The following is a 47,057-nucleotide window of genomic DNA, read 5'->3' on the forward strand; positions in this document are numbered from 1 at the left end:
TAATTACTTCGATGTAGGCATGGGATGGCTCGTTGTAACCGAAATAACCCATTCTGTCAGATGTAATGCGCAGATTGGCTCGGCGACAGCGACGATGCATAGACTCAGTCAGGTCACAAAGCACATAGCAATACCCAGGGATATCGTTGTTGCCGGGTATTGGACGGCCTGATTTTGTCTTTACTTTTCCCTCTCGAATTCGCTCTAAATAACTAAGAGCCTGATCAATCGGGTCTTTATCTTCACCTTCCCTCATATCGTTCCGCATTGGGCGTTTGATCTCTACCACGGTAATAGATGCTAAGGGAAAGCTCTTTTGATCATTAACCAGTAGTGGGTTATCAAACGCTCTTAAACTGAGTAAATCCGGTTCCTTTGTCGAATTATTGCCAGTAATCGGCATCGCATTCAGAGTTTTGTCGGAAGCCAAATAGTTGTGAAATGCCAAACGTTCATCGATCAGCCAAAGATTACAAGAATCCAGAAAAACCTCACTAGAGTCTTTGCGCATGGGCATGATTAACTCATGAATCATATCCTCACGAGCATACTTACCATCATCCAGTCGCTCGATGGATTTTTGCAGTAAATCAATAATTACCTTTCGATGGGATACGTAATTGGCAAGGTCTGATTTTTTCAGATCTTCAGCTCTTCGCAGATACTGGCTTAGCCGTTCCTTGTATTCCTCTACATGCCCCTCATTTTGAGGCTGCATGATTTCATGCCCCTCACTGACTAATTGTCTCTCGACCTCATACCACTGAGCATGTAGATGTAACTCTAAGTCTTTGTCCGACTTTTCTGGGTCAACAATGAGCTGTTCTTCTGCAACATAGTGAACAATAGGCCGGTATCGGGGTGCATGGCTATTAATAAAATCATCTACGCGTTTACGACCGGCTGAGACATTTTCTGCCAAAACATCTTGTAGATATTCTTTCGTGCGTGCGAGCACTGCATCACGAATATCTTTAAAGCTTACTTCGTTGAGCATGTCCTCTACGTTTTCGGCAATATCAAAAGAGATACGCTCGCTGCGTACACGTTCATCTAAGTAGCCTGAAGACACGTAACAGGTATAGGTAAATTCCCCCGATTCGTCAGATATTTTGCCGTACAAGCCGGAAATTTTTCCTTGAATGGATTCTTCTTTAACCAATCTATTAGCTGCACATAAAGCTAACTGATGCTTTTTATTTACCGATGCACGAAACTTGATATGAGTTAGGTCGAAGGCATAATCGCGTATTTTTATCGTTTCAAGGAATGCACTGGCGTGCATATGTTCTTCGAGTAAGGAGTCCAGTTCGAAAATCTCACCAGAGTCTTCGACTTGTATCTTTGGTGCACTGCCCTGACGAACAAAGTACCAGAGCACATGTTCAAGTAGCTGATTAGCTACTGTTAGCCCCTTGGTTGGTACCTGCTTTCGATAACTTTCATCAAATCCCACCAGTTTGATTTGAGTACCTGGTTGTTGTTCGGTAGCTACCTGAAGATTTTCACTATGAACGCCTAATTTATCGTTAAAGAGAAATACACGCTTTTTTAGATAGCCATCTCCATCGCCAAAATGGCTTTCTACTTCGACAAGATCAAACACCTTCAACCACATCAAGCGACCGACACCTCGGCAGCCTTTGTCAATTTTGTGGTCAGAATCCAGTGTTTCAAATGACTTAAAATTGGTTTCATTAAAACCACAACCATTATCAGTGATGGTGAAACCTACTATATGAGGCAGCGATTTGGTATCGAAATCTAAACTCTCCTGAGTAGCGCGATTGATCCGAAGAATAATCTTACCGTTATCGCTATTACCTTTTTCTTCAATAGAGTGAATAGAGTTTACAACCGCCTCAAAAATAGGCATCAGGCCGTGACTCTTAGGTAAAGAAGTGTTGCGCAAGCGACCTTTGAGATTGGTCTGTAAACTCATATTCGCTCCTTACAGCCCGCCTTTAAAGGCTACATTGAGGATTGATGCTTTTAAGGTGATCAAATCAGAAATCTTTGAATTAACCAATTCCTTTAAAGCTCGATTTTTTTTGCTTAGCAGATTAACTTTACCTACTAGTTCGATCTGCTTCTCTAGCGGTGGCAACGGTATATCTAAGTTAGAAACCATTACTTTTGTTAAAGCTTGGCGCGTTGCTCCGCCAGCACCTTGAAACAATAAAGCAGCTTTAAACTTAGGACTAATCAACAAATAATTTAGGTATGCAGAATTTAACTCTTTATTTGGACGAATGATGCATACGTGTTGGTTCACGCGAGCGGGCAGAAACTCTACAGGAGCAATACAGCACCTAGCGATTGAGGCTCCGGTAATATTCAATAGAACGTCACCTTCTTCAACCACTACATTGCTCAACTTTCCAGCTTGGTCATCATCTATGAAAGCTAGTCCTTCTACCTTAAATTCCGAGTCATACACATTAAGGCTGCGTATCAATGATATCCCTGATTTCTTATAGGCTTTTTGTCCACCTTTTGGTGTTGCTCCGCTTCCTATCTTACTCGCTAGGGCATATAAAGGTTTCATTGAATAATCTAAATAGACTTTATCAAATACCTGATCAAGTGAGCTTGTATACAAAGCATCTGCCAGTGTGACGCTCTGTTGCAAATGCTCAATAACGGAACCGATACGGGCCAGCAGTGCATCGAGCTTTTCCACGATGCGTTTTTGTTCTTCGATGCCCGGAATCGGGATTGGAGCCCTTTTAAGGTTTCCATCAGTAATAGCGGGATATGAAGCACCACCGACATAAGGTTCAATTTGCGCTTGGACGAAATCCGTTATTAAAAAATAAAATAAATAGGCAGATAAAACCTTTTCATTAGCTCTGAAGACACAGAACCCAGTCGATGCCACTGGTGATCTATATTCATCCCGAACTAATGCTATATTTTTCAAGTTTGGTCGTGTCGTGGCAAATATCACGTCGTTTAGCTGTACATGCTTTTTCGCTCGTGATGGAGCATCTTTTCCTAAAATTTCCTTTGGGTCTGTAACCATAAATCGATCACAGTCTACAGAGGATATGTCAATGTACGTCCATAGCTGATCCGCATTTTTTAACGGATTCAAGTTTTCTGTTTTAACAACAACATCTGCTAACTGTTGCCACTCCCAACCATCCGGTAAATTATATAAAACCTGTTCCATGGTTATTTCTCCGCCAATAGATCTTCAATTTCATCCAACAAGGCAGATACCAGCTTTTCTTTGATGCGGATATGTTTGAGGAGATCGCGTGGCGCTAAATGCTTGGCATCTTTCTGTTTGGCAGGGTTTTTGGCTGATAGATCATAATCTTCAGCCAGCTTACTGGCCGACACCGTCCACGAACGTTCAGTAGCTTTACGGCTCCTATACAGCTCAACAAACTCTTTTAGGTGATCATCGGTGATCGGTTTATTTTTGGTAAGTTTTTGCTCTGGTTCGCATTCGTAATACCACACATCGCTAGTACCGCCGCTGCGCTCAAAAAATAGCACATTGGTTTTTACTCCAGAGTAAGGCAAAAACACACCTGCGGGCAGGCTTAAGATGGTGTGCAAGTTAAGGTTTTCTAGTATCTCTTTTTTGACCTGCTTAAAGGCGCTGTTGGTTTGGAACAGTACACCTTCCGGCACTACTATTGCCGCTTTGCCCCCACTTTTTAGCGTTTTCATAAAGTGTTGTAAAAACAGTAATTCAGTTGCATTACTCTGGATAGGGAAGTTTTGCTGAATTTGTGATTTTTCTTTACCACCAAATGGCGGGTTAGCCAGAATAATGTCGTAACGGTCTTTTTCCTGAATATCGCGGATGTTTTGGGTGAGCGTATTACCACGGAACAAGTTGGGTGACTCGATGCCATGCAAAATCATGTTCATCATGCCCATAACGTAAGCCAGCGAGGTTTTTTCGAAACCAAAGAAGGTATCGCGTTGGATAAAGTCCCATTGCTCGGTAGAAAGCGCACTCTTTTTCGCTTTTAAGTGGTCGAAAGCTTCAACTAAGAATCCGCACGAGCCTGCCGCTGCATCGTAAATGGTTTGCCCAGCTTGTGGGTCAATGGCCTTAATCATGGCTCGTACCACGGGGCGCGGCGTATAAAACTCGCCCGCATAACCTCCGGCATCGCCCATATTTTGCAATAAACCTTCATAGACTAGAGACAGTTCAAACATTTCATCACTGGACTGGAAATTCAGTGTATCGATAATATCCAACACTTCACGTAAGGTATGACCAGATGCCACCTTGTTGTCTAAATACTGGAAGATGGCACCAATCTTATAGGCGAAGGATTTAAAGTCTGAACCCGTAACGGCGGCGTTGGCAAAGCTTTTTAAGTAAGGGAATAACTCATTATTAACATAATCAGTTAAATCATCACCCGTGCGAACTTTGTTAATATCTAGCTTGCCCTCAGCGTTTTTCGGGCAGGCCCAATTTGACCAACGATGTGTTTTATCCAGTACGGGTTTATAGCCTTTACCAGATAGTACCGCTTCGTCTTCTTTTTCAGACTCGTAATCATCTAAAAACTTTAAGAACAACACCCAAGAGGTTTGCTCGGTGTAGTGCATAGCACCACTAATGCCATCGTCACGTCGCAGTATGTCGGTAATTCGGTCAATCTTTTGTTGTAGTGACATGGCTTATAGTTTTCCGATAATAAAATTGTACATGTTGGTGATGTCTTCGCTGATTTCTGTAGGCGGAATCAGGTTGATATAGGCTTGGAGCTTGTCAGTATCGAGCCCTATACTCTTGGTATTGATCAGAGGGTCGATGACCTTTTTAGCATTCAATCGCCGGATATCGTCGTTGTCACCTGGGTTGTTTGGTTGTAAATGATTTCTCTGCGCAATATCAGGGTTGTTGATTGCAGCAAGTACTTTGTAATGCGACAGTACTGTATGTGAAAGCAAGTAATTTTTGATTTCTCGGCGTTTCCAAGTCAGCAAATAGCAGTTCATTTTCTCTGGACAAGGCAAACCTAAGTCAAATTTATCAGGGTAATCAACTCCAACAACCTTGACACCTTGTGAGTGAATGTTAGCTTCTGGCAGCTCGTCTCGATCACATATCATGAACACATTAGTTATTTTACGTGGATGAAGAGCTTCATCTTTTCCGTACACTTCAGCTTTGCATACCCTGAGGTATTCCTTCATGTCTCTCAACTCATGTAGCCACTTGATCTTGGAAGCACCAAAGCTGTCCGCCACTGAACTGTAACCAGATGATTTGGCTATAGGATTTATTGCGGACAGAGGCTTCCAGTCAAGCCCTTTCTGCTTAGCTAATAACTCAAAAATTTTCCAATCATTATAATAATCAATCAAGCAAATGTTGTTTAATTTGGAGGCTATTTCTAACTCAACGACTTTACTTTTGGATAAAATTTTTAATCTTTCCAATAACTTTTGAGATTTATGATCATTTTTTATCCGCCCTTTTTCAACCAAAAACAATGATTCGAAGTCATTCTCAGCGATTGAGTCAACTAAATGAGTTGTGGTTATTACCTTACCCTTAATTTTGCTTAGGATGTTCCAAAGGAGCTCAACGTTTTTATAGTGCAAGTGTGAGTCAACTTCATCAAACATGAAAAGAGATGAAGTGCCATCAAATAGATCAATTAGTGATGCTACGAATAGAAACTGATACTCACCATCACTGAGTAATGAAAATTCAATATTATCAAATAGATAAAGCGAAACTTCAGAAGCTGAAAAGAAATATTCGTTGTATGAGCCTTCGATTAGAAATTTTGTGGCATCAATTCTAGAACCATCAAAAATATCAAAAAATTTTTCATTAGTTACTTCTACTTCGGTTGATTTTAAGCCTTTACCTGTTTCTAGTAGAGCATCAAGGTCGGGAAGTGTTTCAATCTTTTCAAGAAAGGCGTCAAGACGCTGATTAAAAGGTCTTTTTCTTATCGATTGGTGTTCATAGTCTTTAGCTTCAGCTATCAGGTCTTGTTGTACATTCTTTATGTAAGTATCAGGAACAGATATTTTCAGTCTCAATTTGACTGAAATTTGATCCTTGAATGCCTTGTGTTTGTTAACAAAATTAAAAACTAAGCCGTTCCTCTTGAATGTGTAGGCGAGAAATGTAAGGAATCGAACATCTTTCTGAGTAAAGAAAAGGCTAGAAAAATCAATATCGCTTATATCTTTCCTTGTTCGTAAAGAAGTTAGTCTTTGTTCAAAAAAGGAAGAGAAGTTTTCATTTTGTCCCGAAGTCGCACAGATCAGCTGAAGCATGTCGCTAGGTTCTGCAACCTGCTTTCTAAAGATTGAATGTAAGATACTGGATTTACCGCTACCATTTTCACCAATCAAGGTCGCTACTTTGTTGATATGTAAGGTCTGTGGCTGATCGTACAGCGGATTAGGTGCTAATGTAAGTTCCATTTCAATTCACATGATAAAGCTGTTGTTGTAATTGTTTAAAAGCCGCCAGCAAATAGGCTGGATTTCCACCGAATGCTGTTGAGGCGTCTTTAATTGTACCCAATCCTGATAGCTCAATGAGAGCAGGCAAGCGCTCGCGTGATAACTCCGTGCTGCCGGTTTGTTCATAACGATTGAGCACAAAGTACAAAAACTGCTGAGCCTTTTCTTGCTGATATTGTTCAAAGAAGGCACTGTTAGTACGTACTTGTTCGGCACGAGCTTTGCGAGTTGACATGGGCTGTTCAAAAGCTAAAAAAGCCAGTAGATCAAAGATATCGCACTCTTCTGCTTCAAACATACGTCGTAGTGTGGCAAGTTGCTCATTATCAAAACCTGCTTTTACAAGTTTATCGAGCAAAGTTTCGCGCTCGTCTGGGTCTGACCATATCTGCCGCAATTCATCAACCGATTTAAATAACCCTGGTAATTGGGTGATTAGACGCTCAACAAATTCTTGTACTGTGAGAGGTTTACCATACTCATCGATATAACGAGTTTCAACGTCAGTCACTTTAAGTTCACGGTGTTTGCCTAGTTTTACTTTTAACCGAGGTCTTGTTGCACCCGGCTCAGGCTCTGAGCCATCTGTTCCTCCGGGTGGTTCTGGTGTGTAAGGTGGTGGAGTTGGCTCACCAGTACCACCTGGCTCTGGCGCTTCAGGTTCACCATCCCAATCGTTGTCGTAAAACTTATTGGTTGCACCGCGAAAATCGACGATGGTGAAATAGTCTTTGCCATCAAAAACACGGGTTCCGCGACCGACAATTTGTTTAAACTCCACCATTGAACCGACGGTTCTATCCAGCACTACGTTACGCACGTTACGGGCATCTACCCCAGTTGTTAACATTTGCGATGAGGTAATTATGGTTGGAATGTCTTTGTCGTTATCTTGGAACTTTTCCAGTAGCTCGCGGCCGACTTTACCCTCATCACTAGTCACGCGCACACAGTAGTGCGGATCGTTCACTTTTTTGTATTTGTTGATCATGTCACGCATGGTCAGTGCATGATTTTGGTTTTCGCAGAAGATGATGGTTTTTTCTAATGGATTGATATTATCCAAAATTACTTTCGCGACCAGTTCAGTACGCTCATCAACAATAATCTTCTTATCGTAATCTTCTACCTGATAGACATCTTGTCCAGACTCACCTTCGACTACTTGATCATCTTTAGTTAGTACAAGTTCGTCTAAGTTAGTGCGTATCCGTTTGACACGATATGGCGTTAAGAAACCATCGTTAATACCATCTTTTAATGAGTATTCAAAAGCGGGGGTACCAAAGTAGTTGTAGGTATCTACGTTAGCTTCACGTTTTGGTGTAGCTGTTAGGCCAACATGCACCGCACTGCCAAAATGGTCGAGTATAGCTCGCCAAGAGCCTGTCTCATTGGCACTGCCACGGTGACACTCATCGATCATTACAAGGTCAAAAAAATCACTTGGATACGCTTTGTAATAGCCTTCAATGTTTTCTCTTTCAGCAATGGCCTGGTAGATAGCAAAAAAGATATGTGCATTAGTGGGCACGACTCCATTCCGCTTGCGAACCTCCTCCCCATTAATTTTAATAAGATCTTTTTCGTAAGGATTAAATGTATTGATAGCTTGATCTGCCAAAATATTACGATCCGCTAAAAACAAGATTCGAGGTCTACGAGTCCCTGGCGACTCTTTGTTCCACCGAAACTGGAACAATTTATGAACAATCTGGAAAGCAATAAAAGTTTTACCTGTACCGGTAGCAAGTGTTAATAGTACTCGTGGTTTGCCTTTACCAATAGCATCTGTGGCAGCATGTACCGCTAATTCTTGGTAATAACGCGGCTGCGTCGCGCCTTCTAAATGAAAAGGAATATTACGAAACTGCTGGCCTAGATTCGAATTAACACCCGCGTAGCGGTTTTCTAGCTCTTGTGGTGTTGGGTAAAATTCGATGTAGTCGCCTTTACCCGTTTCTAAATCGAACTCATAGGTTTGTTTACCGTTACTTGAATATACAAAGCGAACAAGTAGCTTTTTGGCATAGTCTATGGCTTGCTGAAGACCTTTGGTTGGATGCTCTGATTCTTTCTTCGCTTCAACTACAGCAAGGTAACGATTATCTTTGTGAAGCAAATAGTCGACGAAACAACGATGACCACGGACACCGCCAGCTAGCTTACGACCATCGGTAAAGTAGTGTTCCCGAATAATATGGCTAGGAAGCCAGTGGGCGGCACGTAAAGCTGGGTCGATATAGTTCGCCCTAGTATCTGCTTCAGATGCCATCAGGCACCTCCTTGCTCATTTAATTTATGAATTTAAATCAATTAACTATTCGTTGAATCTTTTTATCAAAATTAATGCAAAAAATTTGGTCTAGATACAAACTAACCATACAAATAGTTCCGTCAGTTTTTTTATCATTGTATAATGTATTACTGTTATTTTTCCTTTAATTGGCTCACCAACCTTAATTTTTCTTCTTCATCAAGCCTTTCAAACAGACAAACCAATTCTGCGCTCAACTCATCTTCACAGAAAAAATAACTCACAGGCACGCTAAGTTCTGTTGCTAATTTCCTAAGCATCTCCACATCAGGAAGATGTCGACCTTTTTCATAGTGATTCATTCGACCACTTGCTGAACCTTCATCCATACCCGCTCTTATCCCAAGTTTCTTCTGGGATAATCCTGATTTTTTTCGGGCTTTTTTTAGTCTTTCTGGTAGAGGATTATTGTACAAAACTTTTTCATCTTTTTATGCTCTTTTGCTTAGATTGTCTAAGTTTCTCGCACTACTGTATACTTATAAATCCTAAGTAAAAGGGTTATGAGTCGTATTATGCACCCGAAGAAGATATTCAACATATAGGTTAAATTTTTACAGGTACTCTACCCGTTCACAAAAATTATCTAATGAAACTTGAGCTGATTGATACTGTGAAAATTTGATGGAACTAGATAACGAGAGAGAAAGAGGCTTGATTAATAAGGTAATACATCGATTAAAAATGCAGAGCCGAGTCCACGCTAAAGGATGTAAAGCCGCTCGCTATTGCTGAGTACGCACTAGAAACCTACAAAGAGCTTTTACAAAAAGTCCCATTGAGAAAACAAGCTTCATAAAAAAACCCAGCATACTGCGCTGGGTTTTTTCTCTTTGACACGCTTCTATTCGCCGTACCTTACTCCACCGTCACCGACTTCGCTAAGTTACGAGGTTGATCGACATCGGTCCCTTTAATCAGCGCAATATAATAAGAAAGCAGCTGCAGTGGGATGGTATAGATAATCGGCGCAAGCACCTCTTCGACATGGGATAGTGGAATAATTTTCATATTCGGGCTATCGCTAAAGCCGGCATCTTGGTCGGCGAAGACATAGAGTAAACCGCCGCGAGCGCGTACTTCTTCAATATTGGACTTTAGCTTTTCCAGTAGTTCGTTATTCGGCGCAACAATGATGACTGGCATATCGGCATCGACTAGCGCCAACGGCCCATGTTTTAGCTCGCCCGCCGCATAAGCTTCGGCATGAATATAGGAGATCTCTTTAAGCTTTAACGCCCCTTCCATGGCGATAGGGTACTGATCGCCACGACCTAAGAACAAGGCATGATGCTTATCAGAAAAATCTTCTGCGAGGCTCTCAATATTCTTATCTTGCGATAAAATCTGTTCAATACGCCCCGGTAAAGCTTGTAGCGCATGAATGATCTCGTGTTCCACCGCTTCAGGCTTACCATTTAGGCGAGCCATCTGTGCCACCAGCATCAATAACACGGTTAATTGAGTCGTGAAAGCTTTGGTCGAGGCGACGCCGATCTCAGTACCCGCCTTGGTCATTAAAGCCATATCCGATTCGCGTACCAGAGAGGAGCCATTAACGTTACAAATCGTCAAGGCGCCTAAATAACCGATCTCTTTGGATAAGCGTAGCGCCGCGAGAGTATCAGCCGTTTCGCCAGACTGCGAGAGGGTAATCAGTAGGCTATCTGGACGCACTACCGATTTACGGTAGCGGAATTCTGAGGCTATCTCGACATCACACGGAACACCGGCAATCGCCTCAAACCAGTAACGGGAGACTAAGCCCGAGTTGTAAGAGGTTCCACAGGCGACAATTTGAATATGTTTTGCCCGAGCAAGTAGTGCAAGACCGGATTCACCTAATTCGCTGAGGTCGATTTGTCCATCATGAAAACGCCCCTGCAGGGTATTTTTGATCGCAATAGGCTGCTCATAGATCTCTTTTTGCATGTAATGACGGTAAAGGCCTTTATCACCCGCATCATATTGTGCAGAAGACTCAATGACTGCGCGAGTCACAGGCGTTTCATCACGTTGGAATAAGGTCACGGTGCGACGCGTTACTTCAGCGACATCACCTTCCTCTAAAAAGATAAAACGACGGGTCACGGGTAATAACGCCAGCTGGTCAGAGGCGACAAAATTCTCACCAACTCCCAAACCAATCACCAGTGGGCTACCTGAACGTGCAGCCACCAACACCGAAGGATCATTACTATCCATGATGACCATACCGTAGGCACCGCGTAGTAGTTTGATTACGCGTTGTACCACTTCACGTAAGCTACCACCGTGCATTTTTTGCTGCTGGTGGATTAAGTGAGCAACCACTTCAGTATCGGTTTGTGAGGTAAAAACGTAGCCATCGGCCAACAGTGCTGGGCGTAACTCATCGTGGTTCTCAATGATACCGTTATGCACCAGTACAATGTTGTGAGATACATGTGGGTGAGCATTCACTTCGGAAGGAACACCATGCGTGGCCCAACGTGTATGGGCAATCCCTGTGCCTCCAGTGACCGGCTGCTGCTCAACAGCATCCACCAGCGCCTGCACCTTACCTAAACGACGAACGCGCGTTAAATGACCCTGTTGGTCAGCCACTGCTAAGCCAGAAGAGTCGTAACCGCGATACTCCAAACGGCGTAGTCCTTCTAATAAAATTTCAGCAATATCACGTTGTGCTACCGCACCCACTATTCCACACATAACATTATCCTAAACTGTTTGAATGTAAGCCGTTTTCACGAGTTACTTTTCTTTCTTGAGGGCTGCCAACCGGCTTTGCTTAACTGCTCTTTGGGATTGTAGGCCAACGATGCTGAGGCAATATCACGCATCACCGTGGTACCTGCAGCAATAGTCACGCCGTCACCGACCGTAACCGGTGCAATAAACTGAGTATCTGACCCCACAAAGACATGATCACCAATCACCGTTTGGTACTTATATTTACCATCGTAATTACAGGTAATGGTTCCTGCGCCAATATTGACATCACTGCCAATGGTTGCATCGCCGAGGTAGCTTAAATGGCCAGCTTTCGTCCCTTTACCTAATTGCGATTTTTTTACTTCGACGAAGTTGCCGACATGAACCTCTTCAGCAAGCTCAGCCCCTGGGCGTAACCGTGCAAACGGGCCAACGGTACAAGCGGTTCCAAGCTGAGCACCATCGATCACGCTATAAGGGCTAACTTCTGTGTTATCGCCAATCACGCTATTACGAAGAATACAGCCCGCGCCAATTTTAACGTTATTTCCCAGCACCACGTCACCTTCGATGATGACATTACAGTCAATCTCGACATCACGACCTTGGGTTAAGTTACCGCGAAGATCGAACCGAGAGGCATCCCGTAACATGACACCCGCTAAGAGTAACTGCTCTGCGCGGTCATGTTGATAGATACGTTCTAATTGTGAGAGCTGTAAGCGGTTATTCACCCCTTCGGTTTCACTTTGCTTGGTCGGGTGAACCGCACAGATTACTCGTCCTTCGCGGTGAGCAAGCTCAATAATATCGGTAATGTAATATTCACCCTGAGCATTGTTATTTGTCAGCTGACTCAACCAACGCTTTAGATCTCCGCCGTTGGCTAATAAAATCCCGGTGTTGACTTCATTAATGGTGAGCTGTTCAGCTGAGGCATCTTTCTGCTCAACAATCCCCGTTATCGTGTCGTGGTCACGAAGAATACGGCCATAACCGGTTGGATTATCGGTAATCACCGTCAGTAAGGCGATGCCGCCTTGAGGTTTTGATGCTTGCAAACGGCGTAAGGTATCAGACGCGATAAGCGGTACGTCGCCGTAAAGCATCAAAATATCTTCATCATCACTGAATGCGGGGGCGGCTTGTTGCATTGCATGGCCGGTACCAAGCTGCTCGGCTTGGTATACCCAATGCAAGTCGGGATCGGCTAAATGGCTTTTCAATAATTCGCCACCATGGCCATAAACAAGATGGATCGTTTTCGCTTCAAGGACTTTCGCTGTATCAATGACGTGCTGCACCATCGGTTTACCTGCCAAGTGGTGTAACACTTTTGGAAGGTCTGAATACATCCTTGTACCCTTGCCTGCTGCAAGGATCACCACACTCATCGCTTTACTAGACATACAGATCCTAATTCGTTTGATTCGCTCGAAAAGATAATCACTTTACGACACAGGATACACCATATTTCTCTTACTAAAATCAGATATTGTTAAGAAAAAAAGCTAAAAAAAATGCCAGCCGGTAAGGGCTGGCATGATTCAGAGCACTAGGCCTGATTACATCGCTTTTTTGGTCAGTTCAATGACCCGCAGCTTGGCAATCGCTTTCGCCAGTTCCGCAGAAGCCAAGGCATAATCAACATCAGTGTTGTTTTTGCTAATTGACTCTTCAGCTTGACGCTTCGCTTCAAGCGCCTGCGCTTCATCTAACTCTTCGCCACGAATAGCGGTATCCGCCATTACATTAACGTCGTTAGGCTGAACTTCCAAGATACCGCCAGAGAGGTAAATAACCTCTTCGCTATTATCTTGTTTAACGATACGAACCAAACCAGGCTTAATGGCGGTCAGTAACGGGGTGTGGCCATGGAAAATCCCTAGCTCACCTTCGCTACCTGACACCTGGATATGTTGAACAACGCCAGAGAACATCTCTTTCTCTGCGCTGACAACAGTCAGGTGAAAACTTTTAGCCATAATTATTCTCCTGGAAACTGTTATTACAGTTTCTTCGCACGCTCAACGGCTTCTTCGATGGCACCAACCATGTAGAATGCCTGCTCTGGCAGGTGATCGAATTCACCTTCCATGATGCCTTTAAAGCCACGGATAGTATCTTTCAGAGAAACATACTTACCTGGTGCGCCAGTAAAGACTTCTGCAACGAAGAACGGCTGAGACAGGAAGCGCTGAATTTTACGAGCACGGGAAACCAGTAGCTTGTCGTCTTCAGACAGTTCGTCCATCCCAAGGATAGCGATGATGTCTTTCAATTCTTGGTAACGTTGCAGTAATGACTGAACGCCACGTGCCGTGTCATAGTGATCTTGACCCACGATTAATGGATCCAGCTGACGACTGGTAGAATCCAGTGGGTCAACCGCTGGGTAGATACCCAGAGAAGCAATTTGACGGCTCAGTGTCACTGTTGAATCTAAGTGAGCAAAGGTGGTCGCTGGTGATGGGTCAGTCAAGTCATCCGCAGGAACGTAGACCGCTTGAACAGAGGTGATTGAACCCGCTTTAGTAGAAGTGATACGTTCTTGAAGAACACCCATCTCTTCTGCCAAGGTGGGTTGGTAACCTACTGCTGAAGGCATACGACCTAACAGTGCTGATACTTCGGTACCGGCTAGGGTGTAACGGTAGATGTTGTCAACGAACAACAGTACGTCACGACCTTCGTCACGGAATTTCTCAGCCATAGTCAGACCGGTCAACGCAACGCGCAGACGGTTTCCTGGCGGCTCATTCATCTGACCGTATACTAACGCTACTTTATCGATAACGTTTGAATCAGTCATTTCGTGATAGAAGTCGTTACCTTCACGAGTACGCTCACCGACACCGGCAAACACTGAGTAACCTGAGTGCTCGATCGCGATGTTACGGATCAGTTCCATCATGTTTACGGTTTTACCTACACCCGCACCACCGAACAGACCAACTTTACCGCCTTTTGCAAAAGGACAGATCAAGTCAATTACCTTGATACCTGTTTCCAGAAGCTCAGTGGAGTTCGCTAGCTCTTCGTAGCTTGGTGCAGCGCGGTGGATAGGGTTAACTTCCACAGTGCTACCGTCTTCGTTCGCTAGGTCACCTTTCATATCGATCGGTTCGCCCAGAACGTTCATGATACGTCCAAGGGTTGCTTTACCGACTGGAACCTGAATAGGTTTAGCCAAGTCAGTCACTTGAAGACCACGCTTCAAGCCATCAGAAGTACCCATTGCAATCGTACGAACAACACCGCCACCTAATTGCTGTTGAACTTCCAGCACTAAGCGAGCGTCGCCGTTTTGAACCTCAAGAGCATTGTACACCTGTGGTACTGCATCTTGAGGGAATTCGACGTCAACGACCGCGCCGATAATCTGGACAATCTTTCCAGTTGCCATCTTGAATCCTCTACCTAATTCGTTACCTGGTTAAACCGCGGAGGCCCCCGAGACGATCTCGGTAAGTTCCTGGGTGATGCTGGCCTGACGAGCTTTGTTGTAAACCAACTGGAGCTCTTTGATCAGGTTTCCGCCGTTGTCGGTTGCAGCTTTCATCGCCACCATACGTGCGGCCTGCTCGCTGGCCAGGTTTTCCACAACACCCTGATAAACCTGAGATTCGACATAACGGCGCAGCAAAGTATCCAGCAACGCTTTCGGATCGGGTTCGTACAGGTAGTCCCAAGTTTTCGTCTTCAACTCTGCTTCGCCTTCAGCTGGCGGTAACGGCAGCATCTGGGTAACGGTTGGGGTCTGGGACATCGTGTTGTTAAATTTATTGCTAACGACATAAAGCTTGTCGATACGACCTTCATCGAAGGCTTGTAACATGACTTGGACTGGACCGATGATATCAGCCAGTGCAGGTTTATCGCCTAAGCCACTTGCTTGAGCAACAACGTTACCGCCAACAGCTTTAAAAAATGAGAGCCCTTTCGACCCGATAATGGCCAGATCACTCTGAACACCTTTATCAGACCAAGCTTTCATCTCTGTCATTAATTTTTTGAACAAGTTAGTGTTCAAACCACCACAAAGCCCGCGGTCGGTAGAAACGACCAAATAGCCGACGCGCTTAACGTCACGCTCATCCAGGTAAGGGTGCTTGTATTCCAGATTTCCTAACGCTAAGTGACCGATCACTTTGCGAATAGTTTCTGCATACGGACGGCTGGCTGCCATGCGTTCCTGCGATTTACGCATTTTGGAGGCGGCTACCATTTCCATCGCTTTGGTGATTTTCTGCGTATTTTTTACGCTTCCAATCTTACTACGTATCTCTTTTGCGCCGGCCATGAGCTTCTCCTCAAAGTCAGGCGGCCTGCTTACTCAGCAAGCCGCAAGACATTACCAGGACTGGGTTTTCTTGAACGTTTCGAGGAGAGCTTTGAACTTCTCTTCGATTTCGCCGTTGTAATTACCAGATTGGTTGATTTCCTGCATCAGTTCCGCGTGCTCGCGAGCAGCATAAGCTAACAGAGCCGATTCAAAGCTGCCGATCTTAGACAGTTCTACATCGCCCAGGAAGCCACGCTCAGCAGCAAACAGAACCAGACCCTGTTGAGAAACAGACATTGGCTCGTATTGCTTTTGCTTCAGCAACTCAGTCACTTTCTGACCGTGATCTAATTGCTTACGAGTCGCTTCATCAAGATCTGATGCGAATTGGGAGAATGCTGCCAATTCACGGTACTGTGCTAATGCGGTACGAATACCACCAGACAGCTTCTTGATGATTTTGGTCTGCGCTGCACCACCCACACGAGATACAGAGATCCCTGGGTTAACGGCAGGACGGATACCGGAGTTAAATAGGTTCGATTCTAAGAAGATCTGACCATCGGTAATAGAGATTACGTTAGTCGGAACGAACGCAGAAACGTCACCCGCTTGAGTTTCGATGATTGGCAGCGCGGTTAATGAACCGGTCTTACCTTTCACTGCACCTTTAGTGAAGTTTTCAACATACTCAGCGCTAACACGTGAAGCACGCTCTAGCAGACGAGAGTGGAGATAGAAAACATCACCAGGGAATGCTTCACGTCCTGGTGGACGACGTAGCAGCAGTGAAATTTGACGGTAAGCAACAGCTTGCTTAGACAGATCATCATAAACGATCAGCGCGTCTTCACCACGGTCACGGAAGTATTCACCCATTGCACATCCTGCGTAAGGCGCAAGATATTGCAGTGCAGCAGATTCAGATGCTGAAGCAACAACAACGATAGTGTTAGACAGCGCACCGTGCTCTTCTAATTTACGAACAACGTTCGAAATTGTTGAAGCTTTCTGACCGATAGCAACGTAAACACATTTGATGCCTGAATCGCGTTGGTTGATGATTGCATCGATCGCCATCGCGGTTTTACCGGTCTGACGGTCACCGATGATCAGCTCACGCTGGCCACGGCCGATTGGAATCATCGCATCAACTGCTTTGTAACCTGTTTGTACAGGCTCATCAACAGATTGACGGTCGATAACACCTGGAGCAATCATTTCTACTGGAGAGAAACCGTCGTTTTCAACAGGTCCTTTACCATCGATAGGTGCGCCAAGAGTGTTAACAACACGGCCTAACAGGCCACGTCCAACAGGAACTTCTAAAATACGGCCAGTACACTTCACTTTCATGCCTTCGGCAAGATCAGCGTAAGGACCCATCACTACTGCACCAACAGAGTCGCGCTCTAAGTTCAGTGCGATAGCGTAACGGTTGCCGGGTAGGGCAATCATCTCACCCTGCATAACATCATTGATGCCATGAACACGGATGATCCCGTCACTTACAGAAACAATAGTACCTTCATTGTGAGCTTCGCTCACGACATCGAACTGAGCAATACGCTGCTTGATCAGTTCGCTGATTTCGGTGGAATTCAGTTGCATATGCTCCAGTCCCCTTAAGACTGCAAGACGTCTGCTAGACGATCTAGACGGCCACGGATACTTCCGTCGATGACCGTATCACCCGCACGGATGATGACGCCTGCCATTACAGACTTATCGATTTTGCAATTCAGCTTAACTTTGCGTGATAAACGTTTTTCCATCGCGGCACTGATTTTAGCCAGTTGCGCCTCATTCAATGCGCTTGCAGAGATAACGTCGACTTCCGCCGTTGCTTCATACGCGTCACGTAATTGAATAAAGCTTTCCAGAACAGCAGGAAGCGCGGTCAAACGACCATTTGTAGCCATTACCTTAACCAGGTTCTGACCATGGGCATCAAGTTGATCACCGCACACAGCGTTCACCGTGGCAGCTGCTTTTTCAGAGGCGATAGCGCCTGAAAGTAAATCAGCAAGCTGCGGAGTGCGAACCACTTCTGCGGCAAATGCTAGCATGCTCTGCCAGCGATCAATAGCTTGGTGCTCAACAGCAAAGTCAAAAGCTGCTTTGGCGTAGGGGCGAGCTACAGTAATAAGTTCAGACATCAGCCCCTCCCTCCTTACAGTTCAGCGACCAGTTTATCAACGATGTCGCTGTTAGCAGCTTCATCCACGGAACGCTCGATGATTTTCTCAGCTCCTGCGACAGCCAGTAACGCAACTTGCTTACGTAGCTCTTCACGGGCACGTTTACGCTCAGCATCAATTTCTGCCTGCGCTTGTGCGACGATCATAGTACGTTCAGCATCTGCTTCAGCTTTCGCATCTTCAAGAATCTGTGTACGACGTTTGTTCGCCTGCTCAATAATAACCTGAGCATCTTCTTTGGCTTTTTTCAGCTGGTCGGTCGCATTAGCTTGCGCGATATCCAAGTCTTTCTTTGCTTGTTCTGCAGAAGATAAACTATCAGCAACTTCTTTCTGACGTTTGTCGATAGCAGCCATAATTGGCGGCCATACGTACTTCATACAAAAGGCGACGAACAGGATAAATGCGATGGCCTGGCCGAGGATTGTTGCATTAATATTCACAGCACAATGCCTCTCAATAAGTTAACTTGCTCTGCCGCTTATCATTATAACAAGCGGCAGACTCTGTTCTTTCGTTTGTCAGCTTGCTTAACGCTCGCCAACAACGTTACTAGGCGACGGCAAACATCACATAGAGACCCAGACCTACAGCGATCATAGGAATTGCATCCACCAGACCCATAACAACAAAGAATTGAGTACGCAGCAGAGGAATCAGATCAGGCTGACGAGCAGCGCCTTCCAAGAATTTTCCTCCAAGGATGCCGATACCGATCGCAGCACCGATAGCCGCCAGACCCATCATCACAGCGGCAGCCATGTACAGCAGATCCATATTCACGTTTTCCATGACAGTCTCCAGTTTGTTTCAATCAAATCAATAATGTTGGTGTAAAAATCAATGCTCTTCAGATGCCATCGACAGATAGACGATCGTGAGGACCATGAAAATGAAAGCCTGTAACGAAATAATCAAGATGTGGAAAATGGCCCATGGCACATTCAGAACCCACTGTGACCACCACGGTAACAGACCTGCAATCAGGATAAAGATCAACTCACCCGCATACATGTTACCGAACAGACGCAGACCCAGTGAAACAGGTTTCGACAGTAAGCTAACACCTTCAAGAATCAGGTTGATAGGGATGAAGATCGGATGATTGAAAGGTTGTAAAGTAAGTTCTTTAGTGAACCCGCCTACCCCTTTCATTTTGATGCTGTAGAACAGAATCAAAATAAATACGCCCAGTGCCATAGACAATGTTACGTTCACGTCAGCTGATGGGACAACACGCAGTGCTGGCAGACCTAATGCATGCTCACCTATCCAAGGCAGCAAATCAATGGGTAGCAGATCCATGAAGTTCATCAAGAAGACCCAGACGAAAATTGTCAGTGCCAATGGAGCGATCAGTTTGCTTTTGCCATGGTACATATCACGTACGTTGGCATCGACAAAACCTACAACAAGCTCAATTGCCGCCTGAAGCTTACCTGGCACACCGCTCGTTACGTTTTTAGCAACTTTGCGGAACAGCACCAGAAAGATCAGTCCCAGGACAACAGAAAAGAACATAGAGTCCAGATTCAGTATCCAGAATGTTGCCGGAGCGTCGTGCGCATTCACCAACTGGAAAGTACGAAGGTCAATCTGTAAATGTGTCAGATGGTGACCAATGTATTCCTGTGGGGTTGAGATTTCTCCTGCGGACATGATGCTTCTTACCCTTTTTTGTTAATTACAACCGGTGCGATAACTTGAACTACACACACCGACAACCAGCTTATTGCAAGGGGCCAAAATGCAGCCCCACACACACCTAACGCCACAATAAGCATGATGATGGTTAAAACAACCTTCATCGCTTCACCGAATGCAAAGCTCCAGGCAACACGCCCTTTTGCTGGTGATTGCCCTTGCAGGCGCCAGGCCAGAAACGTAAATAGGATATTTGGCAACCAGGCCGCTATCCCTCCTGCTAGAGCAGAAACTCCATCGTGAGTGCTTTTTAGGGTAAAAAGAAGACCCAGAACAACTAATGTTCCAAGCTGGATAATCAGTACCGCCTTAGCCAATCGCATACTGTAAAAGGCTAGTGACATAACGTGAAAATTCCCCTTTGACCCGGAATGGTATTTCGTGTGCTTAAAAAGCTGCTGTGGCCACTTAAAGAGTGAACAGCAAAAGCCGTGCAAATTATACGGGGAGCACCTGCGATTTCAATCTGTAACTTGCGAAAAGATGAACAATTATTTAAATTTCTTTCAGAAAAGCGTTATTCAGCCGATTATCCTGAAAAAAATCCCGTAAATTAAAGAATAAGCCCGACTCTTCTTCGTTAATAATTAACCAAATTAAAACATTACTGAAACATTTACGACGAGTCACTCAATTAACCTTATAAAGATAAAGGGTAAAATAGTGGTATTTAAGGCGGGAAAAGTGTCGAATTACGGCTGTTTTCACTAAGTTGAAAAGCACAAATATCATCACCTCATATCTCTGCTTTTCATCCTATCTGTTAGCTTTTTTGAGCCGCTTTCTGGCTAGTAATGCTCTTTATATTCTCAACGATATTTTGCACGCCTAGACTAATCCCTGCTATGGCCGTTAACGGCGCAAGTCCCACTGCTGCACCAATGCCTGCACCGATTTCTAAGCCACCCCAGACAAAAGTGGTCCTCAGATTATTAGCCTTGAAGACGCCATCAACCAAAGCCCCTACCGTGAACCCCATCGCTAGACCGATTGGCGTGGTAATTAATCCAAAAATGCCCCCAGACACTTGCTGAGATTGCTGTACGGTTAATTCTCTCATGTTGATTCCTTTCATTACTGCGTAAAGTGAGTTTAGTTATGCACCGTTCACTGTGCGCATGCAGGGTAACTTATGATTTTAACCATTGTAAACAATTGGTTAGATAGGAAATTTGAACGACCTTCTGGAAATATACGGGATAGGTATTAGTTATATTAGATTTTCTTTAGTGTAGAACGATGATGTTCTTCGTTTAGACAACGTATTATCGATACAGACAAAGGTCGACTTTCTCCCCTCCCCCATTTACCGATCCCTTCACCTAAGTTGAAAAGCAGAAATGTCATCGTTTTACACCTCTGCTTTTCAGCCTATCAATTAGCTATTTTGAGCGGCTTTCTGTTGATTGATGCTATTTTTATTTTTCACAATGCTGACGACGCCAAGACCAATACCTAACGCTGCCGTAATCGGGGCAATCCCTACTGCCGCGCCAATTCCCGCCCCAAGCTGTAAGCCAGACCATTTAAAGGAAGTCTTTATATTACTGACTTTATATGCCGCATCGACTACAGATCCGATCGCTAAGCCCATGACTGCACCGATCGGGGTCGTGACAAAGCCAAAAATCCCACCAGAAACTTGTTGAGACTGCTGTATTGTTAACTCTTTCATATTGATTCCTTTCATACCTATTAGTAAATAGCATTAATTATCGCTGAGAGATGCACATGTCAAAGTGCGAACGCAGAGTAACGCATGATTTTAATCTTTGTAAACAGATAGTTAGATAGGATTTTAGTCTTCGAAAGGGAAAAAGGAACCCTAACGGTTCCTTTAATTAGATTTTCTTCAGTATTAATAGATGACGTTCTTCGTCTAACTGCGGGACATCTAATCGATGCGAGGCTTCAAGATGAATGTTTTCTGGTAAAGATTCGCATTCTTCCGCAGGAAATTGCCCCTTCAAGGCATAAAAACGTCCATGCCCTTCTGCCGGAAGATGCTGACACCAATGCAACATATCATGGACAGAAGCAAAAGCTCGGCTTATCACCCCATCGAACGGCGGTGAGTCGGGATATTCTTCGACTCGTGATTGCACTGGGGTAATATTTTGCAGTTTTAGCTCATGTTGGACCTGCTTTAAGAATCTAACGCGCTTTCCTAAGCTATCCAATAAGGTAAATTCAGCCTCAGGCATCACAATTGAAAGGGGAATACCCGGTAACCCTGGTCCCGTCCCAACGTCGATAAAGCGCTTACCCCGTAAATACGGCGCGACGACGATACTGTCCATAATATGGCGGACGATCATCTGTTGTGGATCTCGTACCGACGTTAGATTGTAGGCTTTGTTCCACTTATCGAGTAACTCAACATAAGCGACCAGTTGCTGTTTTTGTTGATCGGTTAGAGAAATCGCCGACTGATTAAGAAGTTTTGAAAGTTGTGTTATCACAGAATTTATTCCGAAAGGGAGAGGAAGTTTTCACTTCCTCTCAACTGACTTAGGCGCTTTTACGTAGCAACCCTTGCTTTTTAAGCCATATCAGCAAAATTGAGATGGCCGCAGGGGTAATACCTGAAATACGAGAGGCTTGACCGATCGATGTCGGTTTGTGGTCATTGAGCTTTGCGACCACTTCGTTCGATAAGCCATTTACATTCTTATAATCGAGGTCGACAGGAAGTAAGGTATTTTCATTACGTAAGTGTCGAGTAATCTCTTCTTGCTGACGAGCGATATACCCCTCGTACTTAACCTGAATTTCAACTTGCTCGGCTGCCAACGGATCGGTGACTGATGGCGTAAACAAGGCTAATTCGGTTAAGGCTTGATAGGTCATTTCAGGGCGACGCAGTAAATCTTCACCGTTCGCCTCTTTAGTCAAGGGTGCACTCAATACTTGATTCAGGTCGTCAACATTTGTCGATTTCGGATGAACCCAGATATCTCGTAAACGTTGACGCTCAAGCTCAATCATTTCCAGTTTTTGGTTAAACGCGGTCCAGCGAACATCGTCAACCAGTCCGAGATCACGGCCGATGGCAGTAAGACGTAAATCAGCGTTATCTTCACGCAGCATCAAACGATATTCTGCCCGAGAGGTGAACATACGGTAGGGTTCTTTGGTCCCTAGCGTGCAGAGATCGTCGACCAGTACGCCGATATACGCTTCATCACGTCTTGGCGTCCACGCCTCTTTATCGGCAGCATAACGTCCGGCATTTAAACCAGCGAGGAGTCCTTGCGCAGCCGCTTCCTCATATCCGGTTGTGCCATTGATCTGTCCAGCAAAGAACAGCCCCTGAATGTGCTTACTTTCCAGTGACGGTTTCAGGTCACGAGGATCAAAGAAATCATATTCAATGGCATAGCCAGGACGGATGATCCGTGCATTTTCCAGACCCTTCATCGAATGAACAATTTGCATTTGGACATCGAAAGGTAAGCTGGTTGAGATGCCGTTGGGGTAAATCTCGTTACTGGTCAGTCCTTCAGGTTCTAAAAAGATCTGGTGGGCGTTACGATCCGCAAAGCGCATAACCTTATCTTCGATCGAAGGGCAATAGCGCGGGCCAATGCCTTCGATAATCCCTGCATACATCGGGCTACGATCCAAATTATTACGGATCACATCATGCGTTTTTTCATTGGTATAAGTGATGTAACACGCCATTTGCTCTGGGTGTTGCGCAGCATTTCCCATAAATGAGAAGACTGGGCTTGGATTATCACCGTGTTGCGGCGCAAGTTGGCTAAAGTCGATAGTGCGTGCATCGATACGCGGGGGCGTGCCGGTCTTTAAACGATCAACTCGCAAAGGCAGTTCACGTAAACGACGAGCGAGTGGGATCGATGGCGGATCCCCCGCACGACCACCACTAAAATTATCCAAGCCGATATGAATTTTACCGTCTAAGAAGGTGCCTACCGTTAGAACCACCGAACGCGCTTTAAATTTCAAGCCCATTTGGGTCACAGCGCCCACTACCTGATCGTTTTCGACGATCAGATCGTCAACAGCTTGTTGGAATATCATCAGGTTAGGCTGGTTTTCAAGAACTGTCCTTACCGCTTGACGGTAAAGCACCCTATCTGCTTGTGCGCGAGTTGCCCGTACCGCTGGGCCTTTGCTGCTGTTTAGTATCCTAAACTGAATACCCGCATGGTCGATCGCCGTGGCCATTAATCCACCTAAGGCGTCCACTTCCTTAACCAGATGGCCTTTACCGATACCGCCGATTGCCGGGTTGCAGGACATCTGTCCCAACGTATCGATATTGTGAGTCAACAATAGCGTTTTTTGGCCCATACGAGCCGCAGCCATTGCCGCTTCCGTGCCAGCATGACCCCCACCAATGACAATGACGTCAAAAGGATCTGGATAAAACATGAAGTGTACCTCGGTTGATGAAATCTGTCGGACTGAATGTCCAGGTGATGAATTCTACTTAAATTATCGAATGGGGGAAAGTGGCACGATCCTTAAGGTTTAAAAGAAAGATCTTTATTCTGTATATGATCTTTCTGTTAGATCTCTTATTAGGATCGACCTTTTCTGTGGATAACCACTATTTCTTTAACAATATCAGGCTATTCAACGGGATCATTTCATGTGAATGATCGGTGATCGTTCTCCGTATAAGCTGGGATCAAGATCGGTAGTTATGCACAGCTCAATAAGTGAACGAAGGTTATTAGGTGGATAACCACGGGTTTTACGCATGATTCCCGCATTGTTATCCACAGAACTTTCATGATCTTTCTGTTAAATACAGAGTAAAAAACTAGGGATCTCGAAAAAAAAACGATCTAACGCGGGGGTTAAATCTTCTCTACCCACTCCACCAGCCACTCTTCAGCCGGATCTTCCGGGATTTCGTGTTCTAGCACATCTATTTCAAGACGATCGCCAATTCGGGTGGCTCCGAGCTGAGTTAATTGCTCATCAAGCGTCTTTATCGCCCCACAGAAGAGATCGTACTCTCGATTACCGAGTCCTATTGCGCCATAGCGAACACCACTAAGATCCGGTTTTTGTTCTGATAAGGCTTCACTAAAGTCGAGCAGATTATCCGGTAACTCGCCAGCACCGTGGGTTGAGGTGACAATGATCCAAATTCCTTCTAACGGGACTTCATCGAGCTCTGCACCATGAAGTAATTCACTGGTATGACCTGCTTCGCTTAATTTATCCGCGAGATGTTCTGCAACATACTCGGCACTCCCCAGTGTGCTACCCGTAATAAAAGTAATTTCAGCCATATACCCTCCTCAATAAAGGCGGCCATTGTACTCGGTGATCAAGCGGTGATCCACCTGTGGATAATAGGGGGATTATTATTTTTTAACTATTTAGGAAAGATTGAGCACTGTGGATCAAAGCACTGATAACTTTATCCACAGTATTGAGGGCGATTACGCTTTGATCGGTCGATCGATGGGGTTTTGTAGAGAGATCAGGGTTTCGGTAGACTGTATTTCATCAATGGTCTGGATCTTATTGACCAGCACATGCTGCAAGGCATCGATAGATCGACACATGACTTTGATAAAGACACTGTAGTGGCCAGTGGTGTACCAAGCCTCGACGACCTCATCGAGTGCTTCAAGCTTTTGTAAAGCTGCGGGGTAATCGCGCGCACTTTTTAAAATGATGCCTATAAAGCAACAGACATCAAACCCGAGTTTACGGGGATCGACCGCAATATGGGTGCCCGTTATCACACCACTTTGGCGCATCTTTTCGACACGAACGTGGATGGTCCCGGCACTCACGCCAAACATCTTGGCCAGTTCGGCGTAGGGCGTTTTTGCCTGTTTAAGCAGAACATTAAGAATATCTCGATCCAGTTCGTCGAGTTGCGAGGCATCAGACATATCACAATCCTTGAAAAAACAAACGCCCTAACGGGCGCTTGTACGCTACGCTCTACGGCGCCAATAGCTTGCTTGCGCCACGGTATATTGATGTTTACGGGCCGTCTCACGGATGACAAACGGAATATCTTCCGCTGGCTGAATTTCCTCAAAATCATCGCGTAATAGTCGCTGCAATGTTTGGTAGGTGGTGACGGCTTCACCGTTCTCACGAATCCCCCCTAACCAATTTTCTTTAGGCGTAAACGCTTCTAACCACGTATAGGGTGAAGAGAGCATTAGCACGCCACCAGGTTTCAATAATGCACTAAGACTTTTAAGGAAGCGTGTTGGCTCGCGTAAGCGATCAATTAAGTTTGAGGCAAAGATAAGATCATACTCGGCGTGTGTCACCTTTAAATTACAGGCATCCCCTTGTTTAAAATCGATCTTTTGCCATTGTTCGGCGGTAATGGCTAATTCGCTGAGGCGAACTTGATGATACTCGACCAGATCGCCTTCGGTAGGCAGTGCATAGCGGAAATCTTCTCCGGTCATCAATTGTAGCGCCACATCAATAAAGCGCGCTGAATAGTCGATACCGGTTACCCGATCAAAGTAGCGACTTAGCTCAAAGCTGGCACGTCCAGTGGCACAGCCGAGATCCAAGGCATGAAGGGTACTGTGACAATGGGGAATCACTTTCTCGACCAAGGCTTTAGCATAATTCTCTACGCAGAAGCGGTTCTCGCCATACTGGAAGTCGAGATATTGAGCGACCATGGTGTCAGTTTCGTAAGGATTTTTTAGCATAGTTTCCTGATGAGTCGATTCTACGTAGCGAAAGCCAGCGTGTTGGAAAAAGTGACGACGAAAAGCATAGCGTGCAGCTTTTAACGCCTCATTACCGGTTGATATCCAGCTCCCGCCTTTGATTAAGTTATGTTTACCGTCGAAGGTCGGGGTCGAAAAGTCGTCGTATAGAGGGTGTACGGTAAAGCCTTGATAACCGCTGATCGGTGTCGTGGTCCATTGCCACACATTACCGACGATATCGAAGAAATCACCCTGCGCAAAATAGGTAACAGGACACGAAGAGGCCCAGCCTTGCAGATTGATATTTCCGATAGGGGTTTGCCAGTCTGGGTGGTCCCCGTCGATCGGCTGGCGTAACCATGCCCACTCTCCTTCACTAGGGAGCTGAATCGGTCGGCCTGATTTCGCTGATTTCCATCGACAGAAAGCAGAGGCTTCCAACTGATTAACCTCGACAGGCCAATCCCACGGAAAATCAATCTCTTCGGCGAGGACCCGAAGCTTAAGCTGATCGGGTGATGCAATATCGCCTACCCAGAATGTCGGCTTATCAGCCTGAGTGTAGGTTCTCCACCCCCAGCCTTCTTCATCCCACCACTCGGCAGTTTGATAGCCGCCATCATCGACAAATTCGTAGAACTCGGCGTGGCTAACTAGCATTTTACTGGCGGCAAAAGGCGCTATTGTTTGCACCTGTTGGCCATATTCATTATCCCAGCCGTAATAATCGTCTTTCTTACCCAGCGTTAATGTTCCTCCTGATTGAGGCACTAACGTATTGTCTGGTACATCTTGACGACTTGATGAGAAATGCGGACAAATAGGCCAAGCCGGTTGCGGGGTAACCCAACTGATAGGGAGTTGTCGGATGAGAACACTTGAGGTTTCGAGATGAATACGCTCATGTTCGATACCCATTAATATCGCCCAAGCCGGATCATTCCAACCGATAGGGAGAGTGAGGGGAAGATGAGTAATTACCTCAATCACTTGTTGGCGAACACGATCGCGATAGTCTTGTACTGCTGCAGGGGTGGGCCAAGCGTAATGATCGTCATTCAGATCGTCCCAACTCATCTCATCGACGCCAATGGCCATCATGGCTTCCATTCGCTCATCGATCCGTTCGGTGAGGTAGCCGCCAGCAATCAATTTATTGATAAAAAAGGTGGCGGTATGCGCGTAATAAAAGATAAGCGGATGGCGAAGCGGAATCGCTTTAGTTGTCCACGCCTGTTCTTCCGTGAGGCAGGTAAACAATTGCTCGTAGGTGTGCCAAGTGGTGTGAAAGTAGTCGAGAAGTTCTCGACGTTTCTGCTCGGGGTCACCGCCTGAGAGCGAGGGGGTAAAAGCTGGTGTTAGCGTTGTAGTTTTCACGATAGTCGCTTTCCTTAATGATTATGTTCAAACTATAGCAGTCCCTTAGTATTTAGCGCCGGACGTAGCGTTTTAACCGGCTTTTTAATCCTGTATCAAAAGGCCAGATAAAATCAAAAATAGAGGTCAACCGAGGCTTTCCATGATCGGACAGCGTAACGGCATGAAAGCGTTGCTGATGCAGCTGTTGCTGCTGGCGAATCTGCTGCTGGATCTCTTCGCTAACGCGTTGTGCAACAAAATCGGAAATCACCACGACATCGGCTTCCTGCCAGCTGTCGGTTTGTAAGAGTTTTACCGCTTCGTGTAGGCAATGGCCGATATCTGTCCCCCCCCGAAAGCGTTGGCTCAAAAAACGGATCAACTGAGGCATGCCGCTCTCGGCGGTTAATTCGTATTGGATGATTTCTTGAGTAAACATCATCACAAAGCAACGTCGGTTTTCTTGAAACGCTATCTTGAGCAGTGCGAGGCAAAACGCTTTTGCGCAGCGTTCATTGAAGCCGCCCATAGAGCCAGAGGTGTCTACGCAGACAATAAACGGACCTTTGGGCTGTTGTTCTTTTTCTTGATAGGTAACCGGCCGTTGTGTTGTCACCAGCTGGTGGTCTTCGCCTTGTAGCTGATAGGTAAGAAGTCGTTTTTCGATAAGCTTGCGATAAAACTCGATTTCAAGTTCGTGCAAACTCAATGAGGCCAGCTCCGGTGGCAGAAGGCGTAATACGTCATCACTCTGATGAACACCTTGGACCTCTTCGGGGAAGGCGCTGGTAATCGATTGTAAATGTTGCTCGACACCAAGTTGAGTGGTGTCTGCAGCAATCGCTTTGGACTCTCGGCTGCGCCCCAGCTTTTGTGCTAGTTCATTGAGTTGCGGCTGGGAGCGTAGAAAATGACTGTATTCGGTTAAACGTTCGCTGTCCGCGGTATGCAGCGATGATTTGCTAAGATCCCATAAACGTCCATGGCTCATCTCTTCATCATCGTTGAGCAGTGGCGCGAGAAAACCGCTCATCGAGAGTTGTTTTTTTAACTCTTCTATTAATTTCTGTTTATGCTGCTCCAGCAGATCGTCATTAAGCGTCAAGGCTTGAAGAGTGAGATTCATTCGCCAACGTTGGATAAATAGACTGTGCTGGGCAGGCGTTAGCGACTCTCCCTCAGTCTGCTTCAGTAAGCTTTGTGCTTCTTCGTAAAACGGGGAGTTGAGTACTTCAAGCTGCTGACAGGTTTGTTGCAGTTGTTGGGTAAATTGATAATAAGTCAGTCCTAGCGTTTGAGTATAGAAGGCGAACTCTTGCGCTAATGCGTCCGGAACAGGGGTTTCTTTAAGTTGCTGCGTAATGGAGGCTTTAATCTGTGGCAACTCGCGTTGTAGCATTTTCTTCAGCTTAGGGCTTTTTTCGAAAAGCAGGACCAATTGTGGCGCCGTGAGCACGGTCGCCAAAAAATCATTCAGATTAATACTGTCATTTAGCGTCAGCAGATTGAGCAATGTATCCAGGGAGATCATCGCTGAGCCTGTTCGATGTGTGCCGCAACCTCTTGGAGGCTAGCCTCGATCTCGGCCAGCCACTCATTATTAATAAAGAGGCATTGCTGTTGCTGGCGGAAGAGCAGGCGTTGTTGCTGGAGACGGTCATGGAGCTGAGCAAACTGTTTAACAATCTCTTCAGGCATATCGCTGCGGATAACATCATCTTCATAGTTTAAGCGTGTTGCTTGTAAACTGATATCTCTCACCACGAGGCAGTCTTGTTCATCGACCGATAAATCGAGAGATTGCGGAAAACCAATACCGTTTAATTTACCCCGTATATCACCGGCTTTTTGTAACCAGTGGTGGAGGGCTTCACGCTCAATAACGATATGCGTGACACGTAAATGATGCAGGGTAAGCGGCTGCTGTAAAAGTAAGGTAAAGGTCTCGCCAGTCAGTGTGCTAGGCAACTGGTAATGCGGCTTACGGCTAAACATTGCACTCTGCTTCGTCAGTTTGAAGGCTTGAGTCAGGCTCTGTTCTTGATGAAGTGTTTGCTTACGCGCTTGGATTTGCTGCAATGCCAATAACATCGGTTGCTGCTGCCAGGCATGCTGGAGTAAGAGTGTGCGAATCTCTTGCTCGATAAGCGTGCGTGAAGCGGCGTTATGCCATAGGCACTCTTTTAATAAGATCAGATCCACAGGCGCTATCGCTTGTCGACCACTGAAAAAGGCGCTGGCCTGTAATAGATGAATTGCTTTTTTCCATCGACGGTCCGAGATATAAGGCGCATCGGCAATCTGCTGAAGCTGTTGGCGCAGTCGATAGATAAGTTCGAAGACCTCTTCGGGCAGTAATACCTTCGGGATGGCTTGCTGCCATTGGAAATATTCTTCGTCGGTAATGGCGAGGTTATCGTCTTCGAGGGTAAAGTGGTTATCTTCTACTTGTAACAGCATGCCGTGAAAGTGGCGCTTTTCATTGACGTTGGTGAGCCATAGGCGGATCAACATCCGATCATAAAGCGCTTCCAAGCCGCTCTCTTCATCCGGTAATTCATTGGAGGCGCTGATCAATAAGCGCATTGGGATCTTCTGCTCATCCTTACCATTACGAAACCGCCGTTCGTTAATCGCGGTTAAGAGGGTATTCAGTATCGCCGGGCCAGCTTTCCAAATCTCATCCAAGAACACCACTTCTGCATCCGGTAAATAGCCTTCGGTGATACGTTGATATCGCCCTTCATCTTTTAAAGCCTGAATAGATAAGGGGCCGAAGACTTCTTCTGGCGTTGAGAAACGCGTCATGAGATATTCGAAGGCAGTAGCCTGTTTAAACGCACACTTAATTCGGCGGGCAATTAAACTCTTCGCTATCCCTGGCGGCCCCATCAGAAACACACTCTCGCCACTGAGTGCAGCGAGTAGACAAAGACGTATGACATCGTGGCGTTCATACAACCCTTTTTCTAATTGATTACTCAGGCGGACAATTCTATCGGCGAGGAGTTGTGCGGGTATCATCAGGCATCCTTAAATCGCAGCTAAGTTCGCTATCTAGCGAGGCGAGCGTAAGTTTTTCTCTTTGCACTGTAAATGATTTTTGTCATTAAGTAATAGCATATGTTAATGCATGATAGGTTTTTTACTAAAACTGTGCATACTGTGCGGACTCCATTAATTATCAAGGTTGTTTAAGACTAATCGATCTAAACAGAAGATTTTTATGAACTCAGAGAATAAACAGTCTACAGCGGCGTTGACACTGGCAGCCATAGGTGTCGTTTACGGGGACATCGGCACAAGTCCCCTTTATACGTTGCGAGAATGCCTTTCTGGCGAATTTGGTTTTGGTATCGAACAACAGTCTGTTTTTGGTTTCCTTTCCTTAATTTTTTGGTTACTGGTGGTGGTCGTCTCGCTGAAATATATCAGCTATGTCATGCGTGCAGATAACGCCGGTGAAGGGGGAATATTAACCCTTATGTCACTGGCTGGCCGAAATACCCATGCTACCGCCACGGCAGTAGTCCTGATTCTGGGATTGATTGGCGGCAGCTTTTTCTTCGGTGAGGTGGTGATCACCCCAGCAATGTCTGTGCTCTCCGCGATAGAAGGCTTGGAAATCGCCGCACCATCCTTGGACGTCTTTATTGTACCGATTTCGATAATGGTACTGACCCTACTTTTTGTCATTCAGAAGCACGGTACTGGACTGGTAGGAAAGCTATTCGCACCGGTAATGCTGCTGTGGTTTATTCTGCTGGCGGTATTTGGGATTAATGGGATCATAAAGAATCCTGAGGTATTGCATGCTTTAAACCCGTGGTATGCCTTGCAATTCTTTCTTCACTATAAAACCATTTCATTCTTTGCGTTAGGCTCAGTGGTGCTGGCCATTACTGGGGTAGAGGCGCTATACGCCGATATGGGACACTTTGGTAAATTACCGATTCGTATTGCTTGGATGCTGGTGGTATTACCTTCTCTGGTTCTTAACTACTTTGGCCAAGGGGCGTTGTTAATGAAACACCCTGAAGCGATTAAAAACCCATTCTTCTTGCTGGCACCCGATTGGGCGCTGATCCCGATGCTGATTTTAGCGACCCTTGCGACGGTTATCGCCTCTCAGGCAGTGATTTCTGGCGTATTTTCATTAACTCGACAAGCGGTGCGCTTAGGCTATCTTCCTCCGATGCGTATCATCCATACTTCGGAAAATGAGTCAGGACAGATTTATATCCCAGTTGTGAACTGGCTACTCTATACCGCAGTGGTGTTGGTGATCGTAAGCTTTAAGCATTCGAGTAATTTGGCGGCCGCCTATGGGATTGCCGTCACCGGAACAATGGTGTTAACCACGTTACTTTCCTGTACGGTGGCGAGAAAAAATTGGCACTGGAGTCTCTTCTCCGTCGTACCACTCTGCATTTTCTTGCTCTGTATCGATGTGCCGTTATTCTCGGCGAACTTAGTGAAGATCCTATCCGGCGGTTGGTTGCCTCTGACACTGGCCTTGGTGATGTTTATCATCATGACCACGTGGAAGAGTGAACGTTTCCGGGCATTAAGAAAGATGCATGAGCACGGTAACTCACTGGAAGCGATGATCTCTTCTCTAGAGAAACATCCTCCTGTGCGAGTCTCGGGGACGGCGGTCTACATGACCAGAGTGAAGAACATCATTCCTTTCGCGTTATTACACAATCTCAAACACAATAAAGTCCTGCATGAGCGTGTCGTCTTGCTGACCTTACGGACTGAGGATGCGCCTTATGTCCATAATGTGCATCGTGTCAGTATTGAGCAGCTCTCACCGACGTTTTGGCGGGTAGTCGCCAGTTATGGTTGGCGAGAAATCCCGAATATGGAAGATATTTTCCATCGCTGTGGTCTGGAGGGCTTGAATTGTCGGATGATGGAAACATCGTTTTTTATGTCTAATGAGTCATTAATTTTAGGTAAACGACCGTGGTATCTGCGCTTACGCGGTAAGCTATTCTTACTGCTGCAACGCAATGCTTTACGAGCGCCTGACCAATTTGAGATCCCGCCTAACCGCGTCATTCAACTCGGTACACAAGTCGAAATTTAATCCGAAATGAACGCATGATGCTGGTCACTCAAGGTGACCAGCTAGTTTTAAGCCGTATAGTGCCTAGGTGCTCACCTAGGCTTACCTCGTTATAAGTTATCGATATTTCCATCATGTCGGGTACGCCAGCTCCAGGTGTCTTTAGCCTGTATTCAAGATGATGAGTGAATCCCTTACAGAACCACGCCGCGATCTGAGTTATTAAATTTTGGCGCGAAAGAGTTAGCCAGAATGTGTGTCTTGGAATTAATGCGTTCACCCGAAATTTCCGCATCCCCATGGAAAATTGGGCATGTTATCAGGCTCTGCAACTGAATTAATTTGCTTTCAGTACCAATATTATTGGCGCGCCGCTGCAGCCGATAAAGAAAGGGTATTCGAGTCGTAAGGATAGACCTCGAACAGCCCTGTTTTGTGATAGTGATTAGAATGTAAATAATGATCTACATCATGCTATCTGATTTGCTTAAGAACGCAACGCAATGAGCAGAGTCTAACCTAATGTTGAATCACAACATCGGTAAGGAGTCTGTATGTACCAGATTGATTATAATAGTTTTCGCTCTGTTAAAGGATTTAATCGACGCGTTCGTTTTCTGGTCTTGCACTATACTGCGCTCAATTTTGATAATGCTATCATTGCATTGACAGGTTCTTCGGTCAGTGCTCATTACCTTGTTCCTGACCCTTCAGATAAATCGTATCTCGATGCTGGTTTTAACAATATGCGCCTCTTTAATCTGGTCGATGAAAACGAACGTGCTTGGCATGCCGGGGCTAGCTCTTGGGCCGGCCGAAATAATCTTAACGACACCTCTATAGGCATTGAGATTGTTAATTTAGCGACTGATAATGACGGGATATATACCTTCCCACCTTATAATCCCGTCCAGATTGATGCAGTCAAGGGATTGGCAATAAATATCCTTCAGCGTTACCCAGATATTACGCCCGTTAACGTTGTGGGTCACAGTGATATTGCTCCCGGAAGGAAAAATGATCCCGGCAGTGCTTTCCCGTGGAAAGCGCTTTATGACGTTGGCGTCGGGGCATGGTTTGATGAGGAAACAAAGAGTCAATATATAGAGCAGTTTAGCCATGTTTTACCGTCGAAAGATGACATGATACTCATGCTGAAACGCTATGGTTACGATACCTCGGGTTCAGAAACCGATATGGGTTATGTTCAGTTAATACGTGCATTTCAGCTACATTTTCGTCCTTGTGATTACAGCGGTAAAGTAGATTTTGAAACTGCTGCGATCCTTTATGCTCTTGTGGAAAAATACAAATAGGGAAATATAGATTATGAATAAATTTATTATGGGTGGTTGGAGTCAGTCTCTGTCCGGAAAACCCCTTCAGGAATTCGACATAATTATGTATGGCATGGTGACCAACTTGGATGGACTGACCACTGGGACAGCGACAAGCCCTGGCTGGAGTCCTGAAAAACAGACTAAACCTGATAATACTTCCGTTTTTAAAGGGAAGACGCTATGGGTTTACGGTGGAGGAGGATGCTCGCCAGAAGGGAAGCCTGCAAATCAGGAAGAAGTTCTAAGGATTGCTGAAGCGACAAAAAGTAGGGGCTGGGATGGTGTAGATTTTGATGATGAATGCAATATGAATACTGACTTGGTGATTGAGGCAATGAAGCAGTTAAAACAATGCAGCAAAGAGACAAGCTTTGGTTTTATTGCCGGATATTCCTACAACCACCCGACCACAGAGAATGGAAAAAAACTGAACGATAAGGTTAAAAAGCTTATCCAGTCGGACCAGTGTGACCGTTTTATCCATTACTGTTATGCGACAGCTATGTGGAGTAAAGGGGATATTATCAGTAACGTTATTCCAGCCTTAAAACGGACGTTAGCACAGGGTGCAGAGAGTAAAAAATGTATTCTGGCCCTGACAACAAGGGGACTGACTGATTGGAATTTAAATTATTTTATCGATCAGGTTCTGGACTTCAATCTTGGCGGACTTTTTATCTGGAAATATGAAGACTTAAAAGATGAACATTATAAAATCATTAAAGAAAGACTAAGAAAATAAAATAAGCGTTTAACGCTGAAGTCAGTGACCGACCTATCGGTCACTGAAATAGCGATACAGAAAGTTAAATTTATCCCTAATTTACAAAATAATCCCAAATCCATTAATAGCCACTCATGCCAGCGTTACATTATCTTGGTAAGAGATAAATAAGGATAAATAGACGATGTTCACCTCCTATGCCGGTTATCCAACGGCAGGCGTAGCAGTCCCATAATAGGTCTGTAGACACTCCAATATTACGCCTAATGCCTTATTTTTATGCTGGCTCTTTACGCTTAGTCACTGCCTGCACTGATCAAAGAAAGTAGATGTTTAATAATGGGTGAGCGGTCCCAACGACGCCATGCTAAGGCTATCTCAGTGGTCAACTGCGGGGCCTGGATTTTCCGATAGGACACACCAGGCATCGCAATGATGGTGAGTGATTCTGGAACGAAGGTAAAACCAAAGCCGCTGGCAACCATCGCAATCGAGGCAGACATCTGCGGCGCTTGGGTCGCTAGCTGGGGCACGACGCCCTGTTCATGGCAAAAATGGATAATCATGTCATAAAGGCTGGGTGCCAGTTCTCTAGGGAATAAAATGAGCGGCGAATTTTTGAGGATCGTCTCGAGAGGGGTGTTAGCCTCTTCCTCGCGGACCACTAGAAACATACTTTCTTGAGTAATAGTTTGCAGATTAAATTCTTGGCTCGTTTGACAAGGTAATCTGACAAACGCAGCGTCTAACGTCCCTTCGCGTAGCGATTGCATCAATTGCGACATATTACTTTCTTCTGAAAGCAAGGTTGCAGAGGGATAGAGAGTATGAAACTTGTTTAAACGCTTAAACACCATGGGGTGAAAGACGCTGGAACAAGCAAACCCTAAGGTTGCTTTACCATTAATCCCGCGCGCAATCCCCCGAGTCTTTTCCAGAGCCTGATCGGTCAACAATAATATCTGTCTCGCTTCTTTGTAAAAAGCTTCCCCTGCCTCGGTCAATTCCACCCCACTTTTTAAACGAAGAAAAAGCGGCGTACCGATTTCCCTCTCTAAACGGAGGATCTGCTGGCTTAATGGAGGTTGGGAAATTGACAGCTTTTCAGCCGCACGAGTGAAGTTGCGCGTTTCCGCGACGGCAACAAAATAACGAAGATAACGCAGTTCCATATCGATAACGTCTTAAAGTCGGGCCTTCCCTATATTGGAACTCGATAGCGTCATAGGTCAACATACTTTCTAAGGTTTTTACTTATAGAGAGGAAAGCATGGCTGATCATCTTATTGATTGCGACTGTGCCTCACAACTCGGACAGATGGTTACATTGGCCCATCAGCAAGGACCTGAAAAAGTGATTTTTCAAACGTCCTTAATGAGCGCCTTACTGAGTGGGGTGTATGACGGTTCGATGACCGTTGCGGATCTGCTCGAAAAAGGCGATTTTGGCTTGGGGACTTTTAACCATTTAGACGGTGAGCTGGTGGCGCTCGATCATCAAATTTACCAACTTAAATCAGATGGTAGCGCACGCCAGGCGCGAGCGGATCAACAAACCCCCTTTGCCGTGATGACCTTCTTCCAACCAGACTACTGTCTCGAGCTGGACCAGCCCACGTCACGGCAAGCGATTCATCGACTGATCGATCAGCACCTTCCTTCAGACAACCTGTTCTGCGCCCTGCGGATAGAGGGGAACTTCCAGCAAGCGCAGACCCGCACAGTGCCGGAACAGTCTCGGCCTTACCGACCCATGCAAGCAGCGATAGCTGAGCAACCTATCTTTACCTTTAATCAGAAAACGGGGGCAGTGATTGGTTTTCGCACACCGCAGTATATGCAGGGAATCAATGTTGCCGGATACCACGAACACTTTATCACCGACGATCGGCAAGGGGGCGGCCATCTTCTGGACTACCAATTACTGTCTGGGACCCTGACGTTTGGTGCAATTCATAAGCTGGTGGTGGATTTACCTACCCATCATGAATTTCTTAATGCCGATTTACACCCAGAAGACCTCGATCAAGCGATACGCGCAGTAGAGAGTTAAGTGGAGATAATAATGCGTAACAAAATTCAAGATAAGCAGTGGCAATCCGGTGCAGACCTGGTGGTGGCACAACTCGAAGCACAAGGCGTAAAGCAGATTTTTGGTATTCCTGGTGCTAAAATTGATCGCGTCTTCGATTCTTTAGTCGATTCATCTATAGAGATGATTCCGGTTCGGCACGAGGCAAACGGGGCCTTTATGGCCGCAGCAATTGGCCGCTTAACCGGCAAAGCAGGGGTAACCTTAGTCACCTCAGGTCCGGGATGTTCCAATATTATTACCGGTGTCGCCACCGCGACCAGTGAGGGTGACCCAGTGGTGGCAATAGGCGGCGCGGTTAAACGCTCCGATAGCGCAAAGCAGGTACACCAGAGTATGGATACGGTAGGGATGTTTCGCCCGATCACCAAATACTCGGTAGAAGTCAATTCAGCGGATGCGATCAGCGAAGTTATCACGAATGCTTTTCGGAAAGCTGAGCTGGGACGGCCCGGCGGCACCTTTGTCAGCCTGCCACAAGATATTATTAATGATCCCGTACGGGGCCATACGCTACCAGTTATCCCCTCAATGAAACAAGGTGCAGCCCCCGTTAATGATATTAAAGCCCTCGCGAAACAGATTGAGCAGGCGAAAAATCCCGTGATCTTGCTGGGGCTGATGGCCAGTCAAACCGAAAATGCTCAGGCGCTCAAGCAGTTATTAGATGTGAGTCATATTCCGGTAACCAGTACCTATCAGGCGGCAGGGGCGATCACCGAAGACCATTTTAGCCGCTTCGCAGGCCGCGTAGGTCTGTTCAATAACCAAGCTGGGGATAAGTTGTTACGCCAAGCGGATTTAGTTATCACCATTGGCTATAGCCCAGTAGAGTACGAACCGGCTATGTGGAGTGATGGCAATGTTGCCTTGGCACATATCGATGTCGTGCCCGCCGAACCAGATAATTATTATATTCCGGATATTGAGCTGATTGGTGATATTGCCCAGACCCTCACGCTATTAACTCAACACATCGCCAGCCCGCTGATTCTTAGCCCAGAGACGAGCCTAGTATTAGAAGATAGACAGTTACAACGGCAAATTCTCTCGACGAAAGCCCATCAGTTAAACCAGTTTGCGATCCACCCCTTACGTATCGTGCGGGCAATGCAAGACATCATTAATAACGATGTGTCGTTAACGGTTGATATGGGGAGTTTCCACATTTGGATCGCTCGGTATCTTTACAGTTTCCGTGCACGGCAAATCATCATCTCTAATGGACAACAAACCATGGGGGTCGCACTACCTTGGGCCATCGGTGCCTGGTTGGTGGACCCTTCACGAAAAGTGGTATCGGTCTCGGGAGATGGTGGATTTATGCAATCCAGTATGGAACTGGAGACAGCGGTAAGACTAAAAGCCAACATTTTGCACATTATCTGGGTGGATGATGAGTACAACATGGTGGCGATGCAAGAACAAAAAAAATACCAACGCGTTTCTGGGGTTAAGTTCGGGGCCATCGACTTCAAGGCCTATGCTGAAGCTTTTGGTGCAGCAGGCTTTGCCGTTGAAAGTACCGATCAGCTTGAACCTATTTTAAAACGCGCAATGGATGTGGAGGGGCCTGCAGTCGTAGCGATTCCTGTCGATTATTCCGATAATCCACGATTAATGGAAGCGCTACATCTAAGTCAAATTATCTAAGAAGGATTACAAGATGAAGCATCGAGTGGCATTAGTGACAGGTGCAGGACAAGGTATAGGTGAAGCGATTGTACTACGGTTATCCCATGATGGGTTCGCTGTCGCCGTAGTTGATCTCGACGCGCAGGCTGCCGCCAGTGTTTGTAATAAAATTGAGCAAGCGGGGGGCAAAGCGTTAGCAATTCAGGCCGATGTAGCCGATCGCGCGCAGGTATTTGCCGCGGTTCAGCAAACCCAGCGTACTTTCGGTGGCTTTGATGTCATCGTCAATAATGCTGGGATTGCCCCGTCAACGCCTATTGAGTCGATCACTGAGGATATTGTCGACAAAGTCTATAACATCAATGTGAAAGGTGTTATTTGGGGGATGCAGGCGGCTATCGAGGCCTTTAAGCAGCTCGGCCACGGGGGAAAAATTATTAATGCATCCTCTCAGGCGGGCCACGTGGGAAATCCAGAACTTGCGGTGTACAGTTCCAGTAAGTTTGCCGTGAGAGGGTTAACCCAAACCGCTGCCCGTGATTTGGCTCCGCTAGGGATTACCGTTAACGCCTACTGCCCAGGCATCGTGAAAACGCCGATGTGGCAACGGATTGATAAAGAAATTTCGGCGGCAGCGGGACAACCCGAAGGCTACGGAACGGAGCAGTTCGCAAAACGTATTACCTTGGGACGCTTATCTGAAGCCGACGATGTCGCGGCCTGTGTTTCCTACCTTGCTGGACCGGACGCTAATTATATGACCGGACAATCGCTATTGATCGACGGTGGAATGGTCTTTAGCTAATCCTTGCCCCCACTGTCTTACCGAGGCAGTGGGGTTTCCTTCCTTACCCTAAGGCTTCAGCTAAAAGCGGATCGCCTAAACATTTATTCGCGTAACGAATTACAGTGTTACATCAATTATTTGGTGTGCATCACTGTTTCAGCGAATCGATTCGATGGTTATCACATTTCTTTTATTACTCGATTGAGCAAGCGATTAGGCTTCGTTCATGCTACTGCCAGCGAAACGTTTCGCTGAGGAGCGAAGTATGAATAAAGGCCACCTATTACATCCCGACATTGCCCATCTTGTCACGCAACTCGGTCATTTTGAGACCCTGACGATTGCCGATGCAGGGCTACCTATCCCGCCAGCGCTTACCCGTATTGATCTGGCGTTGACGCAAGGCGTCCCCAGTTTTCAACAAGTGAGCGAAGTGGTTGCCACCGCCATGCAGATCCAAACGGCACATATTGCCGAAGAGATCGTTGAGCATAATCCGCAGGCACATCAGCAGTTACTGGCATTAATTGATCGCGTGTCAGTCGAGCAGGGACAACAGGTAGAGGTTTTCTATCTCTCACACGACCGGTTTAAATCGCTGACCCACCAGTCGCGTGCCGTTATTCGTACTGGGGAGTGCACCCCTTATGCCAATGTGGTCTTTACGGCGGGAGTCACTTTTTAAGATGGAGACTGAATGCCTATTGTCCCTCTCCCAGATTGAAAAGTCCTTTCCAGGCGTTAAAGCGCTGGATGGTGCTTCGCTGTGCGTCAAGGCCGGACGGGTCATGGCGTTAGTGGGCGAGAATGGCGCCGGAAAATCGACAATGATGAAGATCATGACGGGTATTTATCAAAAAGATGCTGGAACGTGCCAATGGTTGGGAAAAGAGACGGTCTTTTCTGGTCCGAAACAGTCACAAGAAGCCGGTATTGGCATTATCCATCAAGAGCTTAACCTGATTGGTACCCTGACAGTGGCTGAAAATATTTTTCTTGGTCGAGAGCCACGGCTCGCCTTTGGACGTATCGATTGGAAAACACTGTATCGCGAGGCCGATCGGCTGCTTGCCCGCTTGAAACTCCGTTTTTCCAGCAAAGTGTTGGTCGATAGCTTATCAATCGGCGATCAACAGATGGTCGAAATCGCTAAAGTTTTGAGTTACCAGTCTAAGGTAATCGTGATGGACGAGCCGACAGATGCCCTGACCGATACTGAAACTCTCGCCCTTTTCAATGTCATTAATGAATTAACCGCCCAAGGGTGTGGCATCGTCTATATCTCGCATCGTATGAAAGAGATTTTTGATATCTGCGACGATGTCACTGTTTTTCGAGATGGCCGATTTATTGGCGAGTACCCGATCGACGCTATCAATGAAGAGCGCCTCATTGAACTGATGGTGGGTCGAAAGCTTGAGGATCAGTATCCGCATCTTGATAAAGAGCCTGGTGCAATACGCTTAGCGGTCAAGCAGTTAAGCGGGCCGGGCATTGATAATATTAGCTTTACGCTACGCAGCGGCGAGATCCTTGGTATATCAGGATTGATGGGGGCGGGGCGTACTGAGCTAATGAAAATGATCTACGGTGCCTACCCTAAAACCGCAGGCGAACTGGTATTGAACCAACAGCCTATCCAACTACGAACCCCGCAGCAGGCACTGAAACAAGGCATTGTTTACATCTCTGAAGACCGTAAACGGGAAGGGCTGATTTTAGGCATGTCGATTAAGCACAACATGTCACTTACTGCCCTGCCTTATTTCTCGGGACACGGCGGACGATTGAACCACCACGAAGAACGCCTGACTGTCGGGGACTTTATCCGCTTATTCAATATTAAAACCGACTCGATGGATAAGACTATCGGCTTGTTATCGGGTGGCAACCAACAAAAGGTTTCCATTGCGCGAGGGTTAATGACCAAACCGAAAGTCTTAATCCTCGATGAACCGACTCGTGGCGTCGATGTTGGCGCAAAAAAAGAGATTTACCAGCTCATTAACCAGTGTAAAGCACAAGGGTTGAGCATCATCTTGGTCTCTTCGGAAATGCCAGAGGTTTTGGGGATGAGTGACCGTATTCTGGTGATGCACGAAGGGCGTATGAGTGGCGAGTTTACTCGGCAACAAGCGACACAAGAGAAACTTATGGCAGCCGCCGTCGGCAAGCAGCATAGCGAGGAGTTAGTGATATGAATCCCACCACCGCCAACCCGACAGCTAAACGCTCGTTATGGCACGGCATTCGCGAGCAAAAATCCTTTATCGCGCTATTGATACTGATAGCCGTCGTGGCGACGCAAAGTAGTAATTTTTTCACCCTAGCGAACCTCTTCAATATCTTACAGCAGACCTCGGTCAACGCCATTATGGCGGTGGGGATGACCTTAGTGATTCTGGCAGCCGGTATCGATCTATCGGTCGGATCATTATTGGCTTTTACCGGCGCCTTAGTCGCGTCGCTAATCGGCCATGAGGTCAATGCATTGCTAGCCGTTGCTGCCGCCTTAGTGGCCGGAGGCCTTATCGGTGGCGTGACGGGGATAGTGATTGCATGGGGGAAGGTCCAAGCCTTTATCGCAACCTTAGTCATGATGCTATTACTTCGTGGCGCGACCATGGTCTTTACCGATGGCAGCCCGATCAGTACCGGATTTAGCGATAATAGCGATCATTTCAGCCTTATCGGTATTGGTCAGTTATTGGGTGTGCCGGTTCCCGTGTGGATTATGGCGGTTGTCTTTATTGCCGCATGGTATCTACTCAATCATACCCGTTTGGGACGCTACATTTATGCGCTAGGCGGTAATGAGGCCGCTACCCGACTCTCAGGCATCAATGTGACTCGTATAAAAATTACCGTATATGCCCTCTGCGGTGCGTTAGCCGCTTTGGCAGGAAGCATTGAAGTTGCCCGTCTCTCCTCGGCGCAGCCAACCGCAGGAACGGGATACGAATTGGATGCGATTGCTGCAGTCGTATTAGGCGGTTGTAGCTTATCCGGTGGACGAGGGCGTATTACGGGAACCTTGATTGGCGCATTGATCCTAGGGTTCCTCAATAATGGATTAAACCTTATGGGCGTGTCGTCGTATTTCCAAATGATAGTCAAAGCAATTGTTATCCTGCTGGCGGTGCTAGCAGACAATAAAAGTCACCAATAACTGTTCACTTTTTAAGGGTATCTTCGATGAAAAAATTAACGGCGCTTTCACTCTTAATGAGTACGATGATCTGCGGTAATGCATTGGCTAAAGAGACATTAGGCTTAGTGGTCTCGACCTTGAATAACCCCTTCTTTGTTTCATTGAAGCAAGGGGCGCAGCGTGAAGCGGATAAACTCGGCTACGATCTCGTGGTGGTCGATTCTCAGAATAACCCCGCACGGGAGCTTGCTAATATTCAAGACTTAACGGTACGTGGCACTAAACTGTTATTGATCAACCCAACGGATTCCGATGCGGTGGGAAATGGGATTAACATTGCTAATCAGGCAAAAATTCCAGTTATCACGCTTGACCGTGTCGCGACGAAGGGAGAGGTGGTCAGTCATATTGCTTCCGATAATGTCAAAGGTGGCAAGATGGCCGGTGACTTTATCGCGCAAAAATTAGGTGAGGGAGCGAAAGTGATTCAGTTACAAGGTATTGCAGGGACTTCGGCATCGCGTGAGCGAGGAAAAGGGTTCGCTGAAGCCGCACAAGCGCATCACTTTACGCTTTTAGCGCGTCAGCCCGCCGATTTTGACCGTACCAAAGGCTTAAATGTCATGCAGAATTTGTTGCAAGCCCATAGTAATGTTCAAGCCGTGTTTGCCGAAAATGACGAAATGGCCTTAGGTGCATTACGAGCCTTACAGACGGCTGGAAGAAAAGATGTGCTAGTGGTCGGTTTCGATGGGACGGCAGATGGCATAGCGGCAGTGAAACGCGGAAAAATGGCGGCCACCGTTGCACAATTACCTGAGCAAATTGGTATCACCGGCGTTGAGAATGCCGATAAGATTTTAAAAGGTCAGGCAATTCCTAAGGTTATTCCTGTCGATCTCACCTTAGTTACTCCTCAATAACGATAAACACGGTACCCGAATGAGGTACCGCGAACGGACGGCGACAATGCAAGCGAATAAAAAAATGGTGGTGCTTGGCAGTATCAATATCGATCATGTCCTGCAGGTCCCGCACTTCCCTAAGCCGGGAGAGACGTTGTCTGGGACACATTACCAGATGAGCTTTGGCGGAAAGGGGGCGAACCAAGCGGTAGCCGCTGGTCGCAGTGGTGCATCCATCGCCTTTATGGCTTGCGTCGGTGAGGATGAGGTCGGTCAATCGATTCGCGAGCAGCTATTGAAAGATAACATTGATATCTCGGCGATTGAGGTGGCGGAAGGTGAGGCTACCGGTCTTGCGATGATCTACCTCGATGATCAGGGGGAAAATACCATTGGTATTTACCCCGGTGCGAATGCTGCCCTGACAACAGCCTATGTCGAGAAATATCGGCAAGTGATTACCGATTGTGATGGGTTATTACTTCAACTTGAGACGCCCTTAGAAAGTGTATTAGCGGCAGCAAAGCTTGCTCATCAACACGCTATTTTAACTGTTTTAAACCCAGCACCGGCGCAACCGCTAAGTGATGATCTGCTATCTCTGATTGATATCATTACACCCAACGAAACCGAAGCTGAAGCCTTGACGGGAATCTCCGTTCAAACCGATCAGGATGCCGAGCAAGCCGCTCGTTACTTACACCATAAAGGTATCGATACCGTTATGATTACCTTAGGAAATCGCGGGGTTTGGCTAAGTGTCAACGGCCAGGGGCAACGTATTGCGGGTTATGACGTAACGGTGAAAGATACCATTGCTGCGGGGGATACTTTCAATGGCGCTTTTCTCTGTCGCTATCTTGAAACAGCTGATTGGCAGCAAGCAGTAGACTTTGCACAAGCGGCGGCGGCCATTGCCGTTTCCCGCCAAGGGGCACAAACGTCGATACCTTGGCGTGATGAGATTATCGATTTTCTACAATAATAAGGACAGTGTGTTGGCGACGATTAAGGATGTTGCACGCAGAGCGGGGGTATCGACCTCTACGGTTTCACATGTCATTAATCAAAATCGGTTTGTGAGTGATGATATTCAGCAACGGGTTTTGGAGGCTATCGCCAAACTTAACTATACCCCCAGCGCGTTAGCACGAAGCCTTAAGCTCAATCAAACGCGCACCATAGGTATGCTGGTCACCACCAGTAGCAATCCTTTTTATGCAGAGGTCGTTAAAGGGGTAGAAGATAGTTGTTATGCGCGAGGGTATAGCTTAATCCTCTGTAATACAGCGGAGGATGCTCAGCGTATGAGCCGAAGCCTGGAAACGTTAATTCAAAAGCGGGTCGATGGCTTATTACTGATGTGTAATGAGGGGCACGCCGCACTCGCGCCGCTTTTACAACGCTATCCTGCATTACCGATAGTTATGATGGACTGGTCTCCACTGACTGGGTTAAGCGATGTTATTGAAGAGAATGCGTTACTTGGCGGTGAGTTAGCGACCAAACACCTGATTGACCGAGGATATCAGCATATTGCCTGTATTAGCGGCCCACTAGACAAGAGCCCGGCACGACGGCGCGTAGAGGGGTTTAAGCGTGCGCTACTGACGGTGGGGCGTCCTATTAATGAAAAGTATATTGTTCAAGGCGATTTCGAATTCTCTGGCGGAATGTCGAGTATGCAGCAACTCTTAACGCTAACGCCTAGACCGGATGCAGTCTTTGCTTGTAATGATGCGATGGCGGTCGGGGTCTATCAAGCCCTGTTCCGTGCCGGACTGGCCATACCGGATGATGTTGCGGTGATTGGCTATGATGATATCGCGTTATCGGTATACCTTACCCCGCCCCTAACCACGATTCATCAACCGAAAGATACTCTCGGCCAAGTCGCTATCGATTTATTACTTCATCGAATCGAAGAGAAAAAAGGGGGAGCACCGGTTTCTTGGGCACTCACCCCTGAATTGAAGGTTAGAGCATCGACCTAGCTTTTTTTTGCCGGTCTTTTGATAAGGTTTTCGCCATCACTCTTCATTAATAATAAGAAGGTACTGCCAGCGATTACCGTGACAATACCCATGGTAATGAAGGTAGCTTGGAATTGCCCTTCTATTGTTGTTTGGTACTCCTGCCAAAAGCGTAAAACGGCGGCGCTGACACTGACGCCAAAACTAATGGCTAATTGCTGAGTGACCGCGAGTACGCTGTTACCACCGCTGGCATGTTCATCGGTGAGATCTGCTAAGGTGATGGTGTTCATGGACGTGAACTGTGTCGACATCGCCATCCCTATCAAGAATAGGGGCGGCAGTAACCACAGGATAGAGTGTTGCGCAGACTGCAAGGCAAAGCTCATTATCAATAAGCCAATCATGGCGCTAATACCGACTAGCGTTCGGCGATAACCCTGGCGGCGAAGTAACGGAGTGACGGTTGATTTGGCTAAGATAGCCCCTGCTGCAGTGGCTATCATGATAAAGCCAGCGTAAAGCGCGGAATAGCCAAAAGCGACTTGCAGTAATAAAGGAATCAGGAAAGGAATACATCCGGTACCGAGCCGCGAGGCAACGTTACCCGCAATCCCTACGGAGAAGGTACGGATTCTAAACATCGCAAGGTTAATTAAAGGCGTCTTGTACTTAACCGCATGCTTTATATAGAAAGCGAGAAGTAAAACACCGACTACCATTGCCGCTATCGCAACACTTAACGAGACTTGTGCTTCGCCTAACAACTCTACGCCAATTGATAATGCAACGATCGACCCACTAAATAGAAGAAAGCCTAGTGCATCAAATTTCCGCTTTGGTACCGTAAAGTCTGGCATGTATTTACGGGCAAAGAAAATCCCGATCAAGGCAATAGGAATGTTAATCAAGAAAATCCAATGCCAGCTGGCGTAGGTCACAAAGAAGCCACCGAGCACGGGTCCCATGACGGGGCCTAATAAGCCAGGCATGGTGACAAAGTTTAATATAGGCAGGAGTTCATTCCGCGGATAAGCACGAAGTAGCGTAAGTCGTGCAACGGGCATCATCATGGCACCGCCGATTCCCTGAACGACACGAGAGACAACCAATAGTCCCAGTGAGTTTGATAAGGCACAAGCGAGAGACCCTAGGGCAAACAAGGTGACGGCACAAATAAAGACCTTTCTCGTTCCACACCGATCGGCGAGCCAACCACTTACCGGAATTAACATTGCGACGGTTAGCGAATAACTAATGATCGTAGATTGCATGGCGAGGGGTGAACGGTGCAGACTTTCGGCAATAGCAGGCAGTGCAGTATTTAAGATAGTGGCATCTAATGCTTGCATAAAGAAAGCCATCGCCGCAATCCAAGGCAATCCGGTGAGGTCGCTGGTGGAACGAACCATTGAGAGGTCCTTTATTTATTGAATTAGTCTGCTAAGTATACGCATCTTGGGCATAGAGTTGAGGCTTAATTAAAGTCATGCAGCCATTTTATTTATGAAGTGAGGGCGGATTGTTGTAAAAAGCAGCGCTTTTCTTAGGGGTTTGTCTGATATCTGCACGTTTGGTTTGATTTATCACCACTCAGTAAAAAAGTTTAAATAATCCCTTGCGCTCTGAGCGGAACTCCCTATAATGCGCATCCACTGACAC

40 protein-coding genes (1 of these 40 running past the window's edge) are annotated in these 47,057 nt (G+C 46.2%); 12 read left to right on the plus strand and 28 right to left on the minus strand.

The window, feature by feature from the left end:
* The 26 genes from HGT71_RS10155 to ravA all read right to left on the minus strand — a co-directional run.
* Positions 1–1,942 carry the 5' portion of an ATP-binding protein gene (locus tag HGT71_RS10155; RefSeq protein ID WP_214217661.1) on the minus strand. Its footprint begins 77 nt before the window's first position, so only the first 1,942 of its 2,019 coding nucleotides appear in the window; its start codon is at positions 1,940–1,942; its stop codon lies off the left edge, out of view.
* Between the two features lie 9 nt (positions 1,943–1,951).
* Positions 1,952–3,175, minus strand: a complete 1,224-nt coding sequence (locus tag HGT71_RS10160) for a restriction endonuclease subunit S (RefSeq protein WP_214217662.1) — start codon at positions 3,173–3,175, stop codon at positions 1,952–1,954.
* A 2-nt stretch (positions 3,176–3,177) separates the two neighbouring features.
* Positions 3,178–4,656 (minus strand): class I SAM-dependent DNA methyltransferase, encoded by a 1,479-nt coding sequence (locus HGT71_RS10165; RefSeq protein ID WP_214217663.1) that lies wholly within the window; start codon positions 4,654–4,656, stop codon positions 3,178–3,180.
* Positions 4,657–4,659: 3 nt separating this feature from the next.
* Positions 4,660–6,429, minus strand: a complete 1,770-nt coding sequence (locus tag HGT71_RS10170) for an ATP-binding protein (protein WP_214217664.1) — start codon at positions 6,427–6,429, stop codon at positions 4,660–4,662.
* A gap of 1 nt (position 6,430) precedes the next feature.
* Positions 6,431–8,746, minus strand: coding sequence for an EcoAI/FtnUII family type I restriction enzme subunit R (hsdR, locus tag HGT71_RS10175; RefSeq protein WP_214217665.1), 2,316 nt, complete (start codon positions 8,744–8,746; stop codon positions 6,431–6,433).
* A 155-nt stretch (positions 8,747–8,901) separates the two neighbouring features.
* Positions 8,902–9,204: a helix-turn-helix domain-containing protein gene (locus HGT71_RS10180; protein ID WP_214217666.1), complete on the minus strand. Its 303-nt coding sequence runs from the start codon at positions 9,202–9,204 to the stop codon at positions 8,902–8,904.
* 442 nt (positions 9,205–9,646) lie between these two features.
* On the minus strand, positions 9,647–11,479 hold the full coding sequence (gene glmS / locus HGT71_RS10185; RefSeq protein WP_214217667.1) for a glutamine--fructose-6-phosphate transaminase (isomerizing): 1,833 nt from the start codon (positions 11,477–11,479) through the stop codon (positions 9,647–9,649).
* A 35-nt stretch (positions 11,480–11,514) separates the two neighbouring features.
* The gene (gene glmU, locus HGT71_RS10190) at positions 11,515–12,891 is read right to left on the minus strand and encodes a bifunctional UDP-N-acetylglucosamine diphosphorylase/glucosamine-1-phosphate N-acetyltransferase GlmU (protein ID WP_214217668.1); all 1,377 of its coding nucleotides are present in this window, start codon (positions 12,889–12,891) and stop codon (positions 11,515–11,517) included.
* Positions 12,892–13,047: 156 nt separating this feature from the next.
* The gene (locus HGT71_RS10195) at positions 13,048–13,467 is read right to left on the minus strand and encodes a F0F1 ATP synthase subunit epsilon (RefSeq protein ID WP_099824398.1); all 420 of its coding nucleotides are present in this window, start codon (positions 13,465–13,467) and stop codon (positions 13,048–13,050) included.
* 23 nt (positions 13,468–13,490) lie between these two features.
* Positions 13,491–14,888 (minus strand): F0F1 ATP synthase subunit beta, encoded by a 1,398-nt coding sequence (gene atpD / locus HGT71_RS10200; protein WP_048913086.1) that lies wholly within the window; start codon positions 14,886–14,888, stop codon positions 13,491–13,493.
* Positions 14,889–14,918: 30 nt separating this feature from the next.
* Entirely contained in the window at positions 14,919–15,785 is an 867-nt protein-coding gene (gene atpG / locus HGT71_RS10205) for a F0F1 ATP synthase subunit gamma (RefSeq protein WP_099824397.1), read from the minus strand.
* Between the two features lie 51 nt (positions 15,786–15,836).
* Positions 15,837–17,378 (minus strand): F0F1 ATP synthase subunit alpha, encoded by a 1,542-nt coding sequence (gene atpA / locus HGT71_RS10210; protein WP_099824395.1) that lies wholly within the window; start codon positions 17,376–17,378, stop codon positions 15,837–15,839.
* 14 nt (positions 17,379–17,392) lie between these two features.
* Entirely contained in the window at positions 17,393–17,926 is a 534-nt protein-coding gene (atpH, locus tag HGT71_RS10215) for a F0F1 ATP synthase subunit delta (protein ID WP_048913083.1), read from the minus strand.
* 14 nt (positions 17,927–17,940) lie between these two features.
* The gene (gene atpF / locus HGT71_RS10220) at positions 17,941–18,411 is read right to left on the minus strand and encodes a F0F1 ATP synthase subunit B (RefSeq protein WP_099824393.1); all 471 of its coding nucleotides are present in this window, start codon (positions 18,409–18,411) and stop codon (positions 17,941–17,943) included.
* A 109-nt stretch (positions 18,412–18,520) separates the two neighbouring features.
* Positions 18,521–18,760, minus strand: a complete 240-nt coding sequence (gene atpE, locus HGT71_RS10225; RefSeq protein WP_028684986.1) for a F0F1 ATP synthase subunit C — start codon at positions 18,758–18,760, stop codon at positions 18,521–18,523.
* Positions 18,761–18,808: 48 nt separating this feature from the next.
* The gene (atpB, locus tag HGT71_RS10230; RefSeq protein WP_092676884.1) at positions 18,809–19,627 is read right to left on the minus strand and encodes a F0F1 ATP synthase subunit A; all 819 of its coding nucleotides are present in this window, start codon (positions 19,625–19,627) and stop codon (positions 18,809–18,811) included.
* 8 nt (positions 19,628–19,635) lie between these two features.
* Complete coding sequence (atpI, locus tag HGT71_RS10235) at positions 19,636–20,016, minus strand: F0F1 ATP synthase subunit I (RefSeq protein WP_214217669.1); 381 nt, start codon at positions 20,014–20,016, stop codon at positions 19,636–19,638.
* A 419-nt stretch (positions 20,017–20,435) separates the two neighbouring features.
* The gene (locus HGT71_RS10240) at positions 20,436–20,732 is read right to left on the minus strand and encodes a hypothetical protein (protein ID WP_214217670.1); all 297 of its coding nucleotides are present in this window, start codon (positions 20,730–20,732) and stop codon (positions 20,436–20,438) included.
* A 318-nt stretch (positions 20,733–21,050) separates the two neighbouring features.
* Positions 21,051–21,347: a hypothetical protein gene (locus tag HGT71_RS10245; protein WP_214217671.1), complete on the minus strand. Its 297-nt coding sequence runs from the start codon at positions 21,345–21,347 to the stop codon at positions 21,051–21,053.
* A 166-nt stretch (positions 21,348–21,513) separates the two neighbouring features.
* Positions 21,514–22,134 carry a 16S rRNA (guanine(527)-N(7))-methyltransferase RsmG gene (gene rsmG, locus HGT71_RS10250; RefSeq protein WP_214217672.1) on the minus strand — a complete coding sequence of 207 codons (621 nt, stop codon included), beginning with the start codon at positions 22,132–22,134 and terminating at the stop codon, positions 21,514–21,516.
* Between the two features lie 49 nt (positions 22,135–22,183).
* Entirely contained in the window at positions 22,184–24,073 is a 1,890-nt protein-coding gene (gene mnmG, locus HGT71_RS10255) for a tRNA uridine-5-carboxymethylaminomethyl(34) synthesis enzyme MnmG (RefSeq protein WP_214217673.1), read from the minus strand.
* A gap of 431 nt (positions 24,074–24,504) precedes the next feature.
* Positions 24,505–24,945 carry an FMN-binding protein MioC gene (mioC, locus tag HGT71_RS10260; RefSeq protein ID WP_099824382.1) on the minus strand — a complete coding sequence of 147 codons (441 nt, stop codon included), beginning with the start codon at positions 24,943–24,945 and terminating at the stop codon, positions 24,505–24,507.
* Between the two features lie 153 nt (positions 24,946–25,098).
* Positions 25,099–25,560, minus strand: coding sequence for a transcriptional regulator AsnC (gene asnC, locus HGT71_RS10265; RefSeq protein ID WP_048913076.1), 462 nt, complete (start codon positions 25,558–25,560; stop codon positions 25,099–25,101).
* A gap of 45 nt (positions 25,561–25,605) precedes the next feature.
* Complete coding sequence (gene ovoA, locus HGT71_RS10270; RefSeq protein ID WP_342355456.1) at positions 25,606–27,732, minus strand: 5-histidylcysteine sulfoxide synthase; 2,127 nt, start codon at positions 27,730–27,732, stop codon at positions 25,606–25,608.
* A 52-nt stretch (positions 27,733–27,784) separates the two neighbouring features.
* Entirely contained in the window at positions 27,785–29,245 is a 1,461-nt protein-coding gene (viaA, locus tag HGT71_RS10275; RefSeq protein WP_214217674.1) for an ATPase RavA stimulator ViaA, read from the minus strand.
* The gene (ravA, locus tag HGT71_RS10280) at positions 29,242–30,738 is read right to left on the minus strand and encodes an ATPase RavA (protein ID WP_214217675.1); all 1,497 of its coding nucleotides are present in this window, start codon (positions 30,736–30,738) and stop codon (positions 29,242–29,244) included. Before ravA ends, viaA begins: the two co-directional genes overlap by 4 nt.
* Positions 30,739–30,940: 202 nt before the next feature.
* Here ravA and kup point away from each other — a divergent pair, with 202 nt between their 5' ends.
* The 3 genes from kup to HGT71_RS10295 all read left to right on the plus strand — a co-directional run bounded on the left by kup (position 30,941) and on the right by HGT71_RS10295 (position 34,870).
* Entirely contained in the window at positions 30,941–32,809 is a 1,869-nt protein-coding gene (kup, locus tag HGT71_RS10285; protein ID WP_214217676.1) for a low affinity potassium transporter Kup, read from the plus strand.
* 533 nt (positions 32,810–33,342) lie between these two features.
* Positions 33,343–34,104, plus strand: a complete 762-nt coding sequence (locus HGT71_RS10290; RefSeq protein ID WP_214217677.1) for an N-acetylmuramoyl-L-alanine amidase — start codon at positions 33,343–33,345, stop codon at positions 34,102–34,104.
* 13 nt (positions 34,105–34,117) lie between these two features.
* Positions 34,118–34,870 (plus strand): hypothetical protein, encoded by a 753-nt coding sequence (locus tag HGT71_RS10295; RefSeq protein WP_214217678.1) that lies wholly within the window; start codon positions 34,118–34,120, stop codon positions 34,868–34,870.
* Between the two features lie 278 nt (positions 34,871–35,148).
* Here the strand turns inward: HGT71_RS10295 and HGT71_RS10300 are convergent, their stop codons facing one another.
* Positions 35,149–36,024, minus strand: a complete 876-nt coding sequence (locus tag HGT71_RS10300; protein ID WP_214217679.1) for a LysR family transcriptional regulator — start codon at positions 36,022–36,024, stop codon at positions 35,149–35,151.
* Positions 36,025–36,122: 98 nt separating this feature from the next.
* Here HGT71_RS10300 and budA point away from each other — a divergent pair, with 98 nt between their 5' ends.
* From budA to rbsR, 9 genes are all read left to right on the plus strand, one after another.
* Positions 36,123–36,905, plus strand: coding sequence for an acetolactate decarboxylase (gene budA / locus HGT71_RS10305; protein ID WP_214217680.1), 783 nt, complete (start codon positions 36,123–36,125; stop codon positions 36,903–36,905).
* Positions 36,906–36,917: 12 nt separating this feature from the next.
* Positions 36,918–38,597, plus strand: coding sequence for an acetolactate synthase AlsS (gene alsS, locus HGT71_RS10310; protein ID WP_214217681.1), 1,680 nt, complete (start codon positions 36,918–36,920; stop codon positions 38,595–38,597).
* Between the two features lie 13 nt (positions 38,598–38,610).
* Positions 38,611–39,384, plus strand: a complete 774-nt coding sequence (locus HGT71_RS10315; RefSeq protein ID WP_214217682.1) for a (S)-acetoin forming diacetyl reductase — start codon at positions 38,611–38,613, stop codon at positions 39,382–39,384.
* Between the two features lie 247 nt (positions 39,385–39,631).
* Positions 39,632–40,051 (plus strand): D-ribose pyranase, encoded by a 420-nt coding sequence (gene rbsD, locus HGT71_RS10320; RefSeq protein ID WP_214217683.1) that lies wholly within the window; start codon positions 39,632–39,634, stop codon positions 40,049–40,051.
* 1 nt (position 40,052) lies between these two features.
* Positions 40,053–41,567 (plus strand): ribose ABC transporter ATP-binding protein RbsA, encoded by a 1,515-nt coding sequence (gene rbsA / locus HGT71_RS10325; protein ID WP_214217684.1) that lies wholly within the window; start codon positions 40,053–40,055, stop codon positions 41,565–41,567.
* A complete protein-coding gene (gene rbsC, locus HGT71_RS10330) occupies positions 41,564–42,535 on the plus strand; it encodes a ribose ABC transporter permease (RefSeq protein WP_048913064.1) in 972 nt (323 codons plus the stop codon). The genes rbsA and rbsC overlap by 4 nt, the downstream gene beginning before the upstream one ends.
* Before the next feature lie 26 nt (positions 42,536–42,561).
* Positions 42,562–43,440, plus strand: coding sequence for a ribose ABC transporter substrate-binding protein RbsB (rbsB, locus tag HGT71_RS10335; RefSeq protein WP_214217685.1), 879 nt, complete (start codon positions 42,562–42,564; stop codon positions 43,438–43,440).
* A 46-nt stretch (positions 43,441–43,486) separates the two neighbouring features.
* A complete protein-coding gene (gene rbsK / locus HGT71_RS10340) occupies positions 43,487–44,407 on the plus strand; it encodes a ribokinase (protein ID WP_214217686.1) in 921 nt (306 codons plus the stop codon).
* A 13-nt stretch (positions 44,408–44,420) separates the two neighbouring features.
* Positions 44,421–45,416 (plus strand): ribose operon transcriptional repressor RbsR, encoded by a 996-nt coding sequence (gene rbsR / locus HGT71_RS10345; RefSeq protein ID WP_214217687.1) that lies wholly within the window; start codon positions 44,421–44,423, stop codon positions 45,414–45,416.
* On the opposite strand, the gene HGT71_RS10350 is transcribed toward rbsR, so the two are convergent.
* A complete protein-coding gene (locus HGT71_RS10350; RefSeq protein WP_214217688.1) occupies positions 45,413–46,807 on the minus strand; it encodes a DHA2 family efflux MFS transporter permease subunit in 1,395 nt (464 codons plus the stop codon). The genes rbsR and HGT71_RS10350 overlap by 4 nt on opposite strands.
* Between the last annotated feature and the right edge of the window lie 250 nt (positions 46,808–47,057).

This window comes from Rosenbergiella epipactidis, from assembly GCF_018494055.1.
GTDB lineage: Bacteria > Pseudomonadota > Gammaproteobacteria > Enterobacterales > Enterobacteriaceae > Rosenbergiella > Rosenbergiella epipactidis.

Excerpts from the sequence above, each read along its gene's own strand:
- HGT71_RS10160 (WP_214217662.1), bottom strand. The coding sequence starts at position 3,175 with ATGGAACAGGTTTTATATAATTTACCGGATGGTTGGGAGTGGCAACAG.
- HGT71_RS10165 (WP_214217663.1), bottom strand. The coding sequence starts at position 4,656 with ATGTCACTACAACAAAAGATTGACCGAATTACCGACATACTGCGACGT.
- HGT71_RS10170 (WP_214217664.1), bottom strand. The coding sequence starts at position 6,429 with ATGGAACTTACATTAGCACCTAATCCGCTGTACGATCAGCCACAGACC.
- hsdR (WP_214217665.1), bottom strand. The coding sequence starts at position 8,746 with ATGGCATCTGAAGCAGATACTAGGGCGAACTATATCGACCCAGCTTTA.
- glmS (WP_214217667.1), bottom strand. The coding sequence starts at position 11,479 with ATGTGTGGAATAGTGGGTGCGGTAGCACAACGTGATATTGCTGAAATT.
- glmU (WP_214217668.1), bottom strand. The coding sequence starts at position 12,891 with ATGTCTAGTAAAGCGATGAGTGTGGTGATCCTTGCAGCAGGCAAGGGT.
- HGT71_RS10195 (WP_099824398.1), bottom strand. The coding sequence starts at position 13,467 with ATGGCTAAAAGTTTTCACCTGACTGTTGTCAGCGCAGAGAAAGAGATG.
- atpD (WP_048913086.1), bottom strand. The coding sequence starts at position 14,888 with ATGGCAACTGGAAAGATTGTCCAGATTATCGGCGCGGTCGTTGACGTC.
- atpG (WP_099824397.1), bottom strand. The coding sequence starts at position 15,785 with ATGGCCGGCGCAAAAGAGATACGTAGTAAGATTGGAAGCGTAAAAAAT.
- atpA (WP_099824395.1), bottom strand. The coding sequence starts at position 17,378 with ATGCAACTGAATTCCACCGAAATCAGCGAACTGATCAAGCAGCGTATT.
- atpH (WP_048913083.1), bottom strand. The coding sequence starts at position 17,926 with ATGTCTGAACTTATTACTGTAGCTCGCCCCTACGCCAAAGCAGCTTTT.
- atpE (WP_028684986.1), bottom strand. The coding sequence starts at position 18,760 with ATGGAAAACGTGAATATGGATCTGCTGTACATGGCTGCCGCTGTGATG.
- atpB (WP_092676884.1), bottom strand. The coding sequence starts at position 19,627 with ATGTCCGCAGGAGAAATCTCAACCCCACAGGAATACATTGGTCACCAT.
- atpI (WP_214217669.1), bottom strand. The coding sequence starts at position 20,016 with ATGTCACTAGCCTTTTACAGTATGCGATTGGCTAAGGCGGTACTGATT.
- HGT71_RS10240 (WP_214217670.1), bottom strand. The coding sequence starts at position 20,732 with ATGAGAGAATTAACCGTACAGCAATCTCAGCAAGTGTCTGGGGGCATT.
- HGT71_RS10245 (WP_214217671.1), bottom strand. The coding sequence starts at position 21,347 with ATGAAAGAGTTAACAATACAGCAGTCTCAACAAGTTTCTGGTGGGATT.
- mnmG (WP_214217673.1), bottom strand. The coding sequence starts at position 24,073 with ATGTTTTATCCAGATCCTTTTGACGTCATTGTCATTGGTGGGGGTCAT.
- mioC (WP_099824382.1), bottom strand. The coding sequence starts at position 24,945 with ATGGCTGAAATTACTTTTATTACGGGTAGCACACTGGGGAGTGCCGAG.
- asnC (WP_048913076.1), bottom strand. The coding sequence starts at position 25,560 with ATGTCTGATGCCTCGCAACTCGACGAACTGGATCGAGATATTCTTAAT.
- viaA (WP_214217674.1), bottom strand. The coding sequence starts at position 29,245 with ATGATCTCCCTGGATACATTGCTCAATCTGCTGACGCTAAATGACAGT.
- ravA (WP_214217675.1), bottom strand. The coding sequence starts at position 30,738 with ATGATACCCGCACAACTCCTCGCCGATAGAATTGTCCGCCTGAGTAAT.
- kup (WP_214217676.1), top strand. The coding sequence starts at position 30,941 with ATGAACTCAGAGAATAAACAGTCTACAGCGGCGTTGACACTGGCAGCC.
- HGT71_RS10290 (WP_214217677.1), top strand. The coding sequence starts at position 33,343 with ATGTACCAGATTGATTATAATAGTTTTCGCTCTGTTAAAGGATTTAAT.
- HGT71_RS10295 (WP_214217678.1), top strand. The coding sequence starts at position 34,118 with ATGAATAAATTTATTATGGGTGGTTGGAGTCAGTCTCTGTCCGGAAAA.
- HGT71_RS10300 (WP_214217679.1), bottom strand. The coding sequence starts at position 36,024 with ATGGAACTGCGTTATCTTCGTTATTTTGTTGCCGTCGCGGAAACGCGC.
- budA (WP_214217680.1), top strand. The coding sequence starts at position 36,123 with ATGGCTGATCATCTTATTGATTGCGACTGTGCCTCACAACTCGGACAG.
- alsS (WP_214217681.1), top strand. The coding sequence starts at position 36,918 with ATGCGTAACAAAATTCAAGATAAGCAGTGGCAATCCGGTGCAGACCTG.
- HGT71_RS10315 (WP_214217682.1), top strand. The coding sequence starts at position 38,611 with ATGAAGCATCGAGTGGCATTAGTGACAGGTGCAGGACAAGGTATAGGT.
- rbsD (WP_214217683.1), top strand. The coding sequence starts at position 39,632 with ATGAATAAAGGCCACCTATTACATCCCGACATTGCCCATCTTGTCACG.
- rbsA (WP_214217684.1), top strand. The coding sequence starts at position 40,053 with ATGGAGACTGAATGCCTATTGTCCCTCTCCCAGATTGAAAAGTCCTTT.
- rbsC (WP_048913064.1), top strand. The coding sequence starts at position 41,564 with ATGAATCCCACCACCGCCAACCCGACAGCTAAACGCTCGTTATGGCAC.
- rbsB (WP_214217685.1), top strand. The coding sequence starts at position 42,562 with ATGAAAAAATTAACGGCGCTTTCACTCTTAATGAGTACGATGATCTGC.
- rbsK (WP_214217686.1), top strand. The coding sequence starts at position 43,487 with ATGCAAGCGAATAAAAAAATGGTGGTGCTTGGCAGTATCAATATCGAT.
- HGT71_RS10350 (WP_214217688.1), bottom strand. The coding sequence starts at position 46,807 with ATGGTTCGTTCCACCAGCGACCTCACCGGATTGCCTTGGATTGCGGCG.